Origin of the sequence: Mesorhizobium sp. M1066 (assembly GCF_040318635.1) — a bacterium.
Classification (GTDB): domain Bacteria; phylum Pseudomonadota; class Alphaproteobacteria; order Rhizobiales; family Rhizobiaceae; genus Mesorhizobium.
The window spans coordinates 474,034-530,384 of the sequence record NZ_JAMYMR010000002.1; the positions used below are offsets into that span (position 1 = coordinate 474,034).

The window sequence follows — 56,351 nt, forward strand, 5'->3', positions numbered from 1 at the left end:
CTCGGCGATGTTCTTGACCGCGGTCGAGCGGGCCGTCGATGTCGACATGCCATAGCCATTGTTCTCGCAGACGAAAATGACAGGCAGCTTCCAGACCGCCGCCATGTTGAGCGCCTCGTGGAAAGCGCCTTCATTGTTGGCGCCATCGCCGAAGAAGGACACCACGACCTTGCCGGTCTTCATCATCTTGGAGGACAATGCCGCCCCGACGGCGATCGGGATGCCGCCACCGACGATGCCATTGGCGCCGAGATTGCCCTTGCCGACATCGGCGATGTGCATCGAGCCGCCACGGCCCTTGCAATAGCCTGTGGTCTTACCGAAGAACTCGGCGAACATGCGCTTGACCTCGGCACCCTTGGCAATGCAGTGGCCATGACCGCGATGCGTCGAGGTGATCTGGTCATCCTCGGCAAGCGGCATGCAGATGCCCATGGCGCTGGCTTCCTGGCCGATCGACAAATGCATGGTGCCGTGGATGAGACCGCGCGTGTAGCACTCCTCCGCGCCCTCTTCGAAGCGGCGGATCAGGTACATCTTGTGGAGCACCTCCCTGAGCTGCTCGGCGCTGTAGTGGCGGTAGACGAAGGGCAGATTGGCGCGACTGTCAGTGACGGCTTTGCTGGCTGTGGCCATGATCACGCTCCCACGGACCCATAGACAAGCTTGTCCTGGCGGGCGCGCAGTTCGGCGATCTTGGAGCCCGCCGCGGGCGCTGCATTCGCGTAGGTTATGAGCTCGCCCTTCTTGATCGGCGTGGTGACCGAGCCGCCCTGCAGCAGGCCGCAGGGAATGGCCTTGGCGGCGCGCGCCTCAGGCGTCGTCATGATCCAGGCACGATAGCAATATTCGCCGATCGCATCGAGCTTCTCGCCGGGCTTCATGTCCTTCTTGGCCACGGCGGCGACTTCGGCCACCGGTTTGGCCAGCGGCACCATGTCGGCCTTGCCGTAGAGCACGACGCGCGCGCAGGTCAGCGGCACTTCGAGCGAGGTCAGGTGATAAGGACGATGGAAAGTGAAATACGGGCCTTTGCCCATCTTCAAATCTTCCATACGCTCGGAGATGCGCGGATGCGACATGTCGGCAACGACGAAGACGCCGGGCGCGACACCCTTGCCGATCGAATAGTCGACGACGCCGACCCTCGACAGCACGCCGCCATCCTTCTGCGGCACCAGCACCTTGGACAGTTCGCCAAGCGTCGCCGCCGGGCCATGCATGCCGGCCTTGTCTGGAACCAGGCCGGTGGCATTGGCGATCGCCGCCATCTCGACCATGGTCTTGGAGCCGTCGACGAATTCAACCAGCATCCGCACATTCATGTGCCGGCGCTTGGCTTCCTCCTCATAGTCTGGGGGAATGGCGTCGATGTTGAGCGGATTGTTCTTGCCCTTGCCGGCGGCAACGATCGGATGCCCCATGGCCGAAACGAATTCGATCAGTTCCATGCAGGAGGACGGCTCGTCGCCGGCGCCCAGCGAATAGGTGACGCCGAGCCGGTCGGCCTCGCTCTTCAGATAGGCGCCGATGGTGACATCGGCCTCGACATTCATCATCACCAGATGCTTGCCATGTTCCATGGCGCGCAGCCCGATCTCGGCGCCGACGGCGGGAACCCCGGTGGCGTCGATGACGACGTCGATCAGATCGTTGTTGATGACCAGATTGGCGTCGTTGGTGACCGCCACCTTGCCGGCCTCCATCGCCGCGGTCATCGCCGAAGCGTTGGACACTTCGCGCGCATGCCCGGTTTCCTGGAAGGCGATATCGACCGCCTTGCTGGCGGCAGGCAGGTTCAGTTCGGAAATGGCGCCGATCTCGATGCCCGACATATGGGCGACACGAGTGACGATGTCGGTTCCCATCTCGCCCGAGCCGATCAGGCCGATACGGATAGGCTTGCCCGACCTGGCGCGTTCCTCGAGATCGCGGGCAAGGCCCGTCAACGAAACATTGGAAGCCATACCGCTCGTTCCTCCCATAATGCAGGCTTGTTCGATTGCCTGACGGGTATTGAACATCTGTATTTCTGTCAAGACTAATGTCCAGATTCTCGTGCTTAAAACCACTTTCCCGGCAGCCCGAACCACGGAGGAAAACGAAGCTGGGAACCGCGCGACGCGCAAAGACACGTTCGCTCGCAGTCGCGCTGGAACAACGCCAGCGCGGGACGCTTTTTGGGATTATGGACGGCTGTGAAATAAAAATACCGGAATATAAAACTATAAAATTTATCTTTCATGGCGTGTTCTCGCGTGCTAGCGTCGCGTCACGACTGGAAATGAACTGCCCTTCCTGGGGTGGCCTTTTCCGGTCTGTTCCAAATAGGTCTGCCAAGGGACGTTGCGGTCGGTGAAGATGAAAACGCCTGGCGAGAAGACTGTGTCCAGTGAGACTGAGGTGGCCAGTGCGCTGGAAGCCAGGTTGCGTGAGGGCTGGCTGGATTTCGCCCGGACCGAGCAGGCAATCGCGCGATACCTGCTCGCCAACATCCATGACATTCCCTTTGAAACTGGCGCCACCATTGCCGTCGGCGCCGGTGTAAGCGAGGCAAGCGTCACCCGTTTCGTACGGCGTCTCGGCTACACCGATCTCAAGGAAATGAAGCGTGGCCTGCGCTCCGCACCGAAAGCCGCTGGCCCGGGCCTGGACAGTGCCGAGTTGCGTTTCCGCATCGGCGGGGAAAAGCAGGAGCGGTTGGCTCGCAGCCTGGAGATGGAGCAGCAGGCCTTGACCGCGGCCTATGGCCTTGCCCAGGGCGAGATGTGGTCCGAAATCGTTCATCTGCTGAGCACCTGCGATCGCGTGAACTGCGTCAGCTTCCAAGCAGTGAAGGGATTGGGGCTCGATTTCGCGACGCGTCTGCGCTGGGTGCGGAGCGATGTCCGCTTTGCCGAAGGTTTGGGCGGCACGTTCTCGGAAATCCTCACCGATAGCGGCGAAAATTCTTGCGTGCTGCTGATCGACACGGCGGAATACGCAGCGATGAGCTTTCGGCTGTGTGCCCAGATCAAGCGCCGAAAGATTCCTCTGATCATCGTTACCGACAAATACAGTCATTGGGCATCTGAATACACAAAACTGGCGCTCGAAGTATCGACGCGCGTCGACCTGTACTGGGATTCGACGGCCGCGATAAGTTCGGTTCTGAACCTCCTCACGCATTCCGTTGCCGAGAAACTCGGTAAATCGGCCGAGACGCGGATGAACGAGCTGGAGGATATCGCCGGAATCCTGCGGACCTTCCACAAGCCGCCACGGCGCGTCGCACGGCACATCAAAGAAGAAGGCGAAGAATGACGATGCATCACCCGTTGCTGAAACCGCGGACTGTCAGGGCAAGCGCATGAAGTTGACGGAATACGCCGCCTATGACGGCGTTGGTCTGGCCGAGCTCCTGCGCAAGCGGGAAGTTACGCCGCGCGAACTGGGAAACTGCATCCTTTCAGGGATCGCCGCGGTCAATCCGCAACTCAATGCCGTGATCGAAACCTATGCCGATGCGATCGAGGGGCTGGGCGACGCTCCCGGACCAGCACCTTTCCACGGCATGCCGACATTGACCAAGGATTTCCCTATCGAAGCCGGCCGGCCGGGAGAGTTCGGCAGCGTTCTTGCCAAGGGTTTCATCTGCGGCGACGATCACGCCTTCTGGGTGAAAATGCGATCCGGCGGCCTTGCCAATATCGGGCGCACCACCACGTCGGAATTCGGCATAGCGGCGGCAACCGAATCCTCCCTCTATGGTGCGACACGCAACCCCTGGGATACCAGCAGGGGTGTTTCGGGATCGAGCGGCGGCGCAGCCGCGGCCGTTGCCGCCGGCATCGTTCCCTTCGCGCAAGGCGCCGACGGTGGCGGCTCCATTCGCACCCCCGCCGCCTTTTGTGGTGTCGTCGGCCTGAAGCCGTCTCGTGGACGGATCAGCGGCGCGCCGGAATCGAATGCGCCAATGCTGGGTCTCGCCATTTCATTCATGCTGACACGCTCGATCCGAGACACGGCGGCTTTGCTTGATCTGGGGTCTGGTGCGCTTCCCGGCGACAGCTATGAGATCGTCCCTCCAACCACCAGCTATGCCCAGGCGATCAAGACGCCACCCAAGGCTTTGCGCATTGCCCTGTGCACAACGTCCTGGTCCGGCTATCCGCTCGACGCCGAGGTGAAGGCGGCAGTTCTCGAAGCGGGCAAGAGGCTGGAGCAACTGGGCCACAAGGTCGTCGAAGCCGGGCCTGTGTTCGATTATGAGCGCTATCTGGCGGCACAGAAAGTGATCTGGGCAGCTTCTACGGCGCAGTCGCTCGACGAGTTGGCGGGCTTGCTGCGACGGCCGGTCGAAGAGGCCTGCCTGCAGCAGACGACACTTGCTGTCTATCGCCATGGCCGAACGCTGGACGCGGCAAGCCTGATCGCGGCCCTCGCTGTTTATGACCAGATCACGCGGACGGTTGGCGAATTCCTGGCCGTCCATGACGTGCTGGTGACGCCGACTTGCGCGATCTCGCCGGAGTTGCTCGGCACGCACAACCCGGATCGTCCCGGCCGCGACATCGATACGGTGTTCGCCGATCTGGCGCCGAAGGAGACGTTCAGCGCGCTCTTCAACGGCACCGGATCGCCGGCGATATCCCTGCCGCTCGGCTGGACGCAAAACGGCCTGCCGATCGGAGTGCAGTTTGTCGCCGCATTCGGACGCGACGATCTGCTGCTACGGCTAGGTGCGGTGCTTGAGGCCGACTACGCCTGGCACCAGCGCCAACCACCTACCCACATCACCAAGACTGCTTAACCAACAAGGACTGCTTGAACCAACAAGCATGGAACGGCCCCGGGAACATCATCAACGAAAATGGGAGATTGTCATGGACGCAGAGTATTCCTCAAAAGTGCGGCGCTTGCCGGCTTCAGCATCGCGACATTGCCGGCCACATTGCTTCGAGCCAATGCTGACGGCAGCAAGATACTGCGTATGGCCTATGGGGCCGAGGTTCTCACCCTGGACCCGATCAAAACCACTTACGGAGCCGATATCCTTATCCAGGGCATGATGTATGCACGCCTGCTGCATGCCAATGCCGATCGCACAGAAGTCGGCCCGGGCCTTGCCGAGAGCTGGGACATCGCGGATGACGGCAAGACCTATACCTTCCACCTGCGCGAGGCCAAATTTTCCGATGGGTCGCCGATCACGGCCGAGGACGTGGCGTTCAGCTGGAACCGCATGCGCTTCCAGAAGGATTCCGCCTATGCGGCGCCGTTTCAGCCCCTGACCAAGGTCGAGGCAAAGGACGCCAGGACAGTGGTGATGACGCTCGACCGCAAATTCACGCCCTTCCTGACGCTGACCGAAATCTGGAATACCGGCATCGTGCCGAAGGCAGCGGTCGAGAAAATGGGCGACGACGCTTTCGCCAAGGCGCCGGTCACATCAGGGCCGTTCAAATTCGTCGAATTGAAGCCGGGAGACCGCGTGGTCCTTGGCCGCAACGAGCATTATTACCGCCAAGGCGAGCCCAAGATCGACGGCGTCGAATTCCGCTATGTCCCGGACGACAACACCAGGGTCTCGATGTTGCAGGCGGGCGAACTCGACGTCTGCCTCGCAGTTCCGGCCCCGCGCATGGCCGAGTTGAAGGCCGCCGGCTTCCGGGCCGACCCTGAACCTTCGAGCACCACCTATGACATGCTGATCAACCATTCGGCAGAACCCTTCAACGACCTCAAATTCCGCCAGGCCGTCAGCTATGGCATCGACCGCACGGCCATCAATGCCGCGGTGACGCTGGGTCTCGGCACGCCGGCCAGTTCCATCATGAGCCCTACGCTCGATTTCTTCGACAAATCGCTCCCGGTCATTGCCCGAGACGTCGAAAAGGCCAAGGCCCTGCTGGCCGAATCCGGCAAGATCGGAGCCAGTTTCGAACTCATCCAGAATGCGGGAAGTGCCGACGAGGAAAAGGCGGCGGTACTGATCCAGGCGCAGTTGGCGGAAGTCGGCATCACCGTCAACATTGCCAAGATCGATTCAACCCAGGCATGGACCCGCCTCGCCGATGGCGAGTATCAGGCGGAAATGAACTGGTGGTACAACGAGACGCGAGATCCCGACAACGCATTGCGCTGGTGCGTCTGGGGCGCGGGCGACAACAAGTCCTACTACACCCGCTACAACAACGAAACGGTCGACAAACTGATCGATGAAGCCTCGGGTGAGGCGGACAATGCCAAACGGGCCGAGCTCTATGCCCAGATCCAGAAGACCGTGGTGGACGAGGTGGCGCAGGTGGCGCTCTATCACCCGACGTGGCTCAACGCCTACGCTCCGAGCGTGAAAGGGTTGGTCCTGAACGTCGGCCTGCAATTCTCGTCCATCGGCGGGACCAGCCTGGATTGATCGGCACAGGATGCGAGGCGGGGACGAGACACTTCATCCCCGTCTCGCATCGATTTGACACCAGGATCCCGACCATGAATCGATTCTCCTTCGTGCTTAGACGGCCGATACAGTTGATCCCCGTGCTGCTGGGTATCAGTGTGATCACCTTCCTGCTGCTGCAAATGACACCCGGCGATCCGGTTCGCCTCATGCTTGGCCCCAAGGCCAGTCAGGAGGCGATCGAATTCGTGCGGGCGCGATACGGTCTCGATCAGCCCATCCCCGTGCAGTATTTCTATTACGTGCTGAATTGCCTGCGCGGCGATTTCGGTCAGTCGATCGCCTTCCGGGGTCCCGTCAGCGGCGTCATCGCGGCACGGATCGCGCCGACGGTTTTCTTGATCCTCTATGGCCTTGTCATCTCGCTGCTGTTGACATTCGCGCTCGCGGTCACCGCTGCCCGGCAGCGCGGACGGTGGATCGATCACCTCATCCGTCTCGTCTGCGTCGCGGGCGTCGGCGTGCCGTCCTACTTTGTCGGCTTGCTGCTGATCATGGGCTTCTGCCTGCGGCTGAAGATCTTCCCCGTCTCTGGATACGGACCGACCTTTATCAACAATCTGTGGCATCTGTTCCTGCCGGCCCTGACGATCGGCATCGGGGTGACGCCGATCCTCGCGCGCAATCTGCGCGCGACCTTCATTCAGCAGCTGGACAAGGATTACGCGATCGCCTGCCGCTCCAGGGGCCTGCCGGAAAGCTATATCTTTTCCCGACATGTATTCTGGAATTCCCTGTTGCCGACGGTCAATCTGCTGGGCGTCGTGGTCGCCTTCCTGATCGGCGGAACGGTCGTTGTCGAAAATGTCTTCAACATTCCAGGGCTCGGCAACCTGCTCATCCGCGGCGTTCTCACGCACGACCAGTTCGTCGTCCAGGCGGTGGCCCTGCTGCTTGCCGTAGGTGTCGTCATTTCGAATTTTGCCGTCGATGTCTTGACCGCCATTCTCGACCCAAGGGTGGAATTATGAGCGATGTGATGCAGGGCAGCGGCTCCTTGGCCATGGCGCGTATCCGGACGATGCCGGCAACCTTGATCATTGGCGGCGCCATCACCTTGGCCTGGATCGTCGTGGCCATTTTGGCGCCGGTGCTGACCAGTTTCGACCCGATCAAGGTCGATGTGATGCAGGCGCTGAAACCACCTGGCGCCGAGCATTGGTTTGGCACCGACGCCATCGGCCGCGATGTCCTGGCGCGGACACTGTTTGCCGCACGCTACGATCTCGCAATGGCCTTCTTCGGCGTCGTCGGTCCGATCATCCTGGGGACGATCATCGGCCTTATCGCCGGCTATCTGGGTGGCCGGATCGATGCCGCGCTGATGCGCATCCTCGAGGTCACCGTATCATTTCCCTATTTCGTCCTCGTGATCGCCATCGTGGCCGTGCTGGGACCCGGCCTCAAGAGCTACTTCATCTCGCTCACCTTGGTGAACTGGGTCAGCTATGCGCGACTTGTGCGGAGCCAGGCGTTGGTGCTGCGCGGCGTCGATTTCGTGCTGGCGGCACGTGGCATGGGTTTTGGGCATTTGCGCATCATGCTGTTCCACATCCTGCCGAATGCCATCGTCCCATCGATCGTCTTCGTCATGACCGATGCCGTGCTGGCCATCGTGCTCGGATCATCATTGGGTTTTCTCGGCCTCGGCGTACAACCGCCGACGCCCGAATGGGGCGCCATGATCGCGGATGGGCAGACCTACCTGACGACCGCATGGTGGATTGCGATCTTCCCAGGCATCGCCATCTGCCTTCTGGCGCTGGGCCTCTCGTTGACCGCTGATGGTCTCGCCCGCCTCCTGAACACGGAATCCTGAGATGAGCGACCTCGTCAGCGTCGAGAACCTCACCATCGACTTCGCCACCAATTTTGGCGACGTCCACGCCCTGCGCGGCGTCAGCTTTTCACTAAAAGCGGGAGAGGTCCTTGGGATCGTCGGTGAATCCGGATCGGGCAAGACGGTGGCCTGCAGGGCCATCCTCAAGCTGATTGCCGGCAACGCACTGGTGAAGTCGGGCCGGATCATGTTCGAGGGCAGCGACGTCCTCGCCATGAAGGATGCCGAGCTGGGCCGGCTGCGCGGCGGGCAAGCGGCGATGATCTTCCAGAACCCGTCGACGCATCTTGATCCGATCATGACGGTCGGGCGTCAGGTGGGCGAGGCGATGGTGGTCCATCAGGGCATATCCTGGCGGCAGGCCAATGCGCGGGCGGTCGGACTGCTCGAAGACATGCATATCAAGGACGCGTCAAGGCGCGCGGGCGCCTATCCTCACGAACTGTCCGGTGGCATGCGTCAGCGGGTGATGATCGCGGCGGCCCTTGCCTGCGAACCGAAACTGCTGATTGCCGACGAGCCCACGACGGCGCTTGATGTCACGGTGCAAGCTCAGATACTCGACCTGCTCCGCGGCATCCGGCGTGAACGCAAGCTGTCGGTCATTCTGGTCTCTCACGACCTTGGCGTGATCGCGGAAATGTGCGACCGCGTCGTCGTCATGAAGGACGGTGCGGTGCTGGAAATCGGCTCGGTCGATCAGATCCTGCGTGACCCCGCCCATGAATACACGAAGCGCCTGATCGCTTCCCAACCCTCGCTGATGAAGCCGACCACGCATGCCTGCCCCGTGGCGACGGAACCGCATCTCCTGGTGAAGAACCTGTGCGTGAACTTCTACCCAGGGCAGAGCCTTGCAGCCTGGGCGACTCGCAAGCCGCCGCAAATCGTGCGCGCCGTCGACAATGTTTCGCTGGCATTGCGGCGCGGTGGGGCACTGGGGATCGTCGGCGAGTCCGGTTCCGGCAAGAGCACCATAGCCCGGGCTATTGCAGGCCTTGTGCAGCCGGAACAAGGAGAGATCGAGGTGGACGGCCAATCGCTCGATCGCGCACTGAGGCAGCGCCGACCGGAGCAGGTTCGCAAACTGCAGATGGTGTTCCAGGACCCGTTCATGTCCCTCAACCCGGCGTTTACGGTTGCGCGAACTCTGGCCGAACCGCTGCGGCAACAGAACATCTGCCCGGAAAGAGACATCCCGGAGCGGATCCGCGAGCTGATGGAAAAAGTGGAATTGCCACGCCAGTTGCTGGGCCGACGCACCACGCAGCTTTCCGGCGGCCAGCGGCAGCGCGTCGGCATCGCCAGAGCGCTGGCGCTGGAGCCCGAGATCTTGATCGCCGATGAAGTCACCTCCGCTCTGGACGTCACCATCCAGGCCCAGGTGCTCGGCCTCTTTGCGCGGCTGCGCCGCGAATTGTCGCTGACGCTGATCCTGATTTCCCACGATCTGGGCGTGGTGCGTTATCTCTGCGAGCACGTTGCGGTCATGCAGCACGGCAAGCTGGTTGAGTATGGCAACACGGAAGACGTTCTGGATCGTCCGCAGCAGGCCTATACCCAAGAATTGATCGCCGCTATCCCGAAACTCTCGCGTCGAACGAGCAGCGGAATCCAACCAGGAGACACCCCGCTACTGGCCGCCGGAAGCAAATGCTAGACTAAAGCCTTCAGGGCCGAGCGTGATCGAGCACGGCAGCGTCAGCACCCAGGCAAGCAGCAAATTGCGTCGGGCGTTGCCGGAACGATGGCGGCGAACGGTTCCGGCTGCAATGGGGCGACGGTGCGCACGCCGAAGGCGGGCAGGAACCACTTCGCGCTGCCCGATTGTTCCAGCGGATGATCCGGTCTCGGAATGCCCGCCTCGCTGGAAACTATTCCACCATGTCCCACTCCAGATGCATTGCAGCAAAGAACTGGGAAGACGCTATGGCCGCACGATGAACCCTGTGTGACGCCGGCGAACCGCGTTGACGCACAGGCCTGGCCGAAAAGCGGGTGGGCGACCTATTTGGCAATCTCGAGCAGGGACGATACCAACAACTCGCGCTCGTCTTTCGACAGGACATCCGAATCGAAGAGGTTCATGCTGCGCAATCCCTCGATGGCGAGATAGCAGATCAATAGCGATTTGAGATCCGGCGTTTCGCCTTTCAGCCGCTCGAAAAGCTGCCGCTTGAAGGTCTTTATCGGCATCATGAAATCGGGATCCTCGGCGATGGCCGAGAAGATCCAGGACGCCGACGGCTGCTTTTCCTCGCAATCATTGGCCGACAGCCTGATGTAGACGGCCAGGGGATTTTCGTCCTTGTCATTTGTGCGGGCGGCTTCCAGCGCGTGCTCGAACTCACGCAGATAGCCTTCGACCAAACCTTGCATCAATTTGGCCTTGGTCGGGAAGTTGTAGAGGAGCCCTCCTTTCGACACGCCGGCACGGCTGGCGACGGCATCCAGCGACAGGCTGCCTGGTCCGGATTCCCGGGCAACATCAGCCGCCGCGGCGAGAATCTTCTCGCGCGAATTCGGTCGTTGGGCTCTCATGGTGCCTCCCATCGCAAGCTTAGGCCCAATTGACAAGACCGTCCAGACGGTACAGTAAGACCGCCATTATTTGAAATCGGGACCCGCAGTCGATATGTGTCCCGATATCCGCGCTTCGCGCCGGATTTTCGACTGAGGGGACTTCCTTGTTCAAGCGCATACTCCGTATATTTATCATTGTTCTGGTTTTGGCCCTGCTCGTCGTCGTGGTCGGCGGCATCGTCGGCTTCAACTTCCTGCGTGACAACGGCATCAAGCAGTACTTCGCATCGATGAAGCCGCCGGCAGCAACCGTTTCGACAACCATCGCCAAGCCTTCGGCCTGGACGCCCGGCGTCGAGGCGATCGGTACGGTCAAGGCCGTGCGCGGTGTCGACCTGACGGTCGAGACCACCGGTATCGTCAAGGACATCCTTTTCCATGCCAACCAGAAGGTGGCGGACAATGCGGTTCTGCTGCAGCTCGATGACGCCGTCGAGCGCGCCGATCTCGACGCACAGAAGGCGCAGGCCGCGCTCGATCAGACATCGCTTGCCCGCGCCATCGAACTGACCAGGCGTGGCGTTGGCTCCGACTCGACGCTGGACACGGCGCGTGCGGCGGCCTCGGCCTCGGCGTCTCAGGTCACCAAGCTGCAGGCCGTGCTCGAGCAGAAGCAGTTGACGGCGCCTTTCGGCGGCACGGTGGGCATTCCGAGGATCGATATCGGCCAGTATCTGGCGCCCGGCACCGCCGTGGTGACATTGCAGGATCTCGACACGATGCGGGTCGATTTCTCGGTTCCCGAACAGCAACTCGCCTTGCTCAAGATAGGCCAGACGATTCGATTGGGCTTTGGCGGTGAGGACAGGCCATTCGCAGGCGCCATTCGCGGCATCGACCCGAAGATCGACTCGTCCAGCCGGCTGGTGAACATCCGGGCGGAAGTCGCCAATCCCGATGGCAAGCTGACCCCCGGCCAGTTCGTGCAGGTGCGTGTCGAGCTGCCCGAAGAGCAGAACGTGCTGACCCTGCCGCAGACGGCGCTGACGACAAGTCTCTATGGCGACTACATCTTCGTGGTGCAGCCAGCCAAGCCCGCCGAGGCGGCGCCAGCTGCCAAGCCGGAGGAAAAACCCGCCGCGCCGGCAGCCGACAAATCGGCTGATGCCAAGCCTGCGGACACCAAGCCGGCCGATGCCATGAAGCCGGCGGCTGATGCAGCCAAGCCCACCGCCGATGCGGCAAAGCCGACTGACCAGGTTCCCGATGCGGCCAAGCCGGCGGCGGAAGGTAACAAGCCCGCGCTCGTGCTGTCGCAGGTGTTCGTCAAGCCCGGCCGCCGCAATCAAGGCATGGTCGAGATCGTCGAGGGGCTGAAGGCTGGCGACGAAGTCGTCACCGCCGGTCAGAACCGCCTCTTCAACGGCATGTCCGTCGTTGTGGACAACACCATCGACCCGACCAAATCGGCAAACAAGCAGGCCGAACAGCAATGAGCTTTTCAGACCTCTTCATTCGCCGGCCTGTTCTTTCGACGGTCCTTGCCTGCATGATCCTGCTCCTGGGTTTCCAGGGCATCTTCAACCTGTCGATCCGGCAGTATCCGAAGGTCGATGAAACGGCGATCACCATCACCACGGCCTATCCGGGCGCCAGCGCCGATCTGATCCAGGGCTTCATTTCCGCCCCGATCGCGCGCGCCGTCGCCTCGACCGAAAACATCGACTACGTCACCTCGTCCAGCCGCCCGTCCTCCAGCACCGTGACGGTGCAGATGAAGCTCGGCTCGAACCCCGACGTCGCGCTGACCGAAGTTCTGTCCAAGGTCCAGGGCGTGCGCGGCACTTTGCCGGACGCGTCGAAGGACCCTGTCATCGTCAAGGGCACCGGCCAGCAGTTCGCGATGATGTACATCTCGATGCAGAATCCGAACATGACGAAGGAGCAACTGACGGAGTATATCGAGCGCGTCATCAGACCGCGCATGTCGACGGTCGAAGGCGTCGCCGACGTGCAGATCTTCGGCGCCCAGGAATACTCGATGCGCGTCTGGATCGATCCGGTCAAGCTTGCCGCGCGCGGCGTGACGGCCTCCGAACTGCTGACGGCGATCAACAATTCCAACTTCCTGTCGGCGCCCGGCAACACCCAGAACGAGTATGTCGTTTCCTCGATCACCGTGCGCTCGACATTGCAGACGCCGGAGGCATTCGCCGAGCTGCCGCTGCGCTCTACCGACGGCAATGTGGTGCGGTTGCGCGACGTGGCTCGCGTCGAACTCGCCGCAGAGAACACCGACACCAGGGTCTCGTTCAACGGCAAGCCAGGCACCTTCCTCGCCATCTTCCCGACGCCGGCGGCCAATCCGCTGACCACGGCGGCTGCGCTCACCAAGCTGGTGCCGCAGATTCAGGAGACGCTGCCGAAAGGCATGACGATCGAGGTCGTCTACGACGCGACCGGGCAGATCAGCGCTTCCATCGAAGAGGTGTTCAAGACCATCGCCGAGGCGGTTGCCATCGTCATCGTCGTCATCCTTCTGTTCCTTGGCTCCTTCCGGTCGGTGATGATGCCGATCATCACCATCCCGTTGTCGCTGATCGGCGTCTGCTTCCTTTTGTTTGCTGTCGGCTACTCGATCAACCTGCTGTCGCTGCTGGCCATGGTGCTGGCGATCGGCCTGGTCGTCGACGACGCCATCGTGGTGGTGGAGAATATCCATCGTCACATGGAAGAAGACCACATGTCCCCGATGCAGGCTGCGTTCAGCGGTATGCGCGAAATCGCGTCAGCCATCGTTGCCATGACCATGACGCTGGCCGCCGTGTTCGCGCCGCTGGCCTTCACCGGCGGCCTCACCGGCGCGCTGTTCCGCGAATTCGCAGTCACGCTCGCCGGCTCGGTGGTGCTGTCGGGCGTCATCGCCATCACCATCACCCCGATGATGTCGGCACGCCTCTTGAAGTCCGGCACGCCGGGCCGTTTCCAGCGCATTGTCGACGGCACCTTCGCCCGCGTCGAGCATGTCTATGAACGGGCCGTCACCGGGTCGCTCAATTATCGCCCATTGACGCTGATCATCGTGCTTGCGCTTGTCGGTGTCACCGGCTTCATGTTCACCAAGACCTCGAGCGAACTGGCGCCGGAAGAGGACCAGGGCTTTCTGCTCTCGATTGTGACGGCGCCGCGTTATGCGACCTCCGATTACACCGAGACATACGTCAACCAGATCCTCGGCCTGGTGAAGGATATTCCCGAAACACGGGCGCAGTTCTCGGCCGTCGCCTTCGGTGGCACGACAAACAGCGCCTTCGTCGGCTATGCCTTCAAGGACTGGGCGGAACGCAAGCGCAATTCGAAGGAACTGCAGGCCGACATTACGGCCCGTATCGCCAAAGTGGCCGGTGTCGAGGCTTTCGTCTTTGCACCGCCGACGTTGCCGGGCTCCGGTGGCGGCCTGCCCATTTCCATGGTGGTGAGATCGACCGGCGCTTCCTCGGAAGTGTACGAGGTGGCCGAGCAGATCAAGAACAAGGCGCAGGCCTCCGGCCGCTTCATCGTCGTGCAGAATTCGATGGCCTATGACGCGCCGGAGGTGACGGTGACCATCGACCGCGACCGCGCCGCGGCGCTGAACCTACCGATCGCCGATATCGGCCGCACGCTGACCTTGCTGGTCGGCGGCGCCGAAGTGGCGCAGTTCGACCGCGATTCCAACAGCTACGACATCATCCCGCAGGTGCCGCAAGAGTTTCGCGACAACCCCGACAAGCTCGGCGAATACTTCGTGCGCAGCGTGACGGGCGAGATGGTGCCGCTATCGGCGGTGGTCAAGATTTCGACCAATGCGGCGCCGGCGGCAATCGAGCAGTTCAACCAGCTGAATTCGTCGACGATTTCGGCGCTCCCGCTGCCCGGCGTCACGACTGGCGACGGGCTGAAGGCGCTGGAGGACATTGCCAAGGAGAGCCTGCCCGACACCTTCTTCCTCGACTATTCCGGTCAATCGCGGCAGGAAAAGGAACAGGGCAACACCATCCTGATCGCTTTCGCGGCCGCCGTGGTCGTCATCTATCTGGTGCTGGCGGCGCAGTTTGAAAGCTTCCGCGACCCGCTGATCATCATGATGGCGGTGCCGCTGTCGATCTTCGGCGCGATCGTGCCGCTCAATCTGGGCCTGGGCACGCTCAACATCTACACGCAGGTCGGCCTGATCACACTGATCGGTCTGATAACCAAGCACGGCATCCTGCTGGTCGAGTTCGCCAACCAGCAGCGTGAAAAACATGGCATGCGGCGGCGCGACGCCATCATCGCCTCGGCTAAGGTGCGCCTGCGGCCGATCCTGATGACGACAGCGGCGATGGCGCTCGGCGTTGTGCCGCTGATCACCTCCAGCGGCGCTGGTGCCGCGGCCCGCTATTCGATGGGCCTGGTCATCTTCACCGGCATCCTGGTCGGCACCCTGTTCACGCTCTTCGTCGTGCCCATGTTCTACACCTTCATCGCCAGCAAGGACCTGCCTCATTTGGCGGAGAAGCCGGATCCCAAGCTGATGCCGGCACTGCCGAGCTAGGGCGGTCGAGGGAGTCCCGCCCGGAAATGCGCAGGGCAAATCGATGGAAGCAAAAGAAAAGAGGCCGGGAATTTCCCGGCCTCTTTCTTTTGGCTGGGCTCGATACCCCGGTTCGAGCTTTGCTCGATACCGCCGGTTTGCGCTGTACTCGATACACCCGGTTCGAGCTGTGCTCGATACCGCAGCGTTTTCCGACGGGAGCCTCGAGGCGTGCCAGCATGCTGACACGCCACCGTTTCCAGCCTGCTACTTGACGATGACGATGCTGGTGTTGGTCGCGCCGAAGGTTTCGACGAGCTGGTAGAAATCGGCGGCGTTGTCGGGGTGCAGCCGCACGCAGCCATGCGACGCCGGCTGGCCGAGGCGCTTGATCGCATAGGTCGCGTGCACCGCATAGCCGCCGCTGAAGAAGACCGAGTGCGGCATCGGGGCGTTGTCGTATTTCTTCGAGTACCACATTTCATGCATGCGGGTCGGCTTGAACGAGCCGGTCGGCGTCACATGGGCCCGGTCGCCGGTGGAGACTTTCCAGGCGAAGGTCGGCCGGCCGTCGACGGAGACTTCCATGATCTGCTGCGAAAGCGAAACGCGCGCCACGATCTTGTTGGCGGCGTGCGCTGCACCCGAGCCGGCGCCGAGCAGCAGTGCTGCACCAGTCAAGGCAGCGGCGGTGATGTTGATGAGCTTCGCGGAAATGGCGGTATGCATGATGAAGTCCCCTCTCTCTGCCGGTTAGGCCGGCTCCAATTCGATGGCCGCTTATCCCAACGTCATGTTTCGAGAGGATTTCGCAAAATGCTCGCTTCTGTTTCGAATCTGTTTCCACCGGTTAACAAACGCCTCCTTATAAGCCTGGCTAGAACAGGCTCGGCAGGCCCGCCCAGCCAAGACCAAGAGTCGGGAACATGAGTATCCGCCCCTAAACGAAAGTGCGAATCGGCGTCATGTGAAAGAACAACCGTCGGCATCGAAACCAACTTGCAACAAAGCGCGGCTCCTAGCGGCATGATCCGGATACGGGCCGCGAGCAAAGTTGACGCAACGAAAACAGCCGGTAACGAACATGGGAACGAAATCGAACGCGCTGTCCTGGCTTCTCAGGATCAGCATCGCGGCAGCGGTCATCGGCGGCGTCGGCACGGTTGCCGGCACCCCGCTGACAAGCCTCGGCGCGATGACTTCGGGCGAGATTTCGACGCTGCATGCCGCACTGTTTTTCGCCACGGTCTGGATTGTTTCCAGCCTGCGCATCGCCCGGCTAAAGGCCCTCTGGCGGGTCGGCCTTAGGCTGACGGGTTTGCGCGGCGCCTCCGGCAACTTGCTGCCGAGAGGACCGAAGGCCCGCGCCGCGACGGGGGGCTCCGTGGGCGGCGCGGGCACTTCGGGGGTATCCTGAAGCGACCCGCAACAGGTCATTTCTAGAGAATTGGCATTTTTGGGGAACTGCGACGATGAAAACGAAATTCGCTGCTTCGGTGCTGTCCGCACTGCTTTACGCCCAAGGCCTGCTCGGCTTTGCCGGTCTTGCCACCATGCTTCTCAGGGACCGCGCCCATGCAAGCGAACTCACCATGGGCAGTGACATGCCGGTGGGGCCATCGCTTCTGCTGGTACGCTGAGTATCAGGAGCATCGGGCCCCAGAGATGGAAAATCCGATGCCCGAAAAAAGGGATTGCGCCAGTACCCGGCAGTCAGTCGGCGAATTGCCGCGGCGGATCGAACCGATAGCCGGCTCCACGTATTGTGGTGATGGTGGCGGTGTCGAGCTTGCGGCGCAGCCGCACGATGCGCGAATCGATCGAACGATCGAAGGCGTCGGCGTTTTCGGCCGGTGCCGCGGCGATGATATCGTCACGCGTCAGCACCTTGCGCGGACTGGCCAGGAACAACCTGAGCAGCGCCACCTGGCCGGGCGAAAGCTGTTCCTCGGAGCCGGAGCGATGCATGACCATGGCCGATCTCAGATCGACGGTCGCGTTCTCCAGCACGATCAGTTCCTGGGTACCCCTGCCGCGGCGCGAAAGCAGGCCGCCGACACGGGCGGCCAGTTCACGGACATTGAGCGGGCTCTCCACGACGTCGGCCGCACCAAGCTCCAGCGCCAGCACCTTGTCGACAAGATCGGCCGGCCGGCAGATGAGGATAAAATCCGGTCCGCCCTCGCCGCCTCCTCCTTGGCCGCCATAACGTCTGAGCAGGTCCCGCCCCTCCGCCTGGCTGAGGCTGTCGCCGACGACGACGACGTCGATGCCCTTTCCCGACAGCAGCGATTCGGCCTCCCAGGGCTGACGTGCCTGATGCACATCGTGGCCGCGCCGCTCGAGATGGTCGGCGAGTTCGGTCGCCACCACTTCGGCTACCGAAACGAGCGCAATAACGGATCGTGCGGCCATCTTTTCCAACCGTTCCCTGGCAACCCGGATATGAGTGCTGGACATGATGTTTATACCCAATCTACTTTCCACTGAAAGTGGGAGCGAAAGCATCGTGCGGGCAAGAATTGTCATCGTCGAGGATGAGCCCGACCTCAGGGACGCGGTCGCCGAATATCTTGGCGCATCCGGCTATGACGTGGCCACCGCTGAAAGTGCTGCCGCGGCGCGCAGCCTCGTTGAAACGCAATCGTTTCATCTCGCCATTCTCGACATCGCCATGCCCGGCGAGGATGGCCTCTCGCTCGGCCGCTGGCTGCGTTCGAAACTGCCGATCGGCATCATCTATGCGACCGCGGCCGGCACCGCGCTCGACCGCATCGTCGGGCTGGAACTCGGTGCCGACGACTACATCGTCAAGCCCTACGAATTGCGCGAAGTGCTGGCCAGGGTGCGCAGCGTGTTGCGCCGGGTTCCCCAGCCGAAGGAGCTCCAGGACAACAAGGCCGGGACGGATCGCCGTTCCGTTACCTTCGGCCCCTTCCAGGCCGATCTCGACGGCAGGCTGGTCACCGGCGCCAATGGCGCGGTGATCGACATGGCCAAGAGTGAGTTCGACGTGCTGGAGATTTTCCTCACCCGCGCCAATCGGCTGCTGACCCGCGCCGCTATCTCCGAGGCGATCGGTTTCACCGAAGATCCGGAATCGTCACGCGCGGTCGACATTCGCATCATGCGGCTACGCAAGAAGATCGAGGCCGATCCCGCCAATCCGAAATTCCTGCGCACGGTGCGCGGCGAGGGCTATATCTTCTCGCTGCCGACCGGCGATGGCAACTGAGGACCGGGCCAGAAGGATTCGGCTGCTCGCCAGCCGGAATAGGCACGACTCCGAATTGGCACGACTCCGGAATGACGGCACAAGATGATCGCTGAAGCAGCAAGCACCGATATGCAAGGGTTCAGGCAGGGCGCGGCGATGGCGGCCGTGCGCGTCGTTCGCCGGCTTCGCGAGGCCGGCGACTGGCAGCGCGAGATGGACGGCATACTGGAAACGCTCTGCCGGGCCATGGATTGCCAGCGCGGCATCCTGTTTCGCTTGCGCGAACTGCCCGGCCAGGGCTTCGCCCAATCCGTCGCCGCTTATTGGATCGACCCTCTTTTCGGCGGCGAACTGGCGTCGCCAACCGTCATCATGCAATCGATCGTCAATTCCGACCCCCTGCTGGAGCGGCTTGCCGAGGACGAACGGCAAGGCAAGATCTTCGCCGGCCATACGCGCGACCTCGAAGGCTTCCTGAGGACCGATTTCGAGAAGCAGAACATCAAATCGTTCCTCTCGGTCTCGGTCTTCGCGCATGGCCATCTCTGGGGCACGCTGGCGGTCAATGACTGCGTCAACGAGCGTGCATGGACGGACGAGGAAGAGGCGACGCTGCATATCATCGCGCTGGCCATCGGCGACGCCATCGAGCGCTCGCCCTCGGACGCCCACGCCAGCGAGGTCATTCGCCGCACCATGCTGCAGGCCTCGCTCGATGCCATCGTCGTCATCGACGAGACCGGCTCAATCATCGAATTCAATCCGGCTGCCGAGAAGATGTTCGGCTTCCAGCGCAGCGACATCCTCGGCAAGGACCTGCTCGATACGATCGTGCCGATCTACTACCGCAAGGGCTATGCTTCGGGGGCCGAATACATGTCCGGCCGCGGTGCGCCGATGGTCGGCCAACGGCTCGAGACGGTGACCCAGAACGCCGCCGGCGAAGTGTTCCCGATCGAGCTGACGGCAACCGAGATGCGGGTTGCCGACCGCCGCCTGATCTTCGGCTCCATCCGCGACCTGCGCGACAAATTGCGCGCCGAGGAGGAGATCGGCCGGCAGCGCGAGAAGCTGCACCAGAACGAGAAGATGGCGGCGATGGGTTCGTTGCTGGCCGGCGTCTCGCACGAGCTCAACAATCCGCTGGCCGTGGTGGTGGCGCAATCGACGCTGCTGCACGAATTCGCTTCCGACCCGCAGACCAAGGTGCGCGCCGAGAAGGTCCGCGCGGCCGCCGAGCGCTGCGGCCGCATCGTCAAGAGCTTCCTGTCGATGGTCCGCCTCCATCCCGCGGCACAAGCCGAGACCGACCTCAACCAGGTGATCCGGTCGGCACTCGAAGTGACCGCCTATGGCGCGCGCTCGAGCGGCATCACCATCGACACCGATTTCGCCGCCGGCCCGCTGCTGGCCATGGCCGACGCCGACCATGTGACGCAGGTGGCGGCCAATTTCCTCATCAACAGCCAGCACGCTTTGGCCGGCATTGCCGGCGACCGGCTGATCAAGGTGCGGACGTTCCGCAGCGACCGCGGTCATCCCTGCTTCTCGGTCGAGGACAATGGGCCCGGCGTGCCGGAAACGATCCGCGGCCGCATCTTCGAATCCTATTTCACCACCAAGCCGGTCGGTGTCGGCACCGGCATCGGCCTGTCGATCTCGAAATCGATCATCGAGCGGCACAATGGCAATGTCTGGTTCGAGGAAGTGCTCCCGAGAGGCGCGCGCTTCGTCGTCCAGCTGCCGGCCATCGTGGCCGGCCTCGCCACCGCCGGCGACAACCAGCCGCGATCGAGCGGCCTGCGCCATGCCTTGATCATCGACGACGAGCCGGATGTCGCCGGCTCGCTCTCCGACATTCTCGAACTGATGGGCATCAAGTCACGGATCGTTCCTGTCTGGGAAACGGGCGCCGCCACTTTGAGCGGCCACATGCCGCCGGACATCGTCTTTTCGGACCTGCGCATGCCCGGCGTTAGCGGCATATCGATCTATCGCGAGTTGCTCGCCGAAAAGCCTGATCTGGCACGGCGTTTCGTGCTGGTCACAGGCGACCTGATCGGTGCGAAAGCCGAAATCGAGGCGCTGCCGGCACAGCAGCGGCCGCAGATCCTGGAAAAGCCGTTCAGCACGCTGGACGTGCGCAGTGTGCTGTCCGCCATTGCCGAACAGGCGGTCTTGAAAGGATAAAGAAGAGGCCCCCGGGGGCGGGGGCCGAAGAAGAGCGCACTGGAGGGAGCGCTCGGGGAGTCCAGGGCATGATCCCAAAGCGGGAACGGTTTCGGATCATGCTTCGACAAAATCAGAAAATATTCGGCGTATCGGCCAAGGGTGCGGCATTGGCGATCATGCGGACGGCGCGGCTCTTGTGTGTTCCGGACTGTTCGGCGATGGCGCGTAGGCAATCGATACTCTCGGCACCCCATGCCTGGCCCTTGCAGGCGAAGTCGGTCACCGGCACCGGCAGACGCGCGGTCCTGGTCGTCGTCTGCGCGCCGTCGATGAGATTGGACGGCGGATTCAACGAAGCGAAGGCCGGCCCGATTGTCGGCGTGAACGCCATGCCGACGAAGGCGCAAGCAGCCAGCACCATGAACATCGCCATGGGGTGGTCGCTGGCCCGCTGGCGCAGCGCCAGTTTCGGACGGCGGTCATTGCGCTCTGGAGCCTGAAGGCGGCTCTCGCCGCGGATCGTCTGGATTTTCGCATGCATTGCCTTCCCCTTCGCTGAGTTTCTTTTGGCGGCGAAATGAACTTATCCACACTTTGTAACAACGATGGGGTGGCGAAGGACTGGCACTGTAACGAATTCGAAACAGCATTCGGGCGAAGTCGGGCAAAATCGGGCATAGCCTCGACGGCACGCGGGCTCGAGGCGCAACCTGACCCGATCTTGCCGAACAGTTTTTCGGAAAAGATCAGACTCAGCCCGGAGCCTGAATCTCGGCAATGATCTTGTGCGCGGCGATACGCCCGGCAATGATAGCGCCCTCGACATACCCCGGAAACGACGGCGAGAGTTCTGAACAGGCGAGATACACCGGGGGTGCGCCGGCAAGGATCGTTCGCTCGGCATCTCTTGCTGTCACGTCGACAACAAGATCGCTGTACGCGCCGCCGCTCCAGCGATCTCCTATCCAGTCACGCAAACTGAAATCGATGACGCCACCGGCATCCGGGCCAAGGGCTGCCTCCAACCGGCCGGTCACCTCCGCACGCAGTTCCGGCTCGCCGAGGTCGCGCCAGCGCAGCGCGAGCGGCCCGCCGACGAACACGACGAGCGCGGCATGCTCCACATCCTTGCCGGCGTCGCAGGCAAACAGCCCCGGCGGATCGAGCCACAACACCATGCCGTTCAAATCCCGCCCGCGCCAAAACGGTTTGGCATAGCGCACCAGGATCTTGATAGCCGCGCCGCTTTTCCAGGCGCCGAGCGCCCGCCCCAGTCCAGCCGGCAAGGCAGGGACAAAGGCGAGCTCCGTCACCGTCGCCGGGGGGACGGCAACCAGAACCGCGCGCGCCTCGATGGCACCCCCGGCCGAAATGACAAGAACACCTTGCGAACTGTGCTCGATGCGCGTGACGGGCTCGCTGAGCCGCAACCGATCGCCAAGGTCGCGGGCCAGATCGTCGGCCAGTGAATGCATGGTTTCGCGCACGAAATATTGCAGCTCCGGCACCTCGTTGGTGACGCGTCGGTCATTGTCGATCAGATACCAGAGAGGAATCCGATCCAGCGCCATGCACCAGAGACCTTCGATCATCGAACGGAAGACGGCCCTGGCATCGGCCGAATCGCGCTGGCGGGCAAGCCAGTCGGCAACGGTCAGCCCCGCAATCGAGACGTCGTCCGGATCGATCCCGTTCATGCGCTCGCGGATTGCCATTGCCGCGTCATAGATCCGCTCTGCTCTTTGTACGGACATCGTCGGCTGGGTGATGAAATCGCCATCGACATAGGTTTCAACCAGCGTCTTGCCGCGCGCCTCGATCAGCGCCATCAATTCCGGCATGTCCTCGCACAGGAACTGACCGCCACTATCGATCCGTTCGCCAAGTCCGTTCAGTCGGGACTCGACGCGTCCGCCGACGCGGTCGTGTGCTTCGAGCAGGATGAAATCGATGTCGGCCTTCTTCATCTCGAGCGCCGCCGACAGGCCCGTGAAACCCGCACCGACGATGACGACATCGGTTCGCTCGAATTCGCCGCCCGTGAAGGTCTTCAGCATTGCCGGCTATCCACCTAATCGCATCCGGCTTCCACCGACGAAGTCTGTCCTTGTCGACATATGCAGACGGGCCGCGCACACCATGCCGCAGGCTGTCTCTAACCTATCGTTTTCTCGAGCATATTGAGCCAGTTACGATAGGCGATTTTTTCGATCAACGCCCGGCCGAAGCCGCGTGCCGCCAATGCATCGACCAGCTTCGGCAGGCCGGCGACATCGCCGATGACGGCCGGGATCATGGCGCCGTCGAAATCGGAGCCAAGACCAACGCCGTCCTCACCCAGCGCCTGCAGCAGCGAATCGATATGCCGCACCATGATGTCGAGGCTGGTGTCGGCATTCATGCGACCGTCCTCGCGCAGGAAGCCGGTTGCGAAGTTCAGCCCGACCATGCCGGCGGTTTCGCGGATCGCGCCGAGCTGCCAGTCGGTCAAGTTGCGCGAATGGCCGCAGATCGCGTGCACGTTGGAATGGGTCGCGACCAGCGGCGCATCGCTGAGCGCCGCGACATCGCGAAAGCCCTTCTCGTTGAGATGCGACAGGTCGATCATGATCTTCAACTGGTTGCAGGCCTTGACCAGCGCCTTGCCGGCATCGGTCAGCCCGGGTCCGGTGTCGGGCGAGGACGGGAAGCGGAACGGCACGCCGTGGCCGAAGGCGTTCGGGCGGCTCCAGACGATGCCGAGCGAGCGCAGGCCGGCTTCATGCAGCACATCGAGCATGGTGAGCTCGGGATCGATCGCCTCGACCCCTTCGATGTGGAACACCGCGGCGATCGAACCTTGCGCCATGGCATTGCGCACATCGCCGGCGCTGCGGCAGACGGTGAGCGCTCCGGCCCGTTCCAGCCTGAACAGGATCGAGGCCATGGCGATGGTCGAGGTCAGCGCCTCATTGCGCGGAACCTCGGGCGGCAGCGGTTCGGCGACGCTCGGCGCCAGGGGCACGGCGCCGCGCCTGGATTTCTCGACAGGCGGCGGAAAGATGGCGAACATGCCGCCGGCGAAGCCGCCGGCTTTCGCGCGTGGCAGGTCGATATGGCCGCCCGATTTTCCCTCGATGAACAGTTTTTCGACGTCCGTGTCTTTCGACTGATAGAGTCTGAGCAACGTATCGTTGTGGCCGTCGAAAACGGGAACGAGATCGGTTTCGGTCATTAGGGGATCATTCGGTTCGTTTGTCGGCGCGGCGGCTAGGATATATCCTATCTACTTAGGCAGGATGCGCCACCCGCGCAAATGCCAAAGCCGCCCCGGCAGGATGGCAGCCGCTTGCCGCGCCGTTTCCAAGCAACGAAATCCCTACCGCTTCAGCACGTCGGCCCATTCCTGATGGCGGCGGAACTGGGCGTTGGCGAACGGGCAGAGCGGGATGATTTTCTTGCCTGCCGCACGCGCATCCTCGACGGCGCGGGTGACGAGCCGAAGCCCGGCACCCTGGCCGCGAAAGACGTCCGGCACTTCGGTGTGGTCGATGATGATCTGGTGCTCACCGATCTTGGTGAAGGTCATCTCGGCCTCGGCTCCATCGGGTCCACGCAGGACATAGCGGCCCTTGGAACCGCGATCCTCAAGTTCGATCTCAGGCAGTTGTTCAGGCATCGCTATGCTCCTTGGGCAGCATCGGCAAAGAACCGCCGTGCCGCCTCGATCTCGTTTGGCCGCACCTCGTGCCCGCCATCGTGCCATTCCACTGTGACATCGGCGCCGTCGGCACGCAAATAGGCCTCGAGCCGCGTGGTCAGGTTCGGCGGACAGATCGGGTCGCGCTTGCCGGCGGTCATCAGAATATGGCGGCCGGCGAGGCTGCCCTTGACCTGCGGCTCGAACGGGATCAGCGGATGCATCAGCACCGACGCGTCGAACAGCGCTGGAGCCGCGAACACCACCGAGGCCAGGACATTGGCGCCGTTGGAATAGCCGAGACCCAGCACGGCCGATGGCTTCGCTGCTTCGACATGGGCCTTGACGAAGCCCGCTATCCTGATCGTCGCCCGTGCCAGATCCTCCATGTCGTAGACGCCCTCGCCGGTGCGGCGAAAGAAGCGCGCAGCACCTTGTTCGGACACGTCGCCGCGCGGCGAGATGATGGTTGCCTGGGGCGTGAGATCGCGCCCCAGCGACAGAAACTGGTTCTCATCGCCTCCAGTGCCATGGAAGACGAACAGCAATGGGCCGCCCGGCGAACCGGGCAGCAGCTTGTGGATGTAAGCGTCCTTGCTCATGAGCTCAGCCTTCCAGGCTCTGCAGATGCTGTTCAAGATACGGCCGCAGGTGCTGGTGCTGCGACGGCAGCTTCAGCGCTTCGCCCAGATGAGCGGTATCCTCGTCGCGGTCGAAACCCGGCTCGTTGGTGGCGACTTCGAACAGCACGCCACCCGGTGTGCGGAAATAGATCGCCCAGAAGTAGTCGCGATCGATCACCGGCGTCACCCCATAGCCGGTGTCCATCAACGCCTTGCGCACCTCGAGCTGCCTGGCGCGGTTCTCGACCGCGAAGGCGACGTGATGGACGGAGCCGGCACCGAGATCGGCGAAGGCCGTGCTCGGCAACGATTCGATGTCGATAACATCGGCGCCATTGCCGTTCTTCACCGCCAGCCGCCTGAGATTGCCGGACTTGTCGACTTCCTCATAGCCCATGAACTTCAGCAGCTCCTCAGTGGCGCCGCCATCCTTCAGCCTGAGCGATACCGAATGGAAACCGCGGATCGCCTGGTCGACCGGAACACCGCCTTTCGCCCAGGGCGCTCTGCCGTCGCCCTTGCCCTCGACCAGCGCGAAGCCGTCACCATCCGGTCCGGCAAAAGCCAGGCGCTTCTCGCCGAAGGTCTCTTCGTGCGAGAGGCCGGTGACGCCCTCATCGGCAAAACGTTTTTCCCAATAGGCAAGCGTGCCTTCCGGCACCGAGTAGACGGTGGTTCCGACTTCGCCGACGCCATGCCGGCCCTTGCCGATGTCGGGGAAAGGGAAATAGGTCATCACCGAACCCGGCGTGCCGGTCTCGTCACCGTAGTAGAGATGGTAGACGTCGGGCGCGTCGAAATTGACGGTCTTCTTGACCCGACGCTGGCCGAGTTTCCTGGTGAAGAAATCGTTGTTCTGGCGGGCATCCCCGGCCATCGACGTGACGTGATGCAGGCCCTTGATCTGGTTGAGCATTGTCTTGCTCCTTCCCTTGGTTCATGTGCGGCCCTCGCCGCTGTCCACGCCAATATGAGGACCAGAGCAGTTTACGCAAAGGCGGCAAACACAGAATGGACTGTGTCGCAAAAGTGAACGATGAAACGAAGTTCGTTCACCAATTGGCTCGCAGGTCAGACTTGCGCCGTGGCCAGAATTCGTTTCCATGAACGGCGTTCGACCTCCCGCGACAAAGGTATCGTGAGTGACTGGAAAAGCCAGGCGGCCTAACATTCTCCTGATCACATGCGACCAGTGGCGCGGTGATTGTCTGTCCGCAGCCGGTCATCCGGTCGTGCGGACGCCGAATGCCGACGCTTTGGCCGCGGAGGGTGTGCTGTTCAAGCGGCACTATGGCGGCGCGGCGCCCTGCTCGCCCGCCCGCGCCTGCCTCTACACCGGCCTCTACCAGATGAACAACCGCGTCTGCCGCAACGGCACGCCGCTCGACGCGCGCCACGGCAACATCGCGCTCTCGGCTCGCGCTCTGGGCTATGATCCGACGCTGTTCGGCTACACCGACGTCTCGCTCGATCCGCGCCTGCTGGCGCCGGGCGATCCGCGGCTGCAAAGCTATGAAGGCGTGCTGCCCGGCTTTACGGTGCGCCAGTTGCTGCCGGAGCACCAGAAGCAATGGCTATCCTGGCTGGAGCTGCAAGGTGTCGACGCCAGCGCCGGGTCCCCCGACATCCACCGCCCCGTTGCCGACGGCGCGGCCGGGACCACCATCAGCAACGCGCCGCCCGTCTACTGCGGGAAACAAACCCCGGCGGCCTTCCTGACCGGCGAATTCACGCGTTGGCTTGGCGAACAGGAGCACGCCGCGCCGTGGTTCGCGCATCTTTCCTTCATCAGCCCGCACCCGCCCTTCATTGCCCCGGAGCCCTACAATACAATGTACGATCCGGCTGACGGCGCGGCCTTCCGGCGCGCGGCAAGCTGGCAGGAAGAGGCGGAAAACCATCCCTATCTTGCCTATGATCTCGGCCGGCAGAAACAGATAAAATTCCGGCCCGAAGCCAGAGGCAAGGTGCACGACTGGAGCGAAGACGATTTTCGCCGCATCCGCGCGATCTATTACGGCATGATTTCCGAGGTCGACGCGCAGCTCGGCCGCGTCTGGCAAGCACTTAAGGCCGCGGGCGCGTGGGACGACACCATCATCGTGCTCACCTCGGACCATGCCGAGATGATGGGCGACCATTTCATGCTGGGCAAGGGCGGCTATTTCGACGGCAGCTACCACATTCCGCTGATTATCCGCGATCCGCGCCACGGCAAGGCGGCCGGCGGCAATGTCGACCGCTTCCCCGAAGCGGTCGACATTTTGCCGACGCTTCTCGACCTGCTCGGCGAAGAGCCCGCGCCGCATCTCGACGGCACGTCGCTGAAGCCGTTCCTGAGCGGAGAAACCCCTGCGACGTGGCGCGATGCCGCGCATTGGGAGTTTGACTTCCGCTCGATCGCCGACGGCGAGGCGGAACGCCATTTCGGCATCGGCTCACGCCAATGCAATCTCGCCGTTATCCGCACGGAACATTTCAAGTATGTGCATTTCGGCGGCAACCTGCCGCCGCTGCTGTTCGATCTGGAAAACGATCCGGGCGAGCTGGACAATCTCGCGGCCGACCCCAGTCATCTCACCGTGCGCCTGGAATTCGCCGAACGGCTGCTCGCCTGGCGGGCCGAACATCTCGACCAGTCGTTGGCACTGGCCGAATTGACCGAGAACGGCCTAGTCGGCCATGCCACTGGCCTGCCACCTGGCCACACATAAATAAAGCCCGCGCCGTTGCCAGCGCGGGCTTCATTTGGCGGAACAGAATTACCTTACGATCATGCGCTGCTGATCGCGCTGTTCGGCGTAACTGCCTTTGTCATAGGCGGTTTGAGCCTCGAGCTGTTCCTTGGTGAAGGTCGTGTACAGATATTTGTTGCCGTCCTTGTCGGTCATGAATTTGAGATTATCCATGCCGACCGCGACTTCCTTCTCGCCGATGCCGAGGAAGCCGCCGACGTCGACGATCACCGCGTCGGCCTTCTTGTCGGGCGCAAGCACGACATCGCCGATCTCGCCGACCCTGGCGTCGTTGGCGCCGTAGACAGTCGTGCCCTTCAGGTCATCGGCACGAATCTCGCCGACCGGCATCTCGGTCAAGGTCGACTTGTCGATGGCGGCAGTCTGTGTCTGGTCGGGAGCCGAGGCGTCAGGGGTCGTCGCTGCCGGAGCTTCGGCGGTCTTGTCTGCCGGAGCGACAGCAGGAGCCGTGGTGTCAGAGGGCAGAGCTGCCGGAGCGGTGGCCGCAGGCTCGTTGGAAGCCGTCGTTGCCGGCGCCGGATCATAGGCCTTGCGGTCGAAATCCGGCTGCGCCTGCAGCTCTTCCTTGGTGGTCTGGGCGACCAGCCAGCGGTCGCCATTCTTCTCGGCCCACTGCGCCTTGGAGAAGTCATAGGTGACGTTCTTGGCGCCGAGACCAAGGAAACCACCAACGCCGATGACAAGCGACTCGGCCTTGCCTTCCTTGGTCAGCACGATGTCGTTGACGTCGCCGATATTCTGCGCGTCGTCGCCGGTGCCGTTATAGACGTTTTCACCGATGATGTTGGTGGCAAGGTTACCCTCCGCGCGCTTCACCGGTTCCGCCGGTGCGGCGTTCATGTCGGCCGGCTTTTGTGCCGTGTCCGTCGTAGCGGGTGCCGTCGGTGCTGTCGCGTCGGTCGATGCGGCAGGCGCCGGGGCCGGCGCGTAGGGCTTGCTGTCGAATTCTGCCTGTGCCGTCAGCTCGTCCTTGGTCGTCTGGGCCACCAGCCAGCGGTCGCCATTCTTTTCGGCCCACTGCAGCTTGCCGTAGTCGAAGGCGACGCTCTTGGCGCCGACGCCCAGAAAACCGCCGACGTCGATGACAACGGATTTCGCCTGCCCATCCTTGTCGAAGACAACGTCGCTGACCTTGCCGATGTTCTCGGCGTCATCGCCGGTGCCGTTGTAGACGGATTCACCGATGATGTTGGTGACGATGCTGCCCTCGGCGCGGACCGTCGCGGCGCCTGCCTCCTGAACGGTTGGACTCTGCGCCGGCGCTGGGGTCGTCGCACTCTGCGCATGAGCGCCGGTGGCGATCAGCGTTGCGAGTGCGGTGGTGGCTAAAAGATTGCGGATCATGATAGTCTCTCCTCGTGCCTGATCTCATGCGCCGCGTGTTCGTTGGAAAATCGGACGCGGCATCTACAGGTTCACAACGTTGTGACCAGTCTGTTGTTCCGACAAAACCGCTGTCGTCCGGGGAACGAACCACAGAAATGATCGCGCCGCCGGGCAGCCACCCCGTTAGGAAGGGAACCTTTCCGTCGCCGCCGCGTTTCAGCCATAGGCTGGGTGTCTCCCGGCCGTTTTTGGCTAACATGGTGGAGCGGGGCATGAAATTCGCAGCGGTGCTGAACCGGGATGGCGGCACTTTGCGCACCACAGACCTCGCCGCTTTCTCCGACAGGATGCATCGGACGCTTGAGACGGCCGGTCACTCGCTCAGCATCGAGATTGTCGCCGGCAAGGACGTGGTGGAAACGCTCGACAGCGCGGCTTCGCGTCGCTCGGTCGATATCGTGCTGGCGGGTGGCGGCGACGGAACCATTTCCGCCGCGGCCGCCCGGTTGATGGGCACGAAGAAGGCGCTTGCCATATTACCGGCCGGCACCATGAACCTGTTCGCACGCGGGCTGGGCATCCCGCAGTCGCTTGACGGCGCGCTGAAATCCTTCGCCGACGGCGAAATCATAGCGGTCGACGTGGCGACGGCCAATGGCCAGCCTTTCGTGCACCAGTTCTCGATCGGCATGCATGCGAAGATGGTGCAACTGCGCCAGAAGATGGAGTTCGGTTCGCGGTTGGGAAAGATCCGCGCCTCGGCCAAGGCGGCTTGGGCGACGATCAATAATCCACCTGCGATGAATGTGACGCTCAGCATCGGCGAAGCCGAAATGGCGGCCCGCATCACCGGCATCGGCGTCACCAACAATTTGTTCGGCGAAGGCCATTTGCCCTACGCCGACAATCCGGCGGGCGGCGTGCTTGGTGTCTATGTCACGGTGGCGAAGCAGCGCGCCGAACTGGTCAAGTTCTTCTTCAACGTGGCGCGCGGCAAATGGCGCGACAACGAACATGTCGAAATCCACCAGACGAACAGAACGGTGCTGAGAATCCATTCGAGCAGCCGCAAGTTTCGCGCCGTCATGGACGGCGAACTGGTCAGGCTTGACCGTGAAACGGTAATCGAAATCCAGCCTGGCGCGCTGAATGTACTGGTGCCGGCTAGCGCGGCTCAATCGAGAGCCGCCTAATGCGGTGCGTTGCGACGAACAAACCGGCTTTAACCAGCAGGAGCCTGCTCGGTGGTGTTCGGCGGTGTGGGGACGTGCTGTTCGTCGCTGGTTGGCGCCTTGATCAACACACCATAGATCTCGGCAATGCCCCACGCGGCAAACACCAAAAGCAATGCGGCGATCAGGATTCGAAATCCATGCCAGCCCCATCGCCCCTGCCGCGCCTTGTTTTCTGGAATGATCTTGGCCATGCTCGATCCCTGTCTCATTCTGCACCAACTGGCGCGCTTGGCGAATCATTGTCGGGTAACGGTTCCTCGCTAGGATGGTTCCGGAAGAGCGCCCTGCCCTTGCACCAGTGCAAGCATGCGGCGGCGAAGACCGGGACGAGGCAATTGGGGTGACTGGCAAGACGCAAACAGCACCCGATCTGCCGGCCGAAGTTGCGCGCGCAGTCAAGGATGTTGACCGGCTGGCCGTGCTGCACGGGCTGGAGATGCTGGATACGGCTGCCGACCCGGATTTCGACCGGGTCAGCAGCCTTGCCGCGGCGGTGATGCAGGCGCCGATGGCCCTGGTCACACTTGTCGACCTCGAACGGCAGTGGTTCAAATCCTGCTTCGGCCTGGACGAGACCGAAACCGCGACCGACGCTTCGTTCTGCGCCCATGCGATTTCCGCCGGCGACGAGCCGATGGTGGTCGTGGATGCAACGACGGACCCTCGTTTCAAGACCAACCCGCTGGTCACCGGGAAGCACCATGTCCGCTTCTATGCCGGCGCGCCGATGATCGTGGCAGGCGCCCGCATCGGCACGCTGTGCGTGCTCGACCGCGAGCCGCATGGTTTTCCATCCCGCGCCGAGCTCGACCAGTTGAAGGCCCTCGCCGGCCTCGCCGCCAGCCTGTTCACCCTCAAGGACGCAACCCGCAGCGGCGCGATCGCCGAGGCCGCACTGGTGCGCGAGGAAAAACGACGCGCCATCGCACTCGATGCGGCGTCGCTCGCCAGCTGGGCATGGGATATCCGCACCGATATCATCGAATGCGACACATTGATGTCGGAGCTGTTCAGCCTGCCGCGCTCCAACCGGCTGCGCGCACGTGACATCCTCGCCGCCATCGATCCGCGTGACGTCTACCAGACCGAAACCCGCTTTCGCGACGCCCTGACCGGCAGCGACGACTATTTCGGCGAATACCGGGTGAAGGGCTTTCATCCGCCGCGCTGGCTCGCCACGCGCGGCCGTGTGATCGAGCGTGACGCCGACGGCAGGCCGACATTGATCTTCGGCGTCAACTACGACATCTCCGAGCGCAAGCTCGGCGACGAACGGCAACGGCTGCTGCTGCGTGAGCTCAACCATCGCGTCAAGAACACTTTGGCGACCGTCCAGGCGCTGGCAACGCAGACCGTGCGCCATGCCCGCCAGCCAAGCCAGTTCCTCGAGGCCTTCGGCGCCAGGCTTCAGGCCCTGGGCATCGCCCACAATCTGTTGTCGGACCGCGAGTGGCGTGGCATCGGCATCAGTGAACTCGTCCAGATCGAGGTCAAACCTTTCGAAACGGCCGAGCAGCCGCGCATGACGATCTCCGGCGACGACCTGCTGCTGTCGCCCGACCAGGCCATCGGGCTTGGCCTGATCCTGCATGAACTCGCCAGCAACGCGCTGAAATATGGCTCGCTGTCGGTGCCGTCAGGCAGGGTCGACCTCGGCTGGAGGACGCAAGGCAGGAGGGATGCCCGGCGTCTTGTGCTGACCTGGCGCGAAAGCGGCGGCCCGCAAGTCGCTCCGCCGGATCGGCACGGCTTTGGCTCGATCCTCATTCGCCGCAGCCTTGCCAAGGTCATTTCCAGCGAAGTGACTCATGAATTCCGGCCGGAAGGCGTATTTGCCGAAATATCGATGCCCCTGGAAGATCTATCGAAGTGACCTCCCGACAGCTCTATCTCCGCTCGCTCTCGTCCGGATCGTCGGATTTCACATTCTCGCGGTAGATGGCGTAGGCCGCGAGCGCCACGGCCGGCCCCAGAATGACGCCGAGACCGCCTTTTCCCTTAAGCAGGCTCGGCAGCACGGCGAGTGCGGCGGTGATGCCGATCGCCTTCATGTCGGCATTGCGGCGCTGCGCCCGGCGCCGGGCGCGCGAGCCTGCCGATATCCGGTAGACCAGCAGGACAACCCCGGCAAGCACCAGAAAACCGACGCCGAACCCCAGTGCCGCGGCAAGCGGCCCATAGCGCATCGCCGTCCAGATATAGGCGGCCCCGACAAGAAAGCCGAGACCGCAAAGTGCGGCGGCCATGGCGATCACATAGACGATTGCCGCCGTGCGCGCCCGGTATATGGCGGCCACGGTCTCCCCCGAGGCGAGACCCGAGATCAGGGTTGCCAGCATTCCCATCCGAAGCGCGACTAGCGACGCGCGATGAGCGCGAAAAGGAAGCCGACGCCGGCGGCGATCGCCAGTGACGTCACCGGCTTTTCGCGTACACTTGCCATCATCTGCGCTTCGATGTCCTTGGCATTGCTGCGCAGGCTGTCAAAGGCTGCTTCGCCCTGCGCACGCAACTGCTCGACCCCTTCCGTGGCTGCGCGGCGCGCGGTGCCATAACCATGCTCGCCGGTCTTGGCCAGTTGTTTGGTGAGCTTGTCGATGTCGGCCTTCAACTGCCTGATGTCGGCTTCCAGGTCCGCATTTGCACGGGCGTCGTTTGCGGTCTTTCCTGCGGCAGTGGCCATGGCTTAACTCCTTGTGATTGCTTGGTTTCAAACGCGCTGCCCGCCTCAAGGTTCCGGCATTGGGGACAAAGTAGCCGAAAACGCATCGGCGCGCACCGGTCCGTCGGCTCCGGCAAAAGACGCTTCCTCAGATTAATGGCCGGCGCGCTTCACCCAGCCCTTCCCAGCCGGCGAGCCGCTTGAGGCCTTCATTGTCGGAGACCACGCAGCCGCCGTCGCGCCAGACGATCAGCTTGCGATCCATCAGCTTGCGGATCGTCTTGTTGGTGTGAACCAGCGACAGGCCGAGCGTATCGGCAATGTGCTGTTGCGTGATCGGTATCTGGACAGATTGGTTGCCATTCAGTCCGACGACCTTGGCGCGGCTGCCGATGAAGGCGATGAGATAGGCAGCGCGCTCGATCGCACTGCGGCGCCCGAGGCTGAGCAGGTTCTCGTCCAGCATCCGCTCTTCACGCGATGCGATCCAGGTGATGTCATAGGCCAGCCCGGGATGATTGCGGTACAGCTCATGCAGATATTCGCGCTCGAAAACACACAGCAGCATCGGCGACAGTGCCTCCACGGAATGCTGCATCTCGCCCATCACACTGCCTTGCAGGCCGATCAGATCGCCGGGCATGAGATAGTTGAGGATCTGGCGGCGGCCGTCCCGCAACAACTTGTAGCGAAACGCCCAGCCGGAGAGCACGGTGTAGAGATGGGCGCTATGGCTTCCCTCCACCAGCACCGTGCCACCCTTTTCGACTGCGAGTTCGCCCTTCTTGAATTTGCTGATGAAGGCCAGTTCCTGTTTTTCGAAATCGCGGAAAATCGGCAACGGCCGCAATGGGCAGTTCTCGCAAGGATATTGGCGGCTGGAGAAAGCGCTATTGTTCTGGACTGACATTTCGCCCCCCTTCGAAAGCCCGCTCTTGGAGGAGCGCGTTTCATCGCGTTGCAAGGATTGAGGTTCCGCCCGCTTGCCACATGTCTTTTTTAAATGACAGCAAGCGAATTAGCGATCATGACTCCGGCGTTTCAAGGAGTCTTTGCCTGTGCCCACATTGCTTGACGGATTGCGGATTCTGGTCCTGGAGGACGAATTTCTGATCGCCATGGATGTCGAGCAGCTTTGCCGCGACCATGGCGCCGATGAGGTGGTGATCGCCCGTGACCTGACCGAGGTCGATGGCCGCGAGGTCGCCACGCGATTCGATGCAGCCATTGTCGACTTGATGCTGGGCGGCGCCTCGACGATCGATTTCGCCTCCGGGCTGCGCGCGGCAGGCATACCTTTCGTGTTTGCGTCGGGCTATTCGGATGCCGATGAAATCAAGGCTTCGTTTCCGGGCGTCAGGCTGGTTGGCAAACCGTATTCGGGTGAAGACCTCGTGCAGGCGGTCGCCGCGGCCTGCGGACGCGCTTGAGACACGATCGCGGTCAGCTCGCAGGCGAGCTCGTTACCTGGGCCGAAATTGCGTCCGGACCATACTCGTCCTCGCCTGATATTTTCAGGATCTCCTGCAAGCGCGTACGGGCTCGGCTGACGCGGCTCTTGATCGTCCCCACCGCGCAACCGCAGATCTCGGCGGCCTCCTCGTAGGAAAAACCAGACGCACCGATGAGGATGATGGCTTCGCGTTGGTCCTCCGGCAATTGCTCCAGCGCCCCACGAAAATCCTTCAGGTCAAGCTGGCCGTGCTGAGCCGGATGAACGGCAAGCCTGGCCGTCATGATACCGTCGCTGTCCTGCACTTCGCGCCCGCGCTTGCGCATCTGCGAATAGAACTCGTTGCGCAGGATGGTGAAAAGCCAGGCCTTGAGATTGGTGCCGGGCTGGAAGCTCTCATGCTTGTCCCAAGCCTTGACGAGCGTTTCCTGGACGAGGTCGTCGGCTTTATCGGCATTTTGCGTCAGCGATACGGCGAACGCGCGCAGACTTGGGATTGCCCCAAGCAGATCAGTCTTGAAGCCTTGTGAGACCGCGGCCATGCCTCAGTCCTTCTTCTGTGCGGGTTCAGCCTGTTCCAGCTGGCTAAGCAACTGGGAAAAGCGATCCGGCACATCGTCGGAGACCAGCGCGTCATAATATTGTTTGAGTTTGCGTCCGATTTCGGAGTTCGGTCCAAGAGCGTCACCAGAACCGTTCCGGCGCCTGCTCTCGGCGCCAGCCAGAATATCTTTCGTCATATCCTTCATTTTGCCCTTGTATTCCCAGCTCAAGCCGCTCTTATAATACTCAACACAAAGCAAGCGGCACCCTCGTCTGGCTGCCCATCCCGACCACAAACGCCACTCCCCGGCTTTTGTTCCATCGAGGCGGAACTTTTTCAAAAAATCCGCGTTAACGTCAGGCTTGCAGTCAGCCTGACCTGCTACCACGTCATTCTGAGGGAGACGTCTTACCATGAGCTTATCCGCCACCATCGCACCACATCTGCCCTTCCTGCGCCGCTTCTCGCGGGCTGTTTCCGGGTCGCAAGAGAGTGGTGATGCGCTGGTAGCCGCGATGCTCGAGGCCATCATCGCCGATATTGAGATATTTCCCGAAGCATCGAGCGACCGCATCGCGCTGTACAAGGTTTTCGCCAAGCTATTCACATCGGTCGCCATCCGCGTCCCACAGGAGCAGGCGCAATCGGCGTGGGAACAGCGCACCGCCGCCAATCTGAATGCGATCGCGCCGCGGCCTCGTCAGGCCTTCCTGCTCGTGGCTGTCGAAGGCTTCAGCGAGGACGAAGCGGCTGAGATCCTCGACGTCGGCGACCAGGAGTTTTCAGAGCTGCTTGCCCAGGCGAGCAACGAGATATCCCGTCAGGTGGCAACCGACGTTCTGATCATCGAGGATGAACCGCTGATCGCCATGGATATCGAAGAAATGGTAGAGAGCCTCGGGCACCGCGTCGTTGGAACGGCGCGCACCCATGCCGAGGCAGTGATGATGTTCGGCAAGACACGGCCGAAGATGGTGCTGGCCGACATCCAGCTTGCCGACGGCAGTTCCGGCATCGAGGCCGTGAACGAGATCCTGTCATCGACGTCGGTGCCGGTCATCTTCATCACCGCCTTCCCCGAGCGCCTCTTGACTGGCGAACGGCCGGAACCGGCCTTCCTGGTCACCAAGCCGTTCAATCCCGACATGGTCAAGGCGCTGATCAGCCAGGCATTGTTCTTTGACCGCCAGGCGAAAGCCGCCGCATAGTCGTGAATTGAGGAGTGGAGGAATTGAGGAATTGAGGAATTGAGGAATTGAAGGCGATAGCCTCGCTCGCCGATTTCTCCAGATCATCAAATCGTCAATTCATTAATTCCTCAATTCTTCACTTTGGGCCGCCTGATGCACCGCATCGGGCGGTGACGGCTAATTTCCTGCGCGTCCGGTTGCCTACCGAATTGCAAGCTCGGTCTTTTTCGGCAAAGGGTGGGAACAAACCGCAACCACCCACGTTTTTATCGCACCATTCGAAGGAGATGCATCATGCTTTACTGGGCGCTCGTATTTCTCGTCGTTGCGATCATCGCCGGCGCGCTTGGTTTCGGCGGCATCGCCGGTACATCTGCCGGCATAGCGCAGATATTGTTTTTCATTTTCCTCGCTTTCCTGGTCATTTCGCTTCTTGCGGGCCTGTTCAAACGGGCTTCGTAACAACGAACGGCCGAACACTGGAAGCCGCACCCCTCAAACGGTTTCCAGCCACCGCCGGGCGGTGTCCTAAAGGACGCCGTCCGGCGGACCGTTTTTTGGCGGCCGTTTCGGGAAACCTGTTTGGAACCCATTCACCGGTGAGCCGTTCAGCCTGAATTGGGTGGACAGTTTGGCCGATGGGTTCCAGGACCGGAAACAGGAAGGACGACGTGCAAAGCGATGAAGTCATCGCCCTTCATCCTGCCGAAAGCGGCATGCAGCTCGGCCGCGCCCTTCTTCACGCGTTGCACAATGCCGGCATTTCCGTTCTCTACCAGGATCGCGAGATGAAAACCGTATGGGCGCGCAACATGCGTGCACCCTGGGTTTCGGACACCACCGACAGCATCGGTATTCTGCCGGAGGCGCAGGCCGACCGCATCGGCGCGGCCAAGCGCGACGTCATTGCATCCGGCAACCCCCAACGTCTCGAGATCAGCGTTCCCGTCGAGGATGGCAGCCGCTGGTTTGAGGTCTGGATCGATGCCGACCACGGCGACGGCGGCACGGTGCAAGGCGTCGTCACCACAATGGTCGAGACGACCGAGCAAAAGCGCCGCGAGCAGACCCTGACGACGCTGTTGCGGGAGGTAAGCCATCGCTCCAAAAACCTGCTGGCGATCATCCAGAGCATAGCCACCCAGACCGGTCGCTACTCCGACAGCATCGGCGATTTCCTGACACGCTTTCGCGGCCGGCTGCAATCGCTGGCTTCGTCCCAGGATCTCGTGACCTCTTCCAACTGGCGGGGTGCAGCACTTCGCGAACTCGTATCGGGCCAGGTGGGCCGCTACGGCGGCGATCCGGTTCGCAGCCTGAGGTTTCAGGGGGCGAACCCCTATCTCAATCCCAACGCTGCCCTGCATATCGGCCTTGCGATGCATGAACTCGCCGTCAATTCGGTGAGTTATGGCGCCCTGTCGCGCCCCGATGGATTCGTCGATGTTACAGCTAACCTGACCGCCGCCGACACGGGAACCTCCCTGTCCCTGACATGGGCCGAGGCAATCGGAGCCAGTGATGTTGGGCGTAGCGAGAAGCGCTTCGGCAGCGTCGCACTCGAACGGGTCGTGCCCACGTCGCTGAACGGAACGGCGACGCTCGAAATCGCGGCTGGCCGTCTCGAGTACCGCCTTGTCGTTCCGCACGGCAATTTCGAGACGGATTGAGCGACCCGAGCTTCCTTAACCAGCCGTTCACCATAAAAGCAGATGCTGCTTTTCCCAGATACCGCTGGAACTTGTTGCATCACCGAACATTTCCGCAGCAGGATTGCAGCATGGTGCGGGAGGAATGCCTTGACGGTTGCCGACATGAACAGACTGGAGCAGGCCGCCCGGATTTCCATGGGCGAGTTTGAGGACTCCGAGGCATCCGCGCCACCGCTGGCCCCTGTTCCCAATGGGGCCTTGCGCCTTGTCGCGCTGGGCCTGCTGGCCGTGATCGCGGTGGTCGCCCTGTACCAATTGGTCTGAGGCCAGCTCGTTTCGGCCGGTGACAGAATCGATTGTCGCCCTCTTACTTCCCTGCCCGGCCCAGCGAGCCAGGAACTTTGGCGAATGTAGACCGTTACTATGGCGAGAGGACTTCCCGCCATGGAACATATCGCTGCATTGCTGTTGGTCATCGGTTGCTCGAACACGATGGCCGACTGCCGGGAACTCCAGGTGCCCGTAAGCGTTTTCGCGAGCGCCGAGCAATGCGTGGCCGAACGCCCGTTCGTCTTGGGCGACGTGCAAGGGCAGGCTGACAACATCGTCGCCAAATGCCTTGCCGTCGATCCGGCGCTTGAAGACGACTATGATAAGATCGTCTGGAATGTGCGCGCCGATGGTACGCTTGACGCGTCTTTGGCAATTTCCAGCCTGGTAATGGCGTCGAACGCGGCACGCCCAGAAAAAGACTATCTTCACCAACAATAGATTGCAGCAGCAAAGGCCGTCATTTCATGCTAAATGGCAGCTGGAGCTTTACCAAGTGAGGACAAAAAGTGAGGAGTGACTCTATGCGGAAGATGATTATTGCCCTGGTTGCGGTGGTTGCCGTCAGCGGCTGCACCTCGACTGAGAAGGACGTGGTTGGCGGCGGCTTGATCGGCGCCGGTGTCGGCGGCTTGGTCGGCGGCGGCAAGGGCGCGCTGATCGGCGCGGCCGTTGGTGCCGGTTCCGGCCTGCTGGTGCGCAACCTGCGCAACGGCTATTGTCAATATCGCGATCATCGCGGCCGGATCTACACGGCTCGCTGCAACTGATTCGGCGATCATCGAAACGTCGATCCGGAGGCCGGTCAGCTGGCCTTCGGATTTTTCATGTCTGGACGCTTGATCCTTTTCGGTGAAGGTCGCGCTCAATTGGCGAGTGGAATTTTGATTTCCACCTTCAGCCCATTGGCCTGGTAATCGCGTTTGATCGTACCGCGCAGTTCGCGCGTCACGTTGAGATCGATCAGCTTGGTGCCGAATCCGGTCTTGGCTGGCGCTTCGAGTTTCGTCTGCCCGTTTTCGCGCCAATTGAGAGCCAGCGTCCTGTCGCGCCCCCGCCCTTCGACCGACCAGTCCACTTTCAGCGCGCCGACGGAATTGCCGGCTTCGCCGTATTTCAGCGCATTCGTCGCCAGTTCGTGGAAGGTCAGGCCGAGCGCTTGCGTCGTGGTTTCGTCGAGCAGCACCTGTGGCCCGGACAACAGCTCTTCGGGCAGCTCCTTGCCGAACACCTGACCCAGCTCGATGCGCAGGAGATCGCCAAGATCGGCCTTCTGCCAGCGCGAGCGCGTCAGCATGTCCTGGGACGCCGCCATCGCCTGCAGCCTGGCCGAGAAGGATGCGGAAAACTCGTTGACGTCGGTAGCCCGCGATGCCGTCTGGCGCGCGATAGCCAGCACCCTGGTGATCGAATTCTTGATGCGATGCTTCATCTCCTGCAGCATCAGGTCTTTTTCGATCAGGCTCTTTTCCGTCGTTTCGTGCAACCGCGACGCTGCCTCATAGGCCCGCTCCTGATAGCGCGCCACCAGCGCGATGGCGCCCGCCAACAGCAGGCCGAACAGTCCCAGCATCACCGGAATGGCGCGCGACGACGGCTGCGAGAAGGCGCTTGTCGGCCGGAACAGGACAGTCCATGGTCGTCCCGCCACGATGATCTTTCGGGTGACCAGCAGCCTGTCGCCGAAAGTCGACGCCGGCGGCGTCTCCGACCGGAACAACAGATTGTCACCGTTCACGACACCATCGCCATCATAGATTTCGGTGTTGACCGGCAGCAGCGGCGACCGGCTGAGCGCGGTCTGGAACAGATCGCGAGCCCGAAAGGCCGCATAGAGAAAACCGGCCGTCGAGGATCTCGAAGCATTGATGACGTCGGGAGCGGTTTCGACATTGAGCCGCACGAAAACGAAGAAGCCGGTGAACGTCTGCGCGGCGCCCGTGTCCTGGCCCAGTTGCACCAGCCCGCTGGCGTGCTGCTGGTCGTCGGACATCGCCTTTTCGATCGCCACACGCCGCACCGGTTCGCTGAACATATCGTAGCCGATGCCGGCTTGGTTGGATGGATCCAGCGGTTCGAACAGCACGATAGGGGTACGCCAGGGTTGCGTGGTATCCGGGTAGATTGGATGACTGACGCCATAATCGTGCAGCATATCGCGTTCGACCGTCGCCTCGTCGCCCGCCTTTGCCAGTCTGAGGAAACCGATGCCGCGCAAGCCGGCGAAATTCTTGTCGACATCGAGCGCGGTGAAGAACGCCTTGAACTCATTGCGAGAAATATCGCCATTGCGGGCATCGAACAGGGCCTGCGTCGAGCGCAGCAGCGACAGATGCAGGTCGATGCGGCTCTCGATCCGGTTGAGCGCATCGTCGGCAGTCGCCTCGAACTTGATGCGCGCGGCTTCCTGCGTGGCGAAATAGGCGAAACCTGCCATCACCATGCTGATTAGTGCGACGGCGATAAAGGCGATGATCGGAAAAAGCTTCTTCAACGGATCGTGCGGTCCCTGAGCAATGTCGGACCTTTATGGGCAAGTCGCCGTGCCAATACAATGCCAAGGCCAAGCCATCCTTACGGCTGGCATATCACGTGTCCGGCAACCGCGATCTGGCTCGATCTCAGGCCGCTATCTTCAGCGCGCCCGGTCCGGGAATGGCGCCCGGCGGGCATTTGCCCAGAATGATCATCCCCAGCACCTCGTCCTGGGTGACATCGGTGGTGCGGGCGGTGCCGACGACCTGGCCGTTCTTCATGACGCAGACCCGGTCGGCTAGCTCGAACACATCGTGGATATCGTGGCTGATCAGGAAGATGCCGATGCCGTCGGACTTTAGCTGCTTGACCAGTTCGCCGACCTGCGCCGTTTCCTGCGGACCAAGCGCCGCCGTCGGCTCGTCCATGATCAGGATGCGCGCATTGAACAGGATTGCACGCGCGATCGCCACCGATTGCCGCTGGCCGCCCGACAGCTTGATCACCGGCTCCTTGAAGCGCTGGAACCGGGGATTGAGCCGACCCATCACCTTGCGTGCCTCGGCCTCCATGGCAACGTCGTCGAGCGTGCCCCAGGCGGTCATCAGCTCGCGGCCGAGGAACAGATTGGCGGCGGCGTCGACATTGTCGGCCAACGCCAGCGTCTGGTAGATCGTCTCGATGCCGTATTTCTTGGCATCGCGTGGATTGGAGATCGATGCCTCCTCGCCGTTGACGAAGATCTGGCCCGAATCGCGCTTGTAGGCGCCGGACAGTATCTTGATCAATGTCGACTTGCCGGCGCCGTTGTGGCCGAGCAGCGCCACGACCTCGCCGGGGAAAAGATCGATCGAGGCGTCGTCGACGGCGCGGATGCCGCCAAACGCGATCGAGATGTTCCTCATGTCGATCAGCGTGGTGGCTGCAGGAGCAGTCTTGTCAGTCATGGCATGCCCTCCTAGACGCGCTTGCGATAGACGGTGTCGAGCCACACGGCGATCACCAGTACGGCCCCGACGACGATGCTCTGCAGCGGCGAGTCGACGCCGAGCAGCACCATGCCGGACTGCAGCGACTGCATCAGCAGCGCGCCGAGCATGGCGCCGATGATCGTTCCCGACCCGCCGGCTAGCGACGTGCCACCGATCACGGCGGCTGCAATGACGAGCAGCTCGTCGAGCGTTCCAAGCACGTTGGTGGCCGAATTCTGCCGGGCCGAGGAGATCGCCGCAGCGATCGTGGCCAGCACGCCCATGATCATGAACACCTTCATGGTGATCCAGCGCGTGTTGATGCCGGCGAGATTGGCCGCCTCGGGATTGCCGCCGATGGCGAAGACATAGCGGCCGAAACGGGTGCGGTTGGTGATGAAGGTCATGACCAGCCCGACGGCGACCGCCATCAGCACCGGTATGGCGATGCCGTGGGCGATGAACAGGCCGCCTTCGGGAACGGTGATGTTGTTGGCGGCCGCATATCTGTTCACGATGCCGATCGGCCAGGGGTAGGAATTGGCGAGCCAGACCGCGCCCATGATGGCGCCGCAGGTGACGATTCCGAGCAGCGTCTCGGCCCAGATCGGACGTAGCGGAAACCGGAAACGCTTGCGCTGCACCCGGCCGTTGAACAGCCCAAACACCACGGCGAGGCAGGCGACGATCCCGACGACCCAGCTCCAGGTCGCGCCGATCGATCCCGCCGGCCCGCCGCCCATCAGCTGAAAGGTGGCGTCGAGCGGCGCCACGGTCTGGCCACTGGTGACCCACCAGGCGGCGCCGCGCCAGACCAGCAGACCACCCAGCGTCACGATAAAGGCGGGCACTTCGAGATAGGCGATGACAAAGCCCTGGAAGGCGCCGATCAGCAGGCCGAGCGCCAGGCCGATGACCAGCGCCAGGACCCAGATCCACGGATTGCCGAGTTCGAGCCCGACAAAGCGCACCAGGAAATGCACCTGGGCAAATCCCATCACCATGCCGATCAGGCCCTCGGCGGAACCGACCGACAGGTCGATGTTGCGCATGACGATGACCAGCACCATGCCGCAGGCCATGATCGCGACCGCGGATGTCTGCACCGACAGGTTCCACAGATTGCGCGGTGTGAGAAAGGTGCGGCTGTCGAAATCGAGCGGGTTGACGCCGAGGCGCAGGCTGGAAATGACATGCAGCCCAATCCAGATGACCAGCAGCGCGCCGATCATGCCGAGCATGCGGGTATCGATCTCGGTCGCCTTCAGGAACCGGGCGACGGCCCCGAGTTCCGACGCGCGCGCCGTATCGGTCTGCGGGTTTGACGTCGTATCGGTCATGATTTCCTCCCACCGACTGGCCGTCTGACGCGCATGCCGGAGCCCAGCCTAGAAGCTATCCGCATGATGCGGAAACGCAAAAGTTTTTGAGAAAACGCCGCGGCTTTTGGGCCGCGGCGTTGAGAATGCAGGAACAAGCCAGCTTTTAGTTGCAGGCCGCGACGGTGCCGGCAGCGACGCCCGTGCAGACTTCTTCCTTCTTGATCCAGCCAGCGTCGATGACGAGGTTGAGATTGTCCTTGGTGATGGCAATCGGGGTCAGGAACAGCGACTTGACGGTGTTGCCGCCCGGCGTCGTGAAGTCCTTGGCGCCGGCAATGTCGCCGGTCTTCTTGCCGTCTGCGAGCTGCGAAGCGATCTCGGCGGCATTCTTGCCGAGCTCCCGCGCGTCCTTCCACACCGAAACGGCCTGCGTGCCGAGCGCGATACGGTTCAGCGCGGCGTGGTCGCCGTCCTGACCCGAGACCGGCACAGTGCCGGCAAGGCCTTGCGCCGTCAGCGCGGCGACGACGCCACCCGCGGTGCCGTCATTGGCCGCGACCACCGCGTCGACTTTGTTGTCGTTGGCGGTCAGGAACTGTTCCATGTTCTTCTGGGCGTTGGCGGGCAGCCAGCCGTCCGTGTAGGCTTCGCCGACATTCTTGATCTTGCCGCTGTCGATGGCTTCCTTGAGCACTTCCATCGAGCCCGAGAACAGGAAGTCGGCATTGGGATCGGCACCGGAGCCCTTGATGAAGACGTAGTTGCCTTCCGGCTTGACCTTGAACACTTCGCGGGCCTGCATGCGGCCGACTTCCTTGTTGTCGAAGGTCAGGTAGAAGACGTCCTTGTTTTCGATCAGCCGGTCATAGCCGACGACCGGAATGCCTTCGTCCAGCGCCTTCTGCACCGCAGGGCCGATGGCCGAGGCGTCCTGCGCCAGGATGATCAGCGAATTGGCGCCCTGCGAAATCAGGCTTTCGACGTCGGTGAGCTGCTTGCCGGGATTGGACTGCGCATCGGCGGAGATGTACTTGTCGCCGGCGGCCTCGATCGCCGTCTTCATGGCGGCCTCGTCGGTCTTCCAACGCTCTTCCTGGAAATTGGACCACGAAACGCCGACGACCTTGTCCTTCGCCTGCGCGACAGACGCGAGCGTCAGCGACATGGCGGCACCCGCCAGGATGGCGGCTGTGAATCTTTTCATATTATCCTCCCTGCGCCGCGTATGGCGCGACCAAACTGACCCGAGGGCCGGCACAGAAGCCCTATTTTTTCGAGCCTCGAAAAAACACTGGGCCAACGCCTGAACGCTGTCAACATCGAATCTGATGGATTTTGATGGCCTTTCGAATTTTTTTCGAGTCCCGGAATAAATAAATGACAGGGCGCGCGGCTTCTGCCAGTATTTATCTGCGTTGCCGACAGCGTTCCAGGGCAGGAAGAACCGCGGCGACCGGGAGGACGTGAAAGAACATGTCGGTCGGAATCCGCCACGACGATCTGCGTCGCCGCAACCGGGCGATGGTCATTGCGGCCGTGCGCCAGGCCGGACAACCGTCCCGCACCGAAATCGCCGCGACCACGGGCCTCAGCCACTCGACCATATCGGCGATCTCCTCCGACCTGATCGGCGAAGGCATCCTTACCGAAAGCAAGCCGAGCGAGGCCGGCTCGCTCAAACGCGGCCGGCCGCAGGTCGGCCTCAGCCTCAATCCGGAAGCGGCCGCGGTAATGACCGTGGTGCTGTCGCTGAACTTCCTCTCCGTCGCCGTCATCGACTATGCCGGCCAGGTAGTATCCGAGGAACAGCGCCGGCTGGACACGCTGACGATGTCGCGCGAGGCGCTGATCGGCGAATGCACGGCAATCGTGCGGCGCCGCCTGGCAGATCCCGATCTGGACGTGCGCAGCATCGCCCGCATCGCGCTGGCCATCCAGGGCATCACCGACACCCGTGCCCGCGCCATGCTGTGGTCGCCGATCACGCCGCACACCGACATCGCCTTCGCTGACATATTCGAAGACGAGTTCGGCATCCCCGCCATAATGGAGAATGACTGCAACATGATGGCGGTGGCATTGCGGTGGCGCGATCCGCTGCGCTACCGAGACGACTTCATCGCTATCCTTTTGTCGCACGGCATCGGCATGGGACTGGTGCTGAAGGGCGAATTGTTCACTGGCACCCATTCTTCGGGCGGCGAATTCGGCCACATGATCCATCGGCCGAACGGCGCGCTCTGCCGCTGCGGACGGCGCGGCTGCGTCGAAGCCTATGCGGGCAATTACGCCATCTGGCGCAACGCCAGGCAGATGGGCGAGAATGCAGAACCCGTCGCCGATGTCAGCGACGCCGACATGCGCGCCCTGGCTGCCGCGGCCCGCGAAGGTGACGGACCCGAACGGGAAGCCTATCGCAAGGCCGGCGAAGCGCTCGGCTACGGCCTCGGCAGCCTGTTCGCGCTGATCGATCCGGCGCCCGTTGCCATGGTCGGCGTCAGCGCGGCCGCCTTCGACCTGATAGAGCCGGCACTGCGCGAAGCGATTGCCCAGACCGCCGGCGGCCAGCACTCAAAATCGATTTCCTTCGATACAGAGCCGAACGAACTGCCGCTGATCCGCGAAGGCTGCGCCATGCGGGCATTGATCTTCGTCGATCAGGAGATTTTTGCGCCGGGCGTGCAGGCGAGAGGGAGCGCCGGAAAGAGCGTGGCGTGAGGGCCAGGGTCAAAATTGCGCGGTCCGCAACATCTACCGCTCCGTGAAAGCGCGCGCAAAGGAATCGCGCATCGGCCGTACGAGATACTCGAAGAAAGTCCGTTCACCGGTGCCGATGAACGCTTCTACCGGCATTCCAGGGTAAAGCTGCTCCGCTTTCACGCCGGGCGGCAAGTCGGCGGCAATCTTCAGCTTGGCGCGGAAATAGGGTTCATGCGTAGCCTGATCGATGAGCCGATCTGCGGAAACCTGTGTCACCATGGCTGAAATCTCAGGGGTGAGCCGCATGTTCAACGCTGATAGTCGCAGTTTTGCCGGCTGGCCGACACGAACCTGGTCAATGTCTTTCGGCGGCAGCCGTGCATCGACGATCAAGCCCGATGCCGTAGGCAGAATCTCCATGATCTTCTCGCCGGGGGCAATCACGCTGCCCTTGGAATTGTAGGTGGACGATACCACGATGCCCCCCGCCGGCGCCTTGATCGTCGTCCGCCGCAGCACTGCCTCGGATGCCCGCATCTGTTCGTCAATGTCAGCCAGCGAAGAACGTACCTCGTCGAGTTTCGTCAGGGCTTCCTCCACGCGTTGCGTGGTCAGGCGCTCTATCTGCTCCTGCGCTTCGACGATCTGGGTGTTGGCCGATGCAAGATTTGCCTCCATCGCCCCTGCCTGCCCGACGAGATCTGCCTCGCTACGCAAAAGCTGCGAATATTCGGTGCGATTGGTGAGGCCCTTGTCCAAAAGGTTGGTCTTGATGCCCAGTTCTTTCTTCACGACTTCGGCCTGTTGCTGAATGGCCTGTTTCTGGGCCTGCAACCCGACAACAGACTGGCGATGCATGGCAACCTGTTGCCTGAGGATCGATTGTTCGGATCGAAATCGGGCGAGCCTGGCGTTGAATTCCTTCCGCTGTTCTTGAACCAGGACCTCGAAATTGTGCTGGAACGGTGCTGGCGCAGCCTCTGTGATTGGCGCAAGCCGATCCAACCCGTCGCGTTCCGCCTCCAGCCGCGAGGCGCTGGCCTTCAAAGCGATCGACTGTCTCGTCAGCCGGTTGAGTTCGGCTTGCGCGGCTGTTCGATCCAGCAGGATCAGTTCCTGGGCCTGTTGCACGCGATCACCCTCATGGACGAGCAACTCTTGGATGATGCCGCCCTCGGGATGCTGGATGAGGATGTTCCCGCCTGTCGCCGAGATCGTGCCTTGCGTGATGACCGCGCCGGACAACGGTGCACTGACCGCCCAATAGCCAAAGCAACCCACCAATATCGCTATTGCCGCGTATCCGGCGAATGCCACCCGGCGAATGTCGGTGCGTGCTGTGCCTTCCCGGACGAGGCTCTGCGCTGTCATCTTCTACGATCCAAAGCGGACGCTATGAGGGGTGCTGCGGATCGTCGTGGCAAAAGACCCTGTCACCGCCATGCTGCGCTGTGGGGCAAGGCCGATGCCGGCGATCGGCTGCCGCATCACGTCGCCGCTTGGACCGAAGGCTTCGATCACTCCGCTGCGCAGAAGCATCACGCGGTCGCAGGCTGCGGCGACCGAAGGGCGGTGCGTTATCACGATTGTCGTAACGCCCGCCGCTTTCGCGGCGGCAAGCACTTCTTCGAGCGCGGCTTCGCCGCCGCCGTCGAGATGGGTACTGGGCTCATCCAGAACGAGGACATGCGGATTGCCGTAAAAAGCGCGCGCCAGCCCGATCCTTTGGCGTTCGCCGCCCGACAGTGTTCTGTCCGACGGACCTATTCTGGTCTGGTAGCCGTCTCGCTGCTCCAGTATCAGCTCATGCGCCCGGGCATTCTTTGCTGCCTCGACGATCGAGGCGTCATTCGCATCGGGTTCAAAGCGGGCGATATTTTCCGCGATCGATCCGGGAAAGAGCTCCACCTCCTGAGCGAGATATCCGATATGCCGGCCAAGCTGCTTCTCGTCCCAGGTTCTGAGATCGGCGCCGTCAATCCTGACGCAGCCGCTGGTTGCCTGAATCGCACCGACAAGTAATCTTGCCAGGGTGGACTTTCCGGCTCCGCTCGGACCTATTATCGCCACCGCTTCGCCTGCGCCGATGCGGAAGTTCAGTCTCTTGATGATGGGTTCGGTGCCGGGTGTGGCGTTCGGCGCGACAAAGATGAGGCCCTGCACGACAATTTCGCCGGACGGGTCCGCCAAGGTCAATTTTTGCGCATGCGCCGGATGGGCGGAAAACGCCTTGTCCAACCGCTTCCACGATCGTCTGGCGTCGACGATCTGCCGCCATGACCCGATCAGTTGGTCGAGCGGCTGCAGCGCGCGGGACGACACCAGGGAAGACGCGAAGATCATGCCGGCCGTCATCTTCCCTTGCAGCACGAGCCATGCTCCGACACCCAGTATTGCCAGCTGAAGCATCATGCGTACGGCTCGCGACGTTCCACTGAAAATCGCGTTGGCCATCGACGAACGGTCATGCAGGACTAGCGCCTCCGCCACGTGCCTTCCCCACACTCGCGCGGCGTTTTGGATCATGCCCATGGCGCGCAGCGTCTCTGCATTCCGGGCAAAGGCCTGCTCCGACAGACTGGCAACAGCCGAGCGTTCCGCCGACAAGGCGTCATTCCTGCCGGTGGCAAACTGATTTGCCACGACCAGCGCAAGCAACAGCGCAGATCCTGCCAGCGTAAGCCAGAACAGCAAAGGATGGATGAGGTACAGCAGGGCGAGGAAGAACGGAGCAAACGGCAGGTCGAACAAGACCGCCGCGCCGCGTGACCTGATGAAGGCGCATACCGAGGCAAGGTCGCGCAGTGGAGACAGGGCCGCTCCCGCGGCGTACTTAGCCTCCAGCGAGACGGCGAATGTCCTCGCGCCCAGTCTGTTGTCGACAATGGCTGCAACGCGCTGCGTGTAAACGGAGCGGACCGCATCGAGGAGACCGAGAAAGGCGAGTGCGAGAACCGCGATAGCAGAGAGGTAAAGAAGCGTCTCGACGCTGGAGGAAGGCAGGACGCGGTCATAGACCTGCAAGAGATAAAGGGGGATCACCAATAGCAGGATGTTGATGAGGAACGAAAAAACACCGACATCGGCGATGGCGCGCATCAAGACTGCCCGCAGATCAGACCATGCAATCATTCCCGCGCTCCTAACGGCTCATGGCCCCAACATCAGGGCGTCGCTTAGACCGAATGGTCGCCGGCGATGTCCAAGGGGTGGTGCTGCAGGTCGTCCAGCGTATAGGCGCGGATGTAGTCGATCTTCATCTCCGCTGGCGTAGCCAGATGGTCAGGAGGCTGGCCGGCAATGCCGCCCACCGCGAGATTGGCCAGCATATACATAGGATCGTGCATGTCGGCCGGCGTCGCTGCTTGAGCGACCTTTACACCATCATAGGTCCAGACAAGCTCATCCTTCGTCCAGAGCAGGCCATAGGTGTGGAAACCGTCGGTATCCGCAACGTTCACCGTTGACGAAACCTTCGTGTGCGCTCCCGTCTCATTGGAATGCGCCGTCATGTAGAGCGTGTTCGGGTCCTGGCCACGCGTTTCGACAACGTCCAGCTCCGGCGGCCACGATCCGTCCTCCGGAAGCAGCCAGAACGCCGGCCAGGCTCCGGCTGTTTCAGGGAGATCCGCCCGCATTTCGAAATAGCCGTAGGTTTGCGAGAAGGTGTCGTGGGTCGTCAGGATCCCCGAGGTGTATTCGTAGTTGTTGATCAGAGGCTTGATGTCCTCCGGCGCCTGCGCGGCGGTGATGGTGAGGACGCCGTTCTCAACGCTGAACGGATGGACCGAACTCGTTGGGCCATAATTGGCGTCGATATACCACTGCAACTCACCATTGCTGCTCAACGTGCTGCCGTTCGGCGCTCCCCACCAGAAATTGGAATTCCAGGTGCCGTCCTGCCCGTCCCGAAGGCTCAGCGTGTTGAAATCGTCGGAGAAGGACAGCGTCATTGCGGACTTGTCGATCGGAAGTTCGAACTGGGTGGGCTGCAGCTTGTCGATGGTCGTATTCTTGAACACCAGGATCTCGTCGGATCCGAGGTTCAGCATCACGTTCGATTCCACCTGGACCATCTGTGAACGGACGGCATCGAACGAAGTGAAGTCGTAGCCGTCAAGCCGGACCGCATCGGTCGCACCGAAGTCGAAGATAAGATCGCTTCCATTACCTTTGGAGATGGCGAAAGTATCGGCGCCATCGCCGCCGATCAGGACATCATTTCCCTTGCCGCCATCCAGCGTCTGGTGACCCGACCCGCCCTTGATGATGTTGTCCACCGCATTTCCGAACGCAAATCGGTTGGTGCCGGTAACGACGAGGTTCTCGAAATTGTCGGGGAGCTTGTAGCTCATCCATGTGTCGATCGTGTCGATCCCTGCCCCAGGATCCTCGACCACCTTATTGTTGGTGGAATAGAGATGATAGTAGTCGTCGCCGGCGCCACCGTAGATCGTGACATTGACGCCGGTGTCTCCCCAGAAGGAGTCGTTGCCGGAGGTGCCATGCAGTTCCGGTCCAGACCCGGTGGCCGAGAACCAATGAGTGGAAGCGCTGGTGTAGGCAAGAGGGATGCCCTTGGCGTTTAAGACCGTGCTCATCAGAAATCCTTCCTCATGGCGTCCGACCTGGTCAAAGGTCCGGCGACAGCTTTCAAAGCAACGTTGCAAAGAACGAGATCGTTCCACGGAATCGTCATTAGATCCGAGATCGCATTGAACAATCGAAAGACGAGCAATGAATAGATAGGAAAGGATTCGCAGCTTGAGGTAATTTATTAAAATTGTATATTTATGCAGAATACGCGTCATTCGACGAACGTATATCTAAATTAACTCAAATTCATTCTGGTCGGAGTCTGCGGGAAAGATGACGACGTATCAAGTAATTCGCCGTGCTTCCTGGCCAGCCGGGGCCCAATAGAGAGTTTGGGAGATCGGGAAACGCGAGAAGCTGCCTGTCGCTTTGGCCCAAATGCAGTCATTCGAAACCTGATGAGGATGACCGCTCCTGGCGTCACGTGCTCGCTCCCCATCGATGAGACGAGTGCAACATTCCACCGGCTGTTGGCGACCGCGTGCTAATCGAGTTTTCCCGATCTATCGGGACGGAACAGCCACCTAGTCTTCCCTGATCGCGTAGCCCGCCCCGCGGATCGTGCGGATGACATCAGGCATGCGGCCGTTGTTGACCGCCTTGCGCAACCGCCCGACATGTACGTCGACCGTGCGCTCATCGATGTAGATCGTTTCGCCCCAGACATTGTCGAGCAGCTGGCTGCGCGAGAACACGCGGCCTGGATGGCGCATCATGAATTCGAGCAGGCGGAATTCCGTCGGCCCAAGCCGGATCTCGCTCTTCTTGCGATAGACACGGTGCGACTCGCGATCGAGCACGATGTCGCCGACCTTGAGCACGCTGGACAGCACTTCCGGCTTGGCCCGGCGCAGCAGCGCCTTGACCCTGGCCATGAACTCCGGCGTCGAGAAAGGCTTGACCAGATAGTCGTCGGCACCGGTCGACAGGCCGCGCACGCGGTCGCTTTCCTCGCCTCGCGCGGTCAGCATGATGATCGGCAGCCGCTCGGTCTCGGGACGCATTCGCAGGCGCCGGCATAGTTCGATACCGGAAACCGCGGGCACCATCCAGTCGAGCACCAGAAGGTCGGGAACGTTCTCCTGCAGTCGGATCTCGGCCTCGTCGCCGCGCGTCACCACCTCGACCTGGTAGCCTTCGGATTCGAGGTTGTAGCGGAGCAGCACGCCTAGCGGCTCCTCATCCTCCACCACCATGATGCGTGGTGCGATCATCGGCTGGTCACCCCTGTTATGCCGCTGGCGCGGACATTGCCGTCTCGTCCTGCTTCGGACGATTGGCTGGCAACTGCGTGCCGGTCAAAACATAATAGGCATTCTCGGCGATGTTGGTCACGTGATCGCCGATCCGCTCGAGGTTCTTGGCGCAGAACAACAAGTGCGTGCACGCCGTGATGTTGCGGGGATCTTCCATCATGTAGGTCAGCAGCTCGCGGAACACCGAGGTGTATTTGACGTCGATGCGTTCGTCATTGTTTCTGAGCGTGGCAAGCGCTGCCGCGTCAGCGGCGGCATACTCGTCGACGACCCCCTGCACCTGGATCAGCACCAGCTGCGCCATCGCGTCGATCGAATGCGAAAGGTCGTGTGGCGTAACGCTCAGCCCGACAGTGCCGACGCGCTTGGCGATGTTCTTGGCCAGGTCACCGATGCGCTCGAGGTCGCCGGCCATGCGGATCGAACCGACCACCGCACGCAGATCGTTGGCCATTGGCTGGCGCTTGGCGATCAGCGTGATGGCGCGATCGTCCAGCTCGCGCTGGCGTGCATCCATGATGGCATCGTCGGAAACCACGCGCTGCGCCAGCGCATTGTCCGAATTGAGCAAAGCCTTGGTCGAGCCACTGACCATCGAACGGGCGAGATCGCCCATGTCGCGGATCAGTTGGCTGATCTGCTCCAGATCCTCATCGAAAGATGCGACGGTATGTTCACCCATGATCTTCGTCCCTCGTATGCCTGAGCTCAGCCGAACCGGCCGGTGATGTAGTCCTGGGTGCGTTTGTCGTCGGGGGTGGTGAACATCTTGTCGGTGGCGCCCTCCTCGACCAAATAGCCTAGATGGAACATCGCGGTGCGCTGCGACACGCGTGCTGCCTGCTGCATCGAATGGGTGACGATGACGATCGTATAGTTCTGACGCAGTTCGTCGATCAGTTCCTCGACGCGAGCAGTGGCGATCGGGTCGAGCGCCGAACACGGTTCGTCCATCAGGATCACCTCGGGTGACACGGCGATGGCGCGTGCAATGCACAGACGCTGCTGCTGGCCACCGGAAAGACCCGTGCCAGGTTCCTGCAAACGGTCCTTCACCTCGTTCCAGATCGCCGCCTTTTTCAAGCTCGACTCGACGATCTGATCCATGTCGGCCTTGCGCTTGGCCAATCCGTGGATGCGCGGCCCATAGGCGACGTTCTCGTAGATCGACTTGGGGAACGGATTGGGTTTCTGAAACACCATGCCGACGCGCGCCCTGAGTTCGACGACATCGATGTTCTTGTCGTAAATGTCTTCTTCGTCGAGCGTGATCTTGCCGGTTACCCGTGCTGAATCGATGGTGTCGTTCATGCGGTTGAGGCAGCGCAGGAAGGTGGACTTGCCGCAGCCGGAGGGGCCGATCAGCGCCGTCACCTGATTCAGGCGGACGTCGAGATTGACGTCGAACAGCGCCTGCTTCTCGCCATAGAACACGCCGACCTTGTCGCCGCGCATTTTGATCACTTCGTTCGACTTCATCTTGTCGCCCACTGCGTTTTCAAGGGACTGTTCGGTCATGATGTTCATACCAAAATGCCTTTTTTCTACCAGCGCCGCTCGAACCGACGCCGAAGCACGATCGCGGTGATGTTCATGGCCATGAGGAAGACGAGCAGGATGATGATGGCGCCCGACATGCGCTCGACGAAGGCGCGTTCGGCCTCGTTCGCCCACATATAGATCTGCACTGGCAGCGCGGTGGCCGGATCGAAAGGCGTCGTCGGTGGATCGGCGACGAAGGCGACCATGCCGATCAAGAGCAGCGGTGCGGTTTCGCCGAGCGCACGCGCAAGACCGATGATGGTGCCGGTGAGAATGCCGGGTGCGGCAAGCGGCAGGATGTGCTGGAACACCATCTGCATCTTGGAGGCGCCAAGACCGAGGGCTGCCGAGCGGATCGACGGCGGCACCGCGGCAAGTGCGGCGCGCGTCGCGATGATGATCGTCGGCAACGTCATCAGCGTCAGCACCAGGCCGCCGACGAAAGCGGCGGAGCGCGGCATGCCCAGGAAATTGATGAACACCGCGAGGCCGAGCAAGCCGAAGACGATTGACGGCACCGCGGCCAGATTGTTGATGTTGACCTCGATAAGGTCGGTAAAACGGTTCTTCTTGGCGAACTCCTCCAGATAGATGGAGGCGGCGACGCCGATCGGCAGCGCCAGGAGCAACACGATCACCATCATATAAAACGAGCCGATGATCGCCACGCCCATGCCCGAGGTTTCCGGGCGGCTGGAGGCGCCGTAGGTGAACAGGCCGCTGTTGAAGTGCTCGGCCATCGCGCCCTCGGCCTTGAGCTTGTTCATCCAGGTGATCTGCTGGTCCGAGACCTTGCGTCGCGCTTCCTCGACGCTGAGGTCGATCTGACCCTTGAAAGCCGAGTCGAGATTGGCGGCGGCGAGGATCTTGACGTCGCGCGTCGTGCCGATCACGGACGGATCGGCGGCAACGATGTCGCGCAACTGGACGCGGGCGCCTTCCGACAGGAAGCCCTTGAGCTGCTTGATCGCCGGCTTGTCGTCGGGATTGATGCCGAGCTTGGCCACCAGCGCGTTTTCGGCGAGCTTGGGATAATTCGCCTTGATCAGAACGCTCGGATCGGTTGCGCGTTTGCCGGAAGGATCGATCACCTTCTCGTCGAACGAGATCGGCAGTGATACCGTCGTCTGCCAGAAGGCGGTGTAGCCTTTCGAGACGATGGTGATCAGCATGATTGCCAGGAACGCCAGGCCTACGGAAATCGCCACGACGCCATAGATGCGGAATCGGCGTTCGGCAGCGTAACGTGCCTTCAGGCCGATGTCGCGGCGCGGATGGGCCGCCGCCCTGACCATCGTATCCATGGAAATGTCGGTCATTCGTACTGCTCCCGATATTTGCGCACGATGTAAAGCGCGACGATGTTCATCACCAACGTCAGCGCGAACAGTGTCAGGCCGAGCGCGAAGGCGACCAGCGTCTGCGGCGAATTGAACTCGAGGTCGCCGGTGAGCTGGTTGACGATCTTGACGGTGATGGTCGTCATCGCCTCGAACGGGTTGATGGTGAGGTTGGCGGCGACGCCCGCCGCCAGCACGACAATCATCGTTTCGCCGATAGCGCGCGAGGCAGTCAGCAGGACGGCGCCGACGATGCCGGGCAGTGCAGCCGGCAGGATCACCCGCTTGATCGTCTCGGAGCGGGTCGCGCCGAGGCCGAGCGACCCGTCGCGCATGGCGCGCGGCACCGCGGTTATGATGTCGTCCGAAAGAGAGGACACGACCGGGATCAGCATGACGCCCATGACCAGGCCGGCGGTGAAGATGCTCTGGCCCTGGATGAAGGGCGAGCCGCCGGTCAGCGCCGCGGACAGGTCGCGCAGGAATGGCCCAAGCGTGACGACGGCGAAGATGCCGTAGACGATGGTCGGTATACCGGCCAGCAGTTCAAGCGCCGGCTTGACCACCGAGCGCACCCTGGGCGTTGCATATTCGGCCATGTAGACAGCCGACATCAGCCCCACCGGCACCGCAACCAGCAGTGCGACGGCGGCGATGTAGAGCGTGCCCGCAAGAAGCGGGATCAGGCCGAACTGGCCCTGGCTGCCGCCCGAACCGGCAGCGGCAAAACGCGGATCCCAGACGGTGCCGAAGAAGAAACTCATCGGCGAGACGCTTTCGAAGAAGGTGATCGTCTGGAACAGCATCGAAAGCACGATGCCGATGGTGGTCAGGATGGCGATGGTGGAGGCGGCAAGCAGCCCCCACAGCATCAGCCTCTCGACATTGTTGCGTGCCCTGGCGCGCGGCTCGATCTGCCTGAGCGCATAGAAGGCGCCGGCGATCGAGGAAACGAGAATGACAATGGCGCCGAACAGGCCGAGCCGGTCCTGGACCTTGTTCGCCTCGACGGCGATCGGGATCATGTAATCCTGCGTGTCGCTCGCCAGTGCCACACCCTTGGCGGCGAGCAGCGGCTGCAGCTCGGCAAAGCTGGCAGGCATTGCGGCCAGTGTGCCTGCATCGAGTTTGCGCAGGCCCCTGGCGAGGCTCTTTACCAGGCTGACATCCAGTGCCTCACTGGCAACCTTGCTATCGACGGTGCGCTCGGGCAAGGCAGCGTGCATGTGTCGGTCCAGATAGATGGAAGACCCGACGGTCCAGACGGCAAGCAGCAAAAGAGCAGGCAGAACGGCGAGCAGGAAGGCCCACCAGCCATGATAGTGGGCGCGCGAATGCGGCTTGACCTTGCCATTGTCCTGGGCCGCGGCACGTTGCCGGCCGATGAAAAAGGCAACCAGGCCGACGGCAACGACGATGGCCAGTACGAGCAAGGACGACATGGACCCACCCCAAGAGAAATTCTTACGCAGCCGCCATTGCGGCCTGCGATGAAACCGGGGCGCGGGATTGGCCCGCACCCCGGTTCGGCAGCTGATTACATCGACTTTCCAGCGGCGAAAGCGTCACGCTGGGCCTGACGCTCGGCATCCGGAGCAGCAACGAGGCCGTATTCGGCGAGCGGGCTTTCCGGGCCAACCATCTGGTCGTCAAGGAAGAACTCGACATATTCCTTGAGGCCGGGAACGACACCCAGATGCGCCTTCTTGACGTAGAAGAACAGCGGGCGCGAGACGGGATACTTGCCGCTGGCGATCGTCTCGGTCGAAGGCACGATGCCTTCCACGGTGGCGACCTTCAGCTTGTCGGCATTGTTTTCATAGAAGGCGAGGCCGAACACGCCGACGCCGGTCTTGTTGGAGTCGATGCGGGCGAGCGTCTCGGTATAGTCGCCATCGATGTCGACGGCCTTGCCGTCCTTGCGGATAGCGATGCAGGTTTTGCCGATTTCCT

General features: G+C 62.0%; 54 protein-coding genes (2 of these 54 only partly in view). 23 read left to right on the plus strand and 31 right to left on the minus strand.

The window, feature by feature from the left end; all coding sequences use genetic code 11:
* A protein-coding gene (locus NKH52_RS05310; protein ID WP_352733915.1) for a thiamine pyrophosphate-dependent dehydrogenase E1 component subunit alpha crosses the window boundary here: on the minus strand, positions 1-636 show its 5' portion. It extends 393 nt beyond the left edge of the window; only the first 636 of its 1,029 coding nucleotides appear in the window; its start codon is at positions 634-636; its stop codon lies off the left edge, out of view.
* A 2-nt stretch (positions 637-638) separates the two neighbouring features.
* Positions 639-1,967: an NAD(P)H-dependent oxidoreductase gene (locus tag NKH52_RS05315; RefSeq protein ID WP_352733913.1), complete on the minus strand. Its 1,329-nt coding sequence runs from the start codon at positions 1,965-1,967 to the stop codon at positions 639-641.
* Positions 1,968-2,385: 418 nt separating this feature from the next.
* On the opposite strand from NKH52_RS05315, the gene NKH52_RS05320 reads away from it, so the two are divergent.
* The 6 genes from NKH52_RS05320 (at position 2,386) to NKH52_RS05345 (ending at position 9,939) form a co-directional block, all read left to right on the plus strand.
* The gene (locus NKH52_RS05320; RefSeq protein ID WP_352733911.1) at positions 2,386-3,303 is read left to right on the plus strand and encodes a MurR/RpiR family transcriptional regulator; all 918 of its coding nucleotides are present in this window, start codon (positions 2,386-2,388) and stop codon (positions 3,301-3,303) included.
* Between the two features lie 46 nt (positions 3,304-3,349).
* Complete coding sequence (locus NKH52_RS05325) at positions 3,350-4,792, plus strand: amidase (RefSeq protein ID WP_352733909.1); 1,443 nt, start codon at positions 3,350-3,352, stop codon at positions 4,790-4,792.
* 180 nt (positions 4,793-4,972) lie between these two features.
* Positions 4,973-6,397, plus strand: coding sequence for an ABC transporter substrate-binding protein (locus tag NKH52_RS05330; protein WP_352733907.1), 1,425 nt, complete (start codon positions 4,973-4,975; stop codon positions 6,395-6,397).
* A gap of 74 nt (positions 6,398-6,471) precedes the next feature.
* A complete protein-coding gene (locus NKH52_RS05335; protein ID WP_023811025.1) occupies positions 6,472-7,410 on the plus strand; it encodes an ABC transporter permease in 939 nt (312 codons plus the stop codon).
* Positions 7,407-8,258 (plus strand): ABC transporter permease, encoded by an 852-nt coding sequence (locus NKH52_RS05340; protein WP_236383514.1) that lies wholly within the window; start codon positions 7,407-7,409, stop codon positions 8,256-8,258. Before NKH52_RS05335 ends, NKH52_RS05340 begins: the two co-directional genes overlap by 4 nt.
* A 1-nt stretch (position 8,259) precedes the next feature.
* Positions 8,260-9,939 carry a dipeptide ABC transporter ATP-binding protein gene (locus NKH52_RS05345; protein ID WP_352733905.1) on the plus strand — a complete coding sequence of 560 codons (1,680 nt, stop codon included), beginning with the start codon at positions 8,260-8,262 and terminating at the stop codon, positions 9,937-9,939.
* A 347-nt stretch (positions 9,940-10,286) separates the two neighbouring features.
* Here NKH52_RS05345 and NKH52_RS05350 read toward each other — a convergent pair whose 3' ends face one another.
* Entirely contained in the window at positions 10,287-10,820 is a 534-nt protein-coding gene (locus tag NKH52_RS05350; RefSeq protein ID WP_023811021.1) for a TetR/AcrR family transcriptional regulator, read from the minus strand.
* A 146-nt stretch (positions 10,821-10,966) separates the two neighbouring features.
* Between NKH52_RS05350 and NKH52_RS05355 the strand changes: the two genes are divergently transcribed.
* The gene (locus NKH52_RS05355) at positions 10,967-12,298 is read left to right on the plus strand and encodes an efflux RND transporter periplasmic adaptor subunit (RefSeq protein ID WP_352733903.1); all 1,332 of its coding nucleotides are present in this window, start codon (positions 10,967-10,969) and stop codon (positions 12,296-12,298) included.
* Positions 12,295-15,378, plus strand: a complete 3,084-nt coding sequence (locus tag NKH52_RS05360; RefSeq protein ID WP_127295200.1) for an efflux RND transporter permease subunit — start codon at positions 12,295-12,297, stop codon at positions 15,376-15,378. The genes NKH52_RS05355 and NKH52_RS05360 overlap by 4 nt, the downstream gene beginning before the upstream one ends.
* A 246-nt stretch (positions 15,379-15,624) precedes the next feature.
* Here the strand turns inward: NKH52_RS05360 and NKH52_RS05365 are convergent, their stop codons facing one another.
* The gene (locus NKH52_RS05365; RefSeq protein WP_023811018.1) at positions 15,625-16,086 is read right to left on the minus strand and encodes a L,D-transpeptidase; all 462 of its coding nucleotides are present in this window, start codon (positions 16,084-16,086) and stop codon (positions 15,625-15,627) included.
* A 355-nt stretch (positions 16,087-16,441) separates the two neighbouring features.
* On the opposite strand from NKH52_RS05365, the gene NKH52_RS05370 reads away from it, so the two are divergent.
* Together NKH52_RS05370 and NKH52_RS05375 are read left to right on the plus strand one after the other, a co-directional pair.
* Complete coding sequence (locus NKH52_RS05370) at positions 16,442-16,774, plus strand: hypothetical protein (protein ID WP_023811017.1); 333 nt, start codon at positions 16,442-16,444, stop codon at positions 16,772-16,774.
* A 55-nt stretch (positions 16,775-16,829) separates the two neighbouring features.
* The gene (locus NKH52_RS05375) at positions 16,830-16,997 is read left to right on the plus strand and encodes a hypothetical protein (RefSeq protein ID WP_023811016.1); all 168 of its coding nucleotides are present in this window, start codon (positions 16,830-16,832) and stop codon (positions 16,995-16,997) included.
* Positions 16,998-17,070: 73 nt separating this feature from the next.
* Here the strand turns inward: NKH52_RS05375 and NKH52_RS05380 are convergent, their stop codons facing one another.
* Positions 17,071-17,772: a winged helix-turn-helix domain-containing protein gene (locus NKH52_RS05380; RefSeq protein ID WP_352733953.1), complete on the minus strand. Its 702-nt coding sequence runs from the start codon at positions 17,770-17,772 to the stop codon at positions 17,071-17,073.
* Between the two features lie 46 nt (positions 17,773-17,818).
* Here NKH52_RS05380 and NKH52_RS05385 point away from each other — a divergent pair, with 46 nt between their 5' ends.
* Positions 17,819-18,592, plus strand: coding sequence for a response regulator (locus tag NKH52_RS05385; protein ID WP_352733951.1), 774 nt, complete (start codon positions 17,819-17,821; stop codon positions 18,590-18,592).
* Between the two features lie 84 nt (positions 18,593-18,676).
* On the plus strand, positions 18,677-20,764 hold the full coding sequence (locus NKH52_RS05390; protein WP_352733900.1) for an ATP-binding protein: 2,088 nt from the start codon (positions 18,677-18,679) through the stop codon (positions 20,762-20,764).
* A 112-nt stretch (positions 20,765-20,876) separates the two neighbouring features.
* Here the strand turns inward: NKH52_RS05390 and NKH52_RS05395 are convergent, their stop codons facing one another.
* From NKH52_RS05395 to NKH52_RS05420, 6 genes are all read right to left on the minus strand, one after another.
* Positions 20,877-21,287, minus strand: a complete 411-nt coding sequence (locus NKH52_RS05395) for a hypothetical protein (RefSeq protein WP_127295194.1) — start codon at positions 21,285-21,287, stop codon at positions 20,877-20,879.
* Between the two features lie 211 nt (positions 21,288-21,498).
* Entirely contained in the window at positions 21,499-22,803 is a 1,305-nt protein-coding gene (locus NKH52_RS05400) for a flavin monoamine oxidase family protein (protein WP_352733898.1), read from the minus strand.
* Positions 22,804-22,901: 98 nt separating this feature from the next.
* Positions 22,902-23,960 carry a dipeptidase gene (locus NKH52_RS05405; protein ID WP_352733896.1) on the minus strand — a complete coding sequence of 353 codons (1,059 nt, stop codon included), beginning with the start codon at positions 23,958-23,960 and terminating at the stop codon, positions 22,902-22,904.
* Between the two features lie 144 nt (positions 23,961-24,104).
* Entirely contained in the window at positions 24,105-24,404 is a 300-nt protein-coding gene (locus tag NKH52_RS05410; protein ID WP_023811010.1) for a GNAT family N-acetyltransferase, read from the minus strand.
* 2 nt (positions 24,405-24,406) lie between these two features.
* Positions 24,407-25,027: an alpha/beta hydrolase gene (locus tag NKH52_RS05415; RefSeq protein ID WP_352677418.1), complete on the minus strand. Its 621-nt coding sequence runs from the start codon at positions 25,025-25,027 to the stop codon at positions 24,407-24,409.
* A gap of 4 nt (positions 25,028-25,031) precedes the next feature.
* Entirely contained in the window at positions 25,032-25,964 is a 933-nt protein-coding gene (locus NKH52_RS05420) for a VOC family protein (RefSeq protein ID WP_352733894.1), read from the minus strand.
* Positions 25,965-26,190: 226 nt separating this feature from the next.
* On the opposite strand from NKH52_RS05420, the gene NKH52_RS05425 reads away from it, so the two are divergent.
* Positions 26,191-27,762, plus strand: a complete 1,572-nt coding sequence (locus NKH52_RS05425; RefSeq protein WP_352966579.1) for an alkaline phosphatase family protein — start codon at positions 26,191-26,193, stop codon at positions 27,760-27,762.
* 48 nt (positions 27,763-27,810) lie between these two features.
* On the opposite strand, the gene NKH52_RS05430 is transcribed toward NKH52_RS05425, so the two are convergent.
* Positions 27,811-29,148 (minus strand): PRC-barrel domain-containing protein, encoded by a 1,338-nt coding sequence (locus NKH52_RS05430; RefSeq protein ID WP_352733890.1) that lies wholly within the window; start codon positions 29,146-29,148, stop codon positions 27,811-27,813.
* Positions 29,149-29,402: 254 nt separating this feature from the next.
* Here NKH52_RS05430 and NKH52_RS05435 point away from each other — a divergent pair, with 254 nt between their 5' ends.
* The gene (locus NKH52_RS05435; RefSeq protein ID WP_352733888.1) at positions 29,403-30,323 is read left to right on the plus strand and encodes a diacylglycerol/lipid kinase family protein; all 921 of its coding nucleotides are present in this window, start codon (positions 29,403-29,405) and stop codon (positions 30,321-30,323) included.
* A 29-nt stretch (positions 30,324-30,352) separates the two neighbouring features.
* Here NKH52_RS05435 and NKH52_RS05440 read toward each other — a convergent pair whose 3' ends face one another.
* The gene (locus NKH52_RS05440) at positions 30,353-30,556 is read right to left on the minus strand and encodes a hypothetical protein (protein WP_352611794.1); all 204 of its coding nucleotides are present in this window, start codon (positions 30,554-30,556) and stop codon (positions 30,353-30,355) included.
* 149 nt (positions 30,557-30,705) lie between these two features.
* On the opposite strand from NKH52_RS05440, the gene NKH52_RS05445 reads away from it, so the two are divergent.
* Entirely contained in the window at positions 30,706-32,238 is a 1,533-nt protein-coding gene (locus tag NKH52_RS05445) for a sensor histidine kinase (RefSeq protein WP_352733886.1), read from the plus strand.
* Positions 32,239-32,251: 13 nt separating this feature from the next.
* Here NKH52_RS05445 and NKH52_RS05450 read toward each other — a convergent pair whose 3' ends face one another.
* The 3 genes from NKH52_RS05450 to NKH52_RS05460 all read right to left on the minus strand — a co-directional run bounded on the left by NKH52_RS05450 (position 32,252) and on the right by NKH52_RS05460 (position 33,937).
* Positions 32,252-32,710, minus strand: a complete 459-nt coding sequence (locus NKH52_RS05450) for a hypothetical protein (protein ID WP_127295174.1) — start codon at positions 32,708-32,710, stop codon at positions 32,252-32,254.
* Positions 32,711-32,721: 11 nt separating this feature from the next.
* On the minus strand, positions 32,722-33,048 hold the full coding sequence (locus NKH52_RS05455; RefSeq protein WP_023811001.1) for an ElaB/YgaM/YqjD family protein: 327 nt from the start codon (positions 33,046-33,048) through the stop codon (positions 32,722-32,724).
* A gap of 127 nt (positions 33,049-33,175) precedes the next feature.
* Positions 33,176-33,937, minus strand: a complete 762-nt coding sequence (locus tag NKH52_RS05460; RefSeq protein WP_256747408.1) for a Crp/Fnr family transcriptional regulator — start codon at positions 33,935-33,937, stop codon at positions 33,176-33,178.
* Positions 33,938-34,145: 208 nt separating this feature from the next.
* Here NKH52_RS05460 and NKH52_RS05465 point away from each other — a divergent pair, with 208 nt between their 5' ends.
* The gene (locus tag NKH52_RS05465; protein WP_050580453.1) at positions 34,146-34,457 is read left to right on the plus strand and encodes a response regulator; all 312 of its coding nucleotides are present in this window, start codon (positions 34,146-34,148) and stop codon (positions 34,455-34,457) included.
* A gap of 13 nt (positions 34,458-34,470) precedes the next feature.
* Here the strand turns inward: NKH52_RS05465 and NKH52_RS05470 are convergent, their stop codons facing one another.
* Positions 34,471-35,022 carry an RNA polymerase sigma factor gene (locus NKH52_RS05470; protein WP_013529285.1) on the minus strand — a complete coding sequence of 184 codons (552 nt, stop codon included), beginning with the start codon at positions 35,020-35,022 and terminating at the stop codon, positions 34,471-34,473.
* 3 nt (positions 35,023-35,025) lie between these two features.
* On the minus strand, positions 35,026-35,229 hold the full coding sequence (locus NKH52_RS05475) for a NepR family anti-sigma factor (RefSeq protein WP_023810998.1): 204 nt from the start codon (positions 35,227-35,229) through the stop codon (positions 35,026-35,028).
* Between the two features lie 208 nt (positions 35,230-35,437).
* Between NKH52_RS05475 and NKH52_RS05480 the strand changes: the two genes are divergently transcribed.
* The 6 genes from NKH52_RS05480 to NKH52_RS05505 all read left to right on the plus strand — a co-directional run bounded on the left by NKH52_RS05480 (position 35,438) and on the right by NKH52_RS05505 (position 38,966).
* Positions 35,438-36,232 carry a response regulator gene (locus NKH52_RS05480; RefSeq protein WP_023810997.1) on the plus strand — a complete coding sequence of 265 codons (795 nt, stop codon included), beginning with the start codon at positions 35,438-35,440 and terminating at the stop codon, positions 36,230-36,232.
* 276 nt (positions 36,233-36,508) lie between these two features.
* Positions 36,509-36,676, plus strand: coding sequence for a DUF1328 domain-containing protein (locus NKH52_RS05485; RefSeq protein ID WP_013529282.1), 168 nt, complete (start codon positions 36,509-36,511; stop codon positions 36,674-36,676).
* 176 nt (positions 36,677-36,852) lie between these two features.
* The gene (locus tag NKH52_RS05490) at positions 36,853-37,884 is read left to right on the plus strand and encodes a sensor histidine kinase (RefSeq protein ID WP_352733883.1); all 1,032 of its coding nucleotides are present in this window, start codon (positions 36,853-36,855) and stop codon (positions 37,882-37,884) included.
* Between the two features lie 129 nt (positions 37,885-38,013).
* Complete coding sequence (locus tag NKH52_RS05495; RefSeq protein WP_127295168.1) at positions 38,014-38,190, plus strand: hypothetical protein; 177 nt, start codon at positions 38,014-38,016, stop codon at positions 38,188-38,190.
* A 120-nt stretch (positions 38,191-38,310) separates the two neighbouring features.
* Positions 38,311-38,637: a hypothetical protein gene (locus tag NKH52_RS05500; protein ID WP_352733881.1), complete on the plus strand. Its 327-nt coding sequence runs from the start codon at positions 38,311-38,313 to the stop codon at positions 38,635-38,637.
* Positions 38,638-38,720: 83 nt separating this feature from the next.
* Positions 38,721-38,966 (plus strand): YMGG-like glycine zipper-containing protein, encoded by a 246-nt coding sequence (locus tag NKH52_RS05505; protein ID WP_013529278.1) that lies wholly within the window; start codon positions 38,721-38,723, stop codon positions 38,964-38,966.
* Between the two features lie 95 nt (positions 38,967-39,061).
* Here NKH52_RS05505 and NKH52_RS05510 read toward each other — a convergent pair whose 3' ends face one another.
* The 4 genes from NKH52_RS05510 to xylF form a co-directional block, all read right to left on the minus strand.
* Positions 39,062-40,690, minus strand: a complete 1,629-nt coding sequence (locus tag NKH52_RS05510) for a CHASE domain-containing protein (RefSeq protein ID WP_352733878.1) — start codon at positions 40,688-40,690, stop codon at positions 39,062-39,064.
* 127 nt (positions 40,691-40,817) lie between these two features.
* Positions 40,818-41,618, minus strand: coding sequence for an ATP-binding cassette domain-containing protein (locus NKH52_RS05515; RefSeq protein ID WP_352733876.1), 801 nt, complete (start codon positions 41,616-41,618; stop codon positions 40,818-40,820).
* An 11-nt stretch (positions 41,619-41,629) separates the two neighbouring features.
* Positions 41,630-42,982, minus strand: a complete 1,353-nt coding sequence (locus NKH52_RS05520; protein ID WP_352733874.1) for a sugar ABC transporter permease — start codon at positions 42,980-42,982, stop codon at positions 41,630-41,632.
* Between the two features lie 145 nt (positions 42,983-43,127).
* Positions 43,128-44,168: a D-xylose ABC transporter substrate-binding protein gene (gene xylF, locus NKH52_RS05525; protein ID WP_352733872.1), complete on the minus strand. Its 1,041-nt coding sequence runs from the start codon at positions 44,166-44,168 to the stop codon at positions 43,128-43,130.
* A gap of 269 nt (positions 44,169-44,437) precedes the next feature.
* Between xylF and NKH52_RS05530 the strand changes: the two genes are divergently transcribed.
* Positions 44,438-45,682 (plus strand): ROK family protein, encoded by a 1,245-nt coding sequence (locus tag NKH52_RS05530; RefSeq protein ID WP_352733870.1) that lies wholly within the window; start codon positions 44,438-44,440, stop codon positions 45,680-45,682.
* A 33-nt stretch (positions 45,683-45,715) separates the two neighbouring features.
* Here NKH52_RS05530 and NKH52_RS05535 read toward each other — a convergent pair whose 3' ends face one another.
* The 9 genes from NKH52_RS05535 to NKH52_RS05575 all read right to left on the minus strand — a co-directional run.
* A complete protein-coding gene (locus NKH52_RS05535; RefSeq protein ID WP_352733868.1) occupies positions 45,716-47,035 on the minus strand; it encodes an HlyD family type I secretion periplasmic adaptor subunit in 1,320 nt (439 codons plus the stop codon).
* A gap of 3 nt (positions 47,036-47,038) precedes the next feature.
* Positions 47,039-48,763, minus strand: a complete 1,725-nt coding sequence (locus NKH52_RS05540; RefSeq protein WP_352733866.1) for a type I secretion system permease/ATPase — start codon at positions 48,761-48,763, stop codon at positions 47,039-47,041.
* Between the two features lie 77 nt (positions 48,764-48,840).
* A complete protein-coding gene (gene eglC / locus NKH52_RS05545; RefSeq protein ID WP_352733949.1) occupies positions 48,841-50,265 on the minus strand; it encodes an endo-1,3-1,4-beta-glycanase EglC in 1,425 nt (474 codons plus the stop codon).
* Between the two features lie 519 nt (positions 50,266-50,784).
* Positions 50,785-51,474: a phosphate regulon transcriptional regulator PhoB gene (gene phoB, locus NKH52_RS05550; protein ID WP_010911896.1), complete on the minus strand. Its 690-nt coding sequence runs from the start codon at positions 51,472-51,474 to the stop codon at positions 50,785-50,787.
* A 16-nt stretch (positions 51,475-51,490) separates the two neighbouring features.
* Positions 51,491-52,198 (minus strand): phosphate signaling complex protein PhoU, encoded by a 708-nt coding sequence (gene phoU / locus NKH52_RS05555; RefSeq protein ID WP_127267720.1) that lies wholly within the window; start codon positions 52,196-52,198, stop codon positions 51,491-51,493.
* Positions 52,199-52,224: 26 nt separating this feature from the next.
* Complete coding sequence (pstB, locus tag NKH52_RS05560) at positions 52,225-53,043, minus strand: phosphate ABC transporter ATP-binding protein PstB (RefSeq protein ID WP_224698713.1); 819 nt, start codon at positions 53,041-53,043, stop codon at positions 52,225-52,227.
* Between the two features lie 17 nt (positions 53,044-53,060).
* Positions 53,061-54,377, minus strand: a complete 1,317-nt coding sequence (pstA, locus tag NKH52_RS05565) for a phosphate ABC transporter permease PstA (RefSeq protein WP_352733863.1) — start codon at positions 54,375-54,377, stop codon at positions 53,061-53,063.
* Positions 54,374-55,840, minus strand: a complete 1,467-nt coding sequence (gene pstC / locus NKH52_RS05570) for a phosphate ABC transporter permease subunit PstC (RefSeq protein ID WP_352733861.1) — start codon at positions 55,838-55,840, stop codon at positions 54,374-54,376. Before pstC ends, pstA begins: the two co-directional genes overlap by 4 nt.
* Before the next feature lie 95 nt (positions 55,841-55,935).
* Positions 55,936-56,351: the end of a PstS family phosphate ABC transporter substrate-binding protein gene (locus tag NKH52_RS05575; RefSeq protein WP_023810982.1), read on the minus strand. 613 nt of this gene lie beyond the right edge of the window; only the last 416 of its 1,029 coding nucleotides appear in the window; the start codon falls outside the window, past its right edge; it ends in the stop codon at positions 55,936-55,938.

What these genes read in the sequence shown, in the direction of transcription:
- NKH52_RS05475 (WP_023810998.1), bottom strand. Translation starts at nt 35,229, where the DNA reads ATGAAGGATATGACGAAAGATATTCTGGCTGGCGCCGAGAGCAGGCGC.
- NKH52_RS05350 (WP_023811021.1), bottom strand. Translation starts at nt 10,820, where the DNA reads ATGAGAGCCCAACGACCGAATTCGCGCGAGAAGATTCTCGCCGCGGCG.
- NKH52_RS05380 (WP_352733953.1), bottom strand. Translation starts at nt 17,772, where the DNA reads ATGGCCGCACGATCCGTTATTGCGCTCGTTTCGGTAGCCGAAGTGGTG.
- NKH52_RS05340 (WP_236383514.1), top strand. Translation starts at nt 7,407, where the DNA reads ATGAGCGATGTGATGCAGGGCAGCGGCTCCTTGGCCATGGCGCGTATC.
- NKH52_RS05455 (WP_023811001.1), bottom strand. Translation starts at nt 33,048, where the DNA reads ATGGCCACTGCCGCAGGAAAGACCGCAAACGACGCCCGTGCAAATGCG.
- NKH52_RS05330 (WP_352733907.1), top strand. Translation starts at nt 4,973, where the DNA reads ATGGCCTATGGGGCCGAGGTTCTCACCCTGGACCCGATCAAAACCACT.
- phoB (WP_010911896.1), bottom strand. Translation starts at nt 51,474, where the DNA reads ATGATCGCACCACGCATCATGGTGGTGGAGGATGAGGAGCCGCTAGGC.
- NKH52_RS05540 (WP_352733866.1), bottom strand. Translation starts at nt 48,763, where the DNA reads ATGCGCGCCATCGCCGATGTCGGTGTTTTTTCGTTCCTCATCAACATC.
- eglC (WP_352733949.1), bottom strand. Translation starts at nt 50,265, where the DNA reads ATGAGCACGGTCTTAAACGCCAAGGGCATCCCTCTTGCCTACACCAGC.
- NKH52_RS05435 (WP_352733888.1), top strand. Translation starts at nt 29,403, where the DNA reads ATGAAATTCGCAGCGGTGCTGAACCGGGATGGCGGCACTTTGCGCACC.
- NKH52_RS05490 (WP_352733883.1), top strand. Translation starts at nt 36,853, where the DNA reads ATGGGTTCCAGGACCGGAAACAGGAAGGACGACGTGCAAAGCGATGAA.
- NKH52_RS05430 (WP_352733890.1), bottom strand. Translation starts at nt 29,148, where the DNA reads ATGATCCGCAATCTTTTAGCCACCACCGCACTCGCAACGCTGATCGCC.
- NKH52_RS05315 (WP_352733913.1), bottom strand. Translation starts at nt 1,967, where the DNA reads ATGGCTTCCAATGTTTCGTTGACGGGCCTTGCCCGCGATCTCGAGGAA.
- NKH52_RS05440 (WP_352611794.1), bottom strand. Translation starts at nt 30,556, where the DNA reads ATGGCCAAGATCATTCCAGAAAACAAGGCGCGGCAGGGGCGATGGGGC.
- pstB (WP_224698713.1), bottom strand. Translation starts at nt 53,043, where the DNA reads ATGAACATCATGACCGAACAGTCCCTTGAAAACGCAGTGGGCGACAAG.
- NKH52_RS05395 (WP_127295194.1), bottom strand. Translation starts at nt 21,287, where the DNA reads ATGCATGCGAAAATCCAGACGATCCGCGGCGAGAGCCGCCTTCAGGCT.
- NKH52_RS05405 (WP_352733896.1), bottom strand. Translation starts at nt 23,960, where the DNA reads ATGACCGAAACCGATCTCGTTCCCGTTTTCGACGGCCACAACGATACG.
- NKH52_RS05505 (WP_013529278.1), top strand. Translation starts at nt 38,721, where the DNA reads ATGCGGAAGATGATTATTGCCCTGGTTGCGGTGGTTGCCGTCAGCGGC.
- phoU (WP_127267720.1), bottom strand. Translation starts at nt 52,198, where the DNA reads ATGGGTGAACATACCGTCGCATCTTTCGATGAGGATCTGGAGCAGATC.
- NKH52_RS05370 (WP_023811017.1), top strand. Translation starts at nt 16,442, where the DNA reads ATGGGAACGAAATCGAACGCGCTGTCCTGGCTTCTCAGGATCAGCATC.
- NKH52_RS05390 (WP_352733900.1), top strand. Translation starts at nt 18,677, where the DNA reads ATGATCGCTGAAGCAGCAAGCACCGATATGCAAGGGTTCAGGCAGGGC.
- NKH52_RS05485 (WP_013529282.1), top strand. Translation starts at nt 36,509, where the DNA reads ATGCTTTACTGGGCGCTCGTATTTCTCGTCGTTGCGATCATCGCCGGC.
- NKH52_RS05415 (WP_352677418.1), bottom strand. Translation starts at nt 25,027, where the DNA reads ATGAGCAAGGACGCTTACATCCACAAGCTGCTGCCCGGTTCGCCGGGC.
- NKH52_RS05365 (WP_023811018.1), bottom strand. Translation starts at nt 16,086, where the DNA reads ATGCATACCGCCATTTCCGCGAAGCTCATCAACATCACCGCCGCTGCC.
- NKH52_RS05515 (WP_352733876.1), bottom strand. Translation starts at nt 41,618, where the DNA reads ATGACTGACAAGACTGCTCCTGCAGCCACCACGCTGATCGACATGAGG.
- NKH52_RS05400 (WP_352733898.1), bottom strand. Translation starts at nt 22,803, where the DNA reads ATGCTGAAGACCTTCACGGGCGGCGAATTCGAGCGAACCGATGTCGTC.
- NKH52_RS05500 (WP_352733881.1), top strand. Translation starts at nt 38,311, where the DNA reads ATGGAACATATCGCTGCATTGCTGTTGGTCATCGGTTGCTCGAACACG.
- xylF (WP_352733872.1), bottom strand. Translation starts at nt 44,168, where the DNA reads ATGAAAAGATTCACAGCCGCCATCCTGGCGGGTGCCGCCATGTCGCTG.
- NKH52_RS05460 (WP_256747408.1), bottom strand. Translation starts at nt 33,937, where the DNA reads ATGTCAGTCCAGAACAATAGCGCTTTCTCCAGCCGCCAATATCCTTGC.
- NKH52_RS05530 (WP_352733870.1), top strand. Translation starts at nt 44,438, where the DNA reads ATGTCGGTCGGAATCCGCCACGACGATCTGCGTCGCCGCAACCGGGCG.
- NKH52_RS05465 (WP_050580453.1), top strand. Translation starts at nt 34,146, where the DNA reads ATGGATGTCGAGCAGCTTTGCCGCGACCATGGCGCCGATGAGGTGGTG.
- NKH52_RS05375 (WP_023811016.1), top strand. Translation starts at nt 16,830, where the DNA reads ATGAAAACGAAATTCGCTGCTTCGGTGCTGTCCGCACTGCTTTACGCC.
- pstA (WP_352733863.1), bottom strand. Translation starts at nt 54,377, where the DNA reads ATGACCGACATTTCCATGGATACGATGGTCAGGGCGGCGGCCCATCCG.
- NKH52_RS05345 (WP_352733905.1), top strand. Translation starts at nt 8,260, where the DNA reads ATGAGCGACCTCGTCAGCGTCGAGAACCTCACCATCGACTTCGCCACC.
- NKH52_RS05450 (WP_127295174.1), bottom strand. Translation starts at nt 32,710, where the DNA reads ATGGGAATGCTGGCAACCCTGATCTCGGGTCTCGCCTCGGGGGAGACC.
- NKH52_RS05535 (WP_352733868.1), bottom strand. Translation starts at nt 47,035, where the DNA reads ATGACAGCGCAGAGCCTCGTCCGGGAAGGCACAGCACGCACCGACATT.
- NKH52_RS05360 (WP_127295200.1), top strand. Translation starts at nt 12,295, where the DNA reads ATGAGCTTTTCAGACCTCTTCATTCGCCGGCCTGTTCTTTCGACGGTC.
- NKH52_RS05385 (WP_352733951.1), top strand. Translation starts at nt 17,819, where the DNA reads ATGTTTATACCCAATCTACTTTCCACTGAAAGTGGGAGCGAAAGCATC.
- NKH52_RS05470 (WP_013529285.1), bottom strand. Translation starts at nt 35,022, where the DNA reads ATGGCCGCGGTCTCACAAGGCTTCAAGACTGATCTGCTTGGGGCAATC.
- NKH52_RS05325 (WP_352733909.1), top strand. Translation starts at nt 3,350, where the DNA reads ATGAAGTTGACGGAATACGCCGCCTATGACGGCGTTGGTCTGGCCGAG.
- pstC (WP_352733861.1), bottom strand. Translation starts at nt 55,840, where the DNA reads ATGTCGTCCTTGCTCGTACTGGCCATCGTCGTTGCCGTCGGCCTGGTT.
- NKH52_RS05410 (WP_023811010.1), bottom strand. Translation starts at nt 24,404, where the DNA reads ATGCCTGAACAACTGCCTGAGATCGAACTTGAGGATCGCGGTTCCAAG.
- NKH52_RS05520 (WP_352733874.1), bottom strand. Translation starts at nt 42,982, where the DNA reads ATGACCGATACGACGTCAAACCCGCAGACCGATACGGCGCGCGCGTCG.
- NKH52_RS05480 (WP_023810997.1), top strand. Translation starts at nt 35,438, where the DNA reads ATGAGCTTATCCGCCACCATCGCACCACATCTGCCCTTCCTGCGCCGC.
- NKH52_RS05335 (WP_023811025.1), top strand. Translation starts at nt 6,472, where the DNA reads ATGAATCGATTCTCCTTCGTGCTTAGACGGCCGATACAGTTGATCCCC.
- NKH52_RS05420 (WP_352733894.1), bottom strand. Translation starts at nt 25,964, where the DNA reads ATGCTCAACCAGATCAAGGGCCTGCATCACGTCACGTCGATGGCCGGG.